Source organism: Actinacidiphila sp. bgisy167 (assembly GCF_965342175.1).
Classification (GTDB): domain Bacteria; phylum Actinomycetota; class Actinomycetes; order Streptomycetales; family Streptomycetaceae; genus Actinacidiphila.
Genome location: NZ_CBDRBL010000004.1, coordinates 1 through 54,885 on the forward strand (window position 1 = coordinate 1; position 54,885 = coordinate 54,885).

At 72.2% G+C, this 54,885-nt stretch carries 54 protein-coding genes and 2 pseudogenes (1 of these 56 only partly in view); 27 read left to right on the top strand and 29 right to left on the bottom strand.

Annotation, left to right across the window (positions count from 1 at the left end):
- Positions 1-125 precede the first annotated feature (125 nt).
- The 4 genes from cobM to ACRWND_RS02260 form a co-directional block, all read right to left on the bottom strand.
- Complete coding sequence (gene cobM, locus ACRWND_RS02245; RefSeq protein WP_431945259.1) at positions 126-881, bottom strand: precorrin-4 C(11)-methyltransferase; 756 nt, start codon at positions 879-881, stop codon at positions 126-128.
- Complete coding sequence (gene cbiE, locus ACRWND_RS02250) at positions 878-2,116, bottom strand: precorrin-6y C5,15-methyltransferase (decarboxylating) subunit CbiE (protein ID WP_431945261.1); 1,239 nt, start codon at positions 2,114-2,116, stop codon at positions 878-880. The genes cobM and cbiE overlap by 4 nt, the downstream gene beginning before the upstream one ends.
- A gap of 183 nt (positions 2,117-2,299) precedes the next feature.
- On the bottom strand, positions 2,300-4,114 hold the full coding sequence (locus ACRWND_RS02255; RefSeq protein ID WP_431945263.1) for an APC family permease: 1,815 nt from the start codon (positions 4,112-4,114) through the stop codon (positions 2,300-2,302).
- 126 nt (positions 4,115-4,240) lie between these two features.
- Positions 4,241-5,536, bottom strand: coding sequence for a hypothetical protein (locus ACRWND_RS02260; protein ID WP_431945265.1), 1,296 nt, complete (start codon positions 5,534-5,536; stop codon positions 4,241-4,243).
- A gap of 94 nt (positions 5,537-5,630) precedes the next feature.
- On the opposite strand from ACRWND_RS02260, the gene ACRWND_RS02265 reads away from it, so the two are divergent.
- Both ACRWND_RS02265 and ACRWND_RS02270 read left to right on the top strand, forming a co-directional pair.
- Positions 5,631-6,116 carry a hypothetical protein gene (locus ACRWND_RS02265; RefSeq protein ID WP_431945267.1) on the top strand — a complete coding sequence of 162 codons (486 nt, stop codon included), beginning with the start codon at positions 5,631-5,633 and terminating at the stop codon, positions 6,114-6,116.
- A 25-nt stretch (positions 6,117-6,141) separates the two neighbouring features.
- Positions 6,142-6,564, top strand: a complete 423-nt coding sequence (locus ACRWND_RS02270; protein WP_431945268.1) for a DUF7144 family membrane protein — start codon at positions 6,142-6,144, stop codon at positions 6,562-6,564.
- On the opposite strand, the gene ACRWND_RS02275 is transcribed toward ACRWND_RS02270, so the two are convergent.
- The 3 genes from ACRWND_RS02275 to ACRWND_RS02285 all read right to left on the bottom strand — a co-directional run bounded on the left by ACRWND_RS02275 (position 6,537) and on the right by ACRWND_RS02285 (position 8,488).
- Positions 6,537-7,484 (bottom strand): YhjD/YihY/BrkB family envelope integrity protein, encoded by a 948-nt coding sequence (locus tag ACRWND_RS02275; protein ID WP_431945270.1) that lies wholly within the window; start codon positions 7,482-7,484, stop codon positions 6,537-6,539. The genes ACRWND_RS02270 and ACRWND_RS02275 overlap by 28 nt on opposite strands.
- Positions 7,485-7,590: 106 nt before the next feature.
- On the bottom strand, positions 7,591-7,989 hold the full coding sequence (locus tag ACRWND_RS02280; protein WP_431945272.1) for a DUF1992 domain-containing protein: 399 nt from the start codon (positions 7,987-7,989) through the stop codon (positions 7,591-7,593).
- An 85-nt stretch (positions 7,990-8,074) separates the two neighbouring features.
- Positions 8,075-8,488 (bottom strand): MazG nucleotide pyrophosphohydrolase domain-containing protein, encoded by a 414-nt coding sequence (locus ACRWND_RS02285; protein ID WP_431945274.1) that lies wholly within the window; start codon positions 8,486-8,488, stop codon positions 8,075-8,077.
- 452 nt (positions 8,489-8,940) lie between these two features.
- Between ACRWND_RS02285 and ACRWND_RS02290 the strand changes: the two genes are divergently transcribed.
- From ACRWND_RS02290 to ACRWND_RS02310, 5 genes are all read left to right on the top strand, one after another.
- On the top strand, positions 8,941-9,330 hold the full coding sequence (locus tag ACRWND_RS02290) for a TOBE domain-containing protein (RefSeq protein WP_431945276.1): 390 nt from the start codon (positions 8,941-8,943) through the stop codon (positions 9,328-9,330).
- An 11-nt stretch (positions 9,331-9,341) separates the two neighbouring features.
- The gene (modA, locus tag ACRWND_RS02295; RefSeq protein ID WP_431945278.1) at positions 9,342-10,157 is read left to right on the top strand and encodes a molybdate ABC transporter substrate-binding protein; all 816 of its coding nucleotides are present in this window, start codon (positions 9,342-9,344) and stop codon (positions 10,155-10,157) included.
- A complete protein-coding gene (gene modB, locus ACRWND_RS02300; protein ID WP_431945280.1) occupies positions 10,154-11,008 on the top strand; it encodes a molybdate ABC transporter permease subunit in 855 nt (284 codons plus the stop codon). Before modA ends, modB begins: the two co-directional genes overlap by 4 nt.
- On the top strand, positions 11,005-12,090 hold the full coding sequence (locus tag ACRWND_RS02305; RefSeq protein WP_431945282.1) for an ABC transporter ATP-binding protein: 1,086 nt from the start codon (positions 11,005-11,007) through the stop codon (positions 12,088-12,090). The genes modB and ACRWND_RS02305 overlap by 4 nt, the downstream gene beginning before the upstream one ends.
- A 130-nt stretch (positions 12,091-12,220) precedes the next feature.
- Complete coding sequence (locus ACRWND_RS02310) at positions 12,221-12,757, top strand: universal stress protein (RefSeq protein ID WP_431945284.1); 537 nt, start codon at positions 12,221-12,223, stop codon at positions 12,755-12,757.
- A gap of 424 nt (positions 12,758-13,181) precedes the next feature.
- Here ACRWND_RS02310 and ACRWND_RS02315 read toward each other — a convergent pair whose 3' ends face one another.
- Entirely contained in the window at positions 13,182-13,997 is an 816-nt protein-coding gene (locus ACRWND_RS02315) for a CbtA family protein (RefSeq protein WP_431945286.1), read from the bottom strand.
- 16 nt (positions 13,998-14,013) lie between these two features.
- Complete coding sequence (locus tag ACRWND_RS02320; protein ID WP_431945288.1) at positions 14,014-14,235, bottom strand: CbtB domain-containing protein; 222 nt, start codon at positions 14,233-14,235, stop codon at positions 14,014-14,016.
- Positions 14,236-14,533: 298 nt separating this feature from the next.
- On the opposite strand from ACRWND_RS02320, the gene ACRWND_RS02325 reads away from it, so the two are divergent.
- The 4 genes and pseudogenes from ACRWND_RS02325 (at position 14,534) to ACRWND_RS02340 (ending at position 17,762) form a co-directional block, all read left to right on the top strand.
- Positions 14,534-15,097: a histidine phosphatase family protein gene (locus ACRWND_RS02325; protein WP_431945290.1), complete on the top strand. Its 564-nt coding sequence runs from the start codon at positions 14,534-14,536 to the stop codon at positions 15,095-15,097.
- A 136-nt stretch (positions 15,098-15,233) separates the two neighbouring features.
- Positions 15,234-16,249 (top strand): annotated as a pseudogene (locus ACRWND_RS02330) (energy-coupling factor ABC transporter permease).
- A 2-nt stretch (positions 16,250-16,251) separates the two neighbouring features.
- Entirely contained in the window at positions 16,252-17,013 is a 762-nt protein-coding gene (cbiQ, locus tag ACRWND_RS02335) for a cobalt ECF transporter T component CbiQ (RefSeq protein WP_431945292.1), read from the top strand.
- On the top strand, positions 17,001-17,762 hold the full coding sequence (locus ACRWND_RS02340) for an energy-coupling factor ABC transporter ATP-binding protein (RefSeq protein ID WP_431945294.1): 762 nt from the start codon (positions 17,001-17,003) through the stop codon (positions 17,760-17,762). The genes cbiQ and ACRWND_RS02340 overlap by 13 nt, the downstream gene beginning before the upstream one ends.
- A 594-nt stretch (positions 17,763-18,356) precedes the next feature.
- Here ACRWND_RS02340 and ACRWND_RS02345 read toward each other — a convergent pair.
- Positions 18,357-19,312: pseudogene (locus tag ACRWND_RS02345) on the bottom strand (alpha/beta hydrolase).
- Here ACRWND_RS02345 and ACRWND_RS02350 point away from each other — a divergent pair.
- On the top strand, positions 19,311-19,787 hold the full coding sequence (locus ACRWND_RS02350; protein WP_431945296.1) for a MarR family winged helix-turn-helix transcriptional regulator: 477 nt from the start codon (positions 19,311-19,313) through the stop codon (positions 19,785-19,787). The pseudogene ACRWND_RS02345 and the gene ACRWND_RS02350 sit on opposite strands and share 2 nt — an antisense overlap.
- Before the next feature lie 501 nt (positions 19,788-20,288).
- Here the strand turns inward: ACRWND_RS02350 and ACRWND_RS02355 are convergent.
- Complete coding sequence (locus ACRWND_RS02355; RefSeq protein ID WP_431945298.1) at positions 20,289-21,932, bottom strand: glycosyl hydrolase family 18 protein; 1,644 nt, start codon at positions 21,930-21,932, stop codon at positions 20,289-20,291.
- A 220-nt stretch (positions 21,933-22,152) separates the two neighbouring features.
- Complete coding sequence (locus ACRWND_RS02360) at positions 22,153-24,693, bottom strand: SpoIIE family protein phosphatase (RefSeq protein ID WP_431945300.1); 2,541 nt, start codon at positions 24,691-24,693, stop codon at positions 22,153-22,155.
- A gap of 46 nt (positions 24,694-24,739) precedes the next feature.
- Between ACRWND_RS02360 and ACRWND_RS02365 the strand changes: the two genes are divergently transcribed.
- On the top strand, positions 24,740-25,570 hold the full coding sequence (locus tag ACRWND_RS02365) for a zinc ribbon domain-containing protein (RefSeq protein WP_431945499.1): 831 nt from the start codon (positions 24,740-24,742) through the stop codon (positions 25,568-25,570).
- A complete protein-coding gene (locus tag ACRWND_RS02370; protein WP_431945302.1) occupies positions 25,552-26,736 on the top strand; it encodes a magnesium and cobalt transport protein CorA in 1,185 nt (394 codons plus the stop codon). The genes ACRWND_RS02365 and ACRWND_RS02370 overlap by 19 nt, the downstream gene beginning before the upstream one ends.
- Positions 26,737-26,766: 30 nt before the next feature.
- Here the strand turns inward: ACRWND_RS02370 and ACRWND_RS02375 are convergent, their stop codons facing one another.
- A complete protein-coding gene (locus ACRWND_RS02375; protein WP_431945304.1) occupies positions 26,767-27,036 on the bottom strand; it encodes a DUF1876 domain-containing protein in 270 nt (89 codons plus the stop codon).
- Positions 27,037-27,155: 119 nt separating this feature from the next.
- Here ACRWND_RS02375 and ACRWND_RS02380 point away from each other — a divergent pair, with 119 nt between their 5' ends.
- Positions 27,156-27,578, top strand: coding sequence for a CBS domain-containing protein (locus ACRWND_RS02380; RefSeq protein ID WP_431945306.1), 423 nt, complete (start codon positions 27,156-27,158; stop codon positions 27,576-27,578).
- Between the two features lie 24 nt (positions 27,579-27,602).
- Here the strand turns inward: ACRWND_RS02380 and ACRWND_RS02385 are convergent, their stop codons facing one another.
- Together ACRWND_RS02385 and ACRWND_RS02390 are read right to left on the bottom strand one after the other, a co-directional pair.
- Positions 27,603-27,950: an STAS domain-containing protein gene (locus ACRWND_RS02385; RefSeq protein ID WP_431945308.1), complete on the bottom strand. Its 348-nt coding sequence runs from the start codon at positions 27,948-27,950 to the stop codon at positions 27,603-27,605.
- A gap of 284 nt (positions 27,951-28,234) precedes the next feature.
- A complete protein-coding gene (locus ACRWND_RS02390; RefSeq protein WP_431945310.1) occupies positions 28,235-29,104 on the bottom strand; it encodes a helix-turn-helix domain-containing protein in 870 nt (289 codons plus the stop codon).
- 191 nt (positions 29,105-29,295) lie between these two features.
- On the opposite strand from ACRWND_RS02390, the gene ACRWND_RS02395 reads away from it, so the two are divergent.
- Positions 29,296-29,781: an ATP-binding protein gene (locus ACRWND_RS02395; RefSeq protein WP_431945312.1), complete on the top strand. Its 486-nt coding sequence runs from the start codon at positions 29,296-29,298 to the stop codon at positions 29,779-29,781.
- A gap of 21 nt (positions 29,782-29,802) precedes the next feature.
- Here the strand turns inward: ACRWND_RS02395 and ACRWND_RS02400 are convergent, their stop codons facing one another.
- The 3 genes from ACRWND_RS02400 to ACRWND_RS02410 all read right to left on the bottom strand — a co-directional run bounded on the left by ACRWND_RS02400 (position 29,803) and on the right by ACRWND_RS02410 (position 31,845).
- The gene (locus ACRWND_RS02400) at positions 29,803-30,042 is read right to left on the bottom strand and encodes a DUF397 domain-containing protein (protein WP_431945314.1); all 240 of its coding nucleotides are present in this window, start codon (positions 30,040-30,042) and stop codon (positions 29,803-29,805) included.
- Positions 30,043-30,315: 273 nt separating this feature from the next.
- Positions 30,316-31,269 (bottom strand): pirin family protein, encoded by a 954-nt coding sequence (locus tag ACRWND_RS02405; protein WP_431945316.1) that lies wholly within the window; start codon positions 31,267-31,269, stop codon positions 30,316-30,318.
- A 102-nt stretch (positions 31,270-31,371) separates the two neighbouring features.
- Positions 31,372-31,845: an SseB family protein gene (locus ACRWND_RS02410; protein WP_431945318.1), complete on the bottom strand. Its 474-nt coding sequence runs from the start codon at positions 31,843-31,845 to the stop codon at positions 31,372-31,374.
- 226 nt (positions 31,846-32,071) lie between these two features.
- Between ACRWND_RS02410 and aspS the strand changes: the two genes are divergently transcribed.
- Positions 32,072-33,841, top strand: a complete 1,770-nt coding sequence (aspS, locus tag ACRWND_RS02415) for an aspartate--tRNA ligase (protein WP_431945320.1) — start codon at positions 32,072-32,074, stop codon at positions 33,839-33,841.
- A gap of 93 nt (positions 33,842-33,934) precedes the next feature.
- On the opposite strand, the gene ACRWND_RS02420 is transcribed toward aspS, so the two are convergent.
- The 4 genes from ACRWND_RS02420 to metG form a co-directional block, all read right to left on the bottom strand.
- Positions 33,935-34,330: a type II toxin-antitoxin system VapC family toxin gene (locus tag ACRWND_RS02420; protein ID WP_431945322.1), complete on the bottom strand. Its 396-nt coding sequence runs from the start codon at positions 34,328-34,330 to the stop codon at positions 33,935-33,937.
- Positions 34,327-34,593, bottom strand: coding sequence for a hypothetical protein (locus ACRWND_RS02425; protein WP_431945324.1), 267 nt, complete (start codon positions 34,591-34,593; stop codon positions 34,327-34,329). The genes ACRWND_RS02420 and ACRWND_RS02425 overlap by 4 nt, the downstream gene beginning before the upstream one ends.
- Before the next feature lie 69 nt (positions 34,594-34,662).
- Positions 34,663-35,214: a hypothetical protein gene (locus ACRWND_RS02430; RefSeq protein ID WP_431945326.1), complete on the bottom strand. Its 552-nt coding sequence runs from the start codon at positions 35,212-35,214 to the stop codon at positions 34,663-34,665.
- Positions 35,214-36,941, bottom strand: coding sequence for a methionine--tRNA ligase (gene metG, locus ACRWND_RS02435; protein ID WP_431945327.1), 1,728 nt, complete (start codon positions 36,939-36,941; stop codon positions 35,214-35,216). Before metG ends, ACRWND_RS02430 begins: the two co-directional genes overlap by 1 nt.
- Positions 36,942-37,041: 100 nt before the next feature.
- Between metG and ACRWND_RS02440 the strand changes: the two genes are divergently transcribed.
- The 4 genes from ACRWND_RS02440 (at position 37,042) to ACRWND_RS02455 (ending at position 41,857) form a co-directional block, all read left to right on the top strand.
- Positions 37,042-38,154, top strand: a complete 1,113-nt coding sequence (locus ACRWND_RS02440) for an AI-2E family transporter (RefSeq protein ID WP_431945329.1) — start codon at positions 37,042-37,044, stop codon at positions 38,152-38,154.
- A gap of 109 nt (positions 38,155-38,263) precedes the next feature.
- A complete protein-coding gene (locus tag ACRWND_RS02445; protein ID WP_431945331.1) occupies positions 38,264-40,093 on the top strand; it encodes an acyl-CoA dehydrogenase in 1,830 nt (609 codons plus the stop codon).
- Positions 40,094-40,211: 118 nt separating this feature from the next.
- Positions 40,212-41,501 carry a M18 family aminopeptidase gene (locus ACRWND_RS02450; RefSeq protein WP_431945333.1) on the top strand — a complete coding sequence of 430 codons (1,290 nt, stop codon included), beginning with the start codon at positions 40,212-40,214 and terminating at the stop codon, positions 41,499-41,501.
- Between the two features lie 134 nt (positions 41,502-41,635).
- Positions 41,636-41,857, top strand: a complete 222-nt coding sequence (locus ACRWND_RS02455) for a hypothetical protein (RefSeq protein ID WP_127354204.1) — start codon at positions 41,636-41,638, stop codon at positions 41,855-41,857.
- Between the two features lie 37 nt (positions 41,858-41,894).
- On the opposite strand, the gene ACRWND_RS02460 is transcribed toward ACRWND_RS02455, so the two are convergent.
- Positions 41,895-43,721 carry an NHL domain-containing thioredoxin family protein gene (locus tag ACRWND_RS02460; protein ID WP_431945335.1) on the bottom strand — a complete coding sequence of 609 codons (1,827 nt, stop codon included), beginning with the start codon at positions 43,719-43,721 and terminating at the stop codon, positions 41,895-41,897.
- 63 nt (positions 43,722-43,784) lie between these two features.
- Between ACRWND_RS02460 and ACRWND_RS02465 the strand changes: the two genes are divergently transcribed.
- Positions 43,785-44,474, top strand: a complete 690-nt coding sequence (locus ACRWND_RS02465; RefSeq protein ID WP_431945337.1) for a hypothetical protein — start codon at positions 43,785-43,787, stop codon at positions 44,472-44,474.
- A 176-nt stretch (positions 44,475-44,650) separates the two neighbouring features.
- Here ACRWND_RS02465 and ACRWND_RS02470 read toward each other — a convergent pair whose 3' ends face one another.
- Together ACRWND_RS02470 and ACRWND_RS02475 are read right to left on the bottom strand one after the other, a co-directional pair.
- A complete protein-coding gene (locus ACRWND_RS02470; RefSeq protein WP_431945339.1) occupies positions 44,651-45,544 on the bottom strand; it encodes an amidohydrolase family protein in 894 nt (297 codons plus the stop codon).
- A 94-nt stretch (positions 45,545-45,638) separates the two neighbouring features.
- Entirely contained in the window at positions 45,639-46,427 is a 789-nt protein-coding gene (locus ACRWND_RS02475; RefSeq protein ID WP_431945341.1) for an SDR family NAD(P)-dependent oxidoreductase, read from the bottom strand.
- Positions 46,428-46,642: 215 nt separating this feature from the next.
- Between ACRWND_RS02475 and ACRWND_RS02480 the strand changes: the two genes are divergently transcribed.
- Positions 46,643-47,194: a TetR/AcrR family transcriptional regulator gene (locus ACRWND_RS02480; RefSeq protein WP_431945343.1), complete on the top strand. Its 552-nt coding sequence runs from the start codon at positions 46,643-46,645 to the stop codon at positions 47,192-47,194.
- Between the two features lie 374 nt (positions 47,195-47,568).
- The gene (locus ACRWND_RS02485; protein ID WP_431945345.1) at positions 47,569-48,177 is read left to right on the top strand and encodes a YdeI/OmpD-associated family protein; all 609 of its coding nucleotides are present in this window, start codon (positions 47,569-47,571) and stop codon (positions 48,175-48,177) included.
- Positions 48,178-48,334: 157 nt separating this feature from the next.
- Here ACRWND_RS02485 and ACRWND_RS02490 read toward each other — a convergent pair whose 3' ends face one another.
- The 4 genes from ACRWND_RS02490 to pdhA all read right to left on the bottom strand — a co-directional run bounded on the left by ACRWND_RS02490 (position 48,335) and on the right by pdhA (position 52,216).
- Positions 48,335-48,529 (bottom strand): hypothetical protein, encoded by a 195-nt coding sequence (locus ACRWND_RS02490; protein WP_431945347.1) that lies wholly within the window; start codon positions 48,527-48,529, stop codon positions 48,335-48,337.
- A gap of 102 nt (positions 48,530-48,631) precedes the next feature.
- Positions 48,632-50,035 carry a dihydrolipoamide acetyltransferase family protein gene (locus ACRWND_RS02495; RefSeq protein WP_431945501.1) on the bottom strand — a complete coding sequence of 468 codons (1,404 nt, stop codon included), beginning with the start codon at positions 50,033-50,035 and terminating at the stop codon, positions 48,632-48,634.
- Between the two features lie 52 nt (positions 50,036-50,087).
- On the bottom strand, positions 50,088-51,062 hold the full coding sequence (locus ACRWND_RS02500; protein ID WP_431945349.1) for an alpha-ketoacid dehydrogenase subunit beta: 975 nt from the start codon (positions 51,060-51,062) through the stop codon (positions 50,088-50,090).
- A 2-nt stretch (positions 51,063-51,064) separates the two neighbouring features.
- On the bottom strand, positions 51,065-52,216 hold the full coding sequence (gene pdhA, locus ACRWND_RS02505) for a pyruvate dehydrogenase (acetyl-transferring) E1 component subunit alpha (RefSeq protein WP_431945351.1): 1,152 nt from the start codon (positions 52,214-52,216) through the stop codon (positions 51,065-51,067).
- A 310-nt stretch (positions 52,217-52,526) separates the two neighbouring features.
- Here pdhA and ACRWND_RS02510 point away from each other — a divergent pair, with 310 nt between their 5' ends.
- The 3 genes from ACRWND_RS02510 to ACRWND_RS02520 form a co-directional block, all read left to right on the top strand.
- The gene (locus ACRWND_RS02510; protein ID WP_431945353.1) at positions 52,527-53,216 is read left to right on the top strand and encodes a response regulator; all 690 of its coding nucleotides are present in this window, start codon (positions 52,527-52,529) and stop codon (positions 53,214-53,216) included.
- Positions 53,217-53,450: 234 nt separating this feature from the next.
- Positions 53,451-54,134, top strand: coding sequence for a GntR family transcriptional regulator (locus ACRWND_RS02515; RefSeq protein WP_431945355.1), 684 nt, complete (start codon positions 53,451-53,453; stop codon positions 54,132-54,134).
- Positions 54,134-54,885, top strand: partial view of an MFS transporter gene (locus ACRWND_RS02520; protein WP_431945357.1) — the 5' portion only. It continues 553 nt past the right edge of the window; 752 of the gene's 1,305 nt are visible here — the first part of the coding sequence; the start codon lies at positions 54,134-54,136; the stop codon falls past the right edge of the window. Before ACRWND_RS02515 ends, ACRWND_RS02520 begins: the two co-directional genes overlap by 1 nt.

Consider the following 54,885-nt stretch of genomic DNA (forward strand, 5'->3'; position numbering starts at 1 on the left):
CTCGAAGAGGGGATATCCGACACGGCCCGGGGAAGTCCGGGAACGTTGTGCTCGAAGCAAGGGATGTCTGCAGCGGTGACGAATGATGGAGCACGACACCCGCGCGGACGACTCGCGATGCGGCGTCAATGCGCCGCGTGCCGGTGGACGCGCTCCGCCGAGTACAGGTGGCTGTCGCGGAACTGCTCCGCCCCCAGCGTGCGACCGACGATGATGACCGCCGTCCGCACCACCCCGGCCGCCTTCACCTGCTCCGCGATGTCCGCGAGCGTGCCGCGCAGCACCAGTTCGTCCGGGCGCGAGGCCATCGCGACCACGGCCGCCGGGCAGTCGGCCCCGTAGTGCGGTGTGAGTTCGGCCACCACGCGGTCGACGTAACGGGCCGCCAGGTGCAGCACCATCAGCGCGCCGCTGCGGCCGAGCGTCGCCAGGTCCTCGCCCTCCGGCATGGGCGTGGCCTGCTGCGCGATCCGGGTCAGGATGACGGTCTGGCCGACGGTCGGCACCGTCAGCTCGCGCTTGAGGGCCGCGGCGGCCGCAGCGAACGCGGGGACGCCGGGGACGACCTCGTACGGGACGCCGGCCGCGTCGAGGCGGCGCATCTGCTCGGCGACGGCGCTGAACACGGACGGGTCGCCCGAGTGCAGCCGGGCCACGTCGTGGCCCTGCTCGTGGGCGCGGACCAGTTCCCCGGTGATCTCGTCGAGCGTCATCTGCGCCGTGTCCACCAGCCGGGCGTCCGGCGGGCACTCGGCGAGCAGTTCGCGGGGCACGAGACTCCCCGCGTAGAGGCAGACCTTGCTGCGGGCCAGAACCCGCTGCCCGCGCAGGGTGATCAGGTCGGCGGCGCCGGGGCCGGCCCCGATGAAGTGGACGGTCATGGCTGTGCTCCCGCGGGTTTGACGGCGGACCACTGGGTGACGGGCATGGCCTGGCGCCAGCCCGTGAAGCCGCCGACCGGGGCGGCGTGCGCGACGGCGAGCCGGACGAGTTCGCCCCCGTGCCGGGCGTACCACTGCGCGAGCAGCGCCTCGGACTCCAGGGTGACGGTGTTGGCGACCATCCGCCCGCCCGGCCGCAGGGCCGCCCAGCATGCCTCCAGCAGGCCGGACGCGGTGAGCCCGCCGCCGACGAAGACGGCGTCGGGGGCGGGCAGCCCGGCCAGCGCCGCCGGGGCGGCGCCGGTCACCACCCGCAGCGCCGGGACGCCGAGCGCGGCCGCGTTGCGGGTGATGCGCTCCGCGCGGACGGGGTCGCGCTCCACGGTGACCGCGCGGCAGGTGCGGTGCGCCCGCATCCACTCCACGGCGATCGAGCCGGAGCCGCCGCCCACGTCCCACAGCAGCTCGCCGGGCGCGGGCGCGAGCGCGGCAAGGGTCGCCGCCCGTACGTGGCGCTTGGTGAGCTGCCCGTCGTGCTCGTACGCGGCGTCCGGCAGCCCGGGCACCAGCCCCAGCCGGGGCGCGCCGGGATCGGCGGCGCACTCGACCGCGACGACGTTCAGGGGATCGCCGGGCGGGTGCGGCCAGTCGCCGGCCGTGCCGTCCAGGATCCGTTCGCGGGGCGAGCCCAACTGCTCCAGCACCCGCAACCGGCTGGCGCCGTAGCCCCGTTCGCGCAGCAGCCCGGCCACGGCGGCCGGGGTGTGCGCGTCCCGGCTCAGCACCAGCACCCGGCGCCCGTCGTGCAGCGCCCCCGCCAGCGCGGGCAGCGGCCGCCCCACCAAGCTCACCACGTCGGTGTCCTCGACCGCCCAGCCCAGCCGCGCGCAGGCGTACGACACCGACGAGGGGTGCGGGAGCACCCGCAGACGTTCCACGCCCAGCACCTCGCCGAGGGTCCGCCCGATGCCGTGGAACATGGGGTCACCGCTGGCCAGCACGGCGATCCGGCGTCCCGCGTGCGCGGCGATCAGCCGCGGCACGGCCGGCCGCAGCGGCGAGGGCCAGGCCACGCGCTCGGCAGCCACCTCACCGGGCAGCAGGTCGAGTTGACGCGGGCCGCCGATGACGACGGCGGCCTCCATCAGGGCCTCCCGGGACGCGGCGGGCAACCCTGCCCAGCCGTCGGCGCCGATCCCGACGACGGCCACGGGGGCGGACGCGTCGTCGTCCATCACGGTCACCTCGGCAGTCGGCGGGAACGGTCGGGCACAGCACCCGAACTCTACGTGGAGTGCCGGGTGAGCCCCGGGCCCGGGGCCCCTGCGCCCGAACCCTTGGCAACGGACTCCCTCGCCACCACCCGGCGTTCGCTCGGCGACCCCGCGATCGCCTGTCCCCTTGGCGCCCCGTACCCGTCAGATGTCCAGCCGGTACGGCAGCAGGCAGACGACGGCGTCCGTGCGCGAGCGCAGGACCGTGGCGAGGAGGATGCCGCGCTGGTTCTGCAGGATGCGGTAACGGGCGTGCCGCGGCTGGACCTCGGGGATGAGGACGGCGATCTGGCGGCCGTCCTGCGACATGCGGCGGACGTAGGAGAGGATCGGCAGCACCAGGGAGCGGTGCGGGCTCTCGATCACGTCGAGGCGGACGCCGGGCTGCCAGCGGTTCCATGTGTCGAGCAGCTCGCGCGCCTTGGCCCGGTCCGGCTCGACGGTGACCGCGACGACCTCGCCGCCGAGGGCCATGGCCGCGGTCAGCGCGCGCCCGGCGAGCCGGCTGACCCCGCCGAGGGGGACGATGACCAGGCTGTCGACGCGCCGCGGCCGCTCGGGGACGGCGCCGAGGGCGAGTTCCCGGCCGACCTCCGTGTAGTAGTGCTCGATGCGGGCGAAGAGCAGCATCAGCAGCGGCACCACGACGACGACCACCCAGGCGCCCTCGGTGAACTTGGTGGTCACCAAAATCACCCCGGCCAGCGCGGTCAGCAGCGCGCCCAGGCCGTTGAGCGCCGCGCGCGGCGCCCAGCGGCGCGGCCGGGCCCCCGCCCAGTGGCGGACGAGCCCGGTCTGGCTGATGGTGAAGCCGGTGAACACTCCGATGGCGTAGAGCGGGATGAGCCGCTGGGTCTCCGCGTCGACGGCGATGAGCAGAAGTGCCGCGAGCGCGGCGAGGGCGACGACGCCGTAGCGGTAGACGGGCCGCTCGGCGCGGAGCGCGAACACGTGGGGCAGCCGGTTGTCGCGGGCGAGCAGGCTCAACAGGACGGGCAGGCCGCCGAAGCTGGTGTTGGCCGCCAGGCCGAGGACGAGGGTGACCACCAGGTTGGTGACGTAGTACGGCCACCCCGTGCCGAAGGAGCCCGCGGTCAGCTGGGCCAGCACGGTCACGCCCTCGCGCGGGGCGACCTCGTCCCGGCGGATGAGGAAGGCGAGCCCGATGAGCATCAGTCCGAGCAGCGCGCCGAGCATCAGCTCGGTGCGCTGGGCGCGCCGCACCTTGGGCGGCCGGAAGGAGGGGACGGCGTTGGCGATGGCCTCCACCCCGGTCAGCGCGGAGCAGCCGGCGGAGAAGGCCTTGAGGACGAGCAGCACGCTCAGCGCCTCCGTCACGTGGACCGGCCGCGGGGCGCCGACGACCGCCGCGGGGTGGGCGAGCAGCAGGCCGGCGACGACGATCCCGCCCACGCACAGCACGAACAGTGCCGCCGGCAGCATCAGCACCCGCGCGCTCTCGGCGACGCCGCGCAGGTTCACCACGGTGAGCAGGGCCAGTCCGCCGAGGCAGATCTCCAGCAGGTAGGGGGTGAGCGCGGGGAACGCCGAGGCGAGGCTGGCGGCGCCGGCGGCCAGGCTGACGGCGACGGTGAGCACGTAGTCGACGACGAGGCTGGCCGCCGCCAGCAGGCTCACCCGCGTACCGAGGTCCTGCTTGGCCACGGCGTAGGAGCCGCCGCCGTCCGGGTGCACCGCGATGACCTGCCCGTAGGAGATGACGAGGACGACCAGCAGCCCCGCGATGACCAGCATGACGGGCAGCGTCACGGTCAGCGCCGCGGTCCCGGCGGCGATCAGCACCAGGACGATGGCCTCGGGCCCGTACGCCACCGAGCTGAGGGCGTCCAGCGACAGCGCGGCGAGCCCCTGCAGGCTGGTGAGCAGGGAGCGGTCCCCCTCGCCGTGCCGCAGCGGTACCCGGGGCCGCTCCTCACGGTGTGCCAGCCCGAAGGTCATCGCCCGACCGCCGTCTGCGTCTGCCTCATGGCTGGTCTCCTCCGCCCGCACGGACCGGCGGGCCTGCCGTCAGCCTCCGGCGGCGGCCTGCCCGGCGCAGCGCGGAGCGGCCGATCGGGTGAGCGGTCAGTCGGGCCGGGCCAGGAACTCCACGACGGCCAGGACGAGGAGGACGGCGAGGGCGAGCCCCAGGACGACCCAGCCGGTCGGGTACGACCAGAAGGCGAGCGCCAGGGCCGCGGCCGCCACCACGATCCAGCCGACCAGCAGTTTGTGCCGGACGAGCCACGGCCCGACGGGACCGGTCCGCATCCCCACCCGGTGCGCCGCGTCGCCCGCGCCGCCCAGCACGGACTCCCACACCCCGCGGGTGCGGCGGGCGTACTGCCCGGGCCCGCTCAGCCAGGCGCCCAGCGCCACGACGACGCCCAGCACGAACACCGCGCGGACGGTCTGGCGCAGGAAGCGGACGAGGGTGTCGTAGACGGTCCCGGCGGCCTGCTGGTCGACGCTCGCGGGCAGCGCGTCGAGGTAGACCACCCGGAAGACCGTCAGCGCCGCGCCGAGCACGAGGGCGGCGGCGGCGAAACCCAGCGCGGCGGCGACCAGGGCGCGCCGCCGGCGGACGGCGAGCAGCACGCCGGCCGCCGCGAGGACGATGGTGAGGATCGGCAGCCAGAAGCCGGCGAGCTGCAGGAGCCGGAAGGCGGTCCTGATCTTGCCCACCTTCTCGGAGCGGACGACGGTGAAGTCGGTGTGGACCTCGGGGATCTTCGCGGCGATGGTCAGGCCCGCGTCGACCAGCCGCTGTTTGACCCGGTCGACGAGGGGGGCGAGGTCGACGGCCACGGTGTCGTTCGTGAGCTTCACCGCGCCGCCTCCCTGGCCGGTCAGCGCCTTGTCCAGCGAGTCGTGGATCCGGCGGTTGGCGTCGGTCCACACCTCCTCGAAGGCGTCGCTGCGCACCACCTTCTCCGCCGCCCCGCGCACGAGGCCCTCGATGCCGCTGGTCAGCGGGGCGGAGAGGCGGCCCAGCAGGTCGTCCAGGAGGGGGCGGTCCTGCGGTGCGACCTCGTCGAGCAGGCTTTTGAGATCGATGCGCTGCATCAGCACGGACGTGATCCGGTCGGCCGCGGCGTCCTGGACGGCGGGGTCGCTCGCCAGGGGCGCGACGGTGGCGACGTAGCGGTCGGTGTCGCCGACCTCGGAGTCCACCCAGACGGCCAGCGCGCTCAGCGGTACGAGGACGCAGGCCACGACGATGAACAGGGCGGAGAAGAAGGCCCGCGCGGGGCGCCGCCGTTGGGGCGTCGGGGCCTGCGGTCCGGCGCCCGAGGCGGCGGTCTCCCGCGCCTCCAGAGCCGACAGCCGGGCACGCAGGTCGGCGAGCTCGTCCCGCCCCGCGGGCGTCGGGTCCGCCATGCCACAGCCGCCTCTCTTCACCACGCGACACGGACATTCAACACGTATGGTGAAAGATGTGCCATTTGGGGCGCATGAGTCAGTGGAGGTAGGAATGACGAGGCCGCACCGGGTCCGCGCGGGGTGCGCGGCGGTCGTACTGTCCGCCACCGCGCTCGCCGCGAGCGCCTGCTCGGACGGCGACACCACCCCCGCCGAGAAGGCGTCGAAGGCCGCGTCCGCCGCGTCCTCGCTGGTGTCCGAGGGCGCCGAGGCCGTCGCCTCGGCGACCGCCGCCGCCCAGTCCCAGCTGGCGAAGATCAAGAACGGCGTCAACGCCAAGGGCGACGTCGCACTCGGCCCCGTGACCAAGGACGGCGGCAAGGCCGCCACCAAGGTCACGGCCACCAACAGCAGCGACAAGCAGGCCACGTACACGGTCGAGGTGACCTTCCGGGACGGGAGCGGCAACCTCCTCGACGCCGTCGTCGTCAACGTCGCGGACGTGGCCCCGCAGAAGTCCGGCGAGGTCACCGCCCGCAGCCACCGCGACCTGACGGGCACGGTCAAGGCCCAGGTCGACGCGGCGCTGCGGCACTGAAGCACCGTCACACGAGGAGGCAGCCATGGCAGCCACCAGCACCACACCCCGGACCGGGAAGCGCGACGCGTGGGCGTACGGCGGGGTCACCTTCGCCGGCGTCCTGCTGCTCGTCGACGGCGTCCTGGCCGTCTTCCAGGGCATCTCGGGAATCGCCACGGACGACGTGTACGCGCGCATCGGCGACTACGTCTTCAAGTTCAGCCTGACCGCGTGGGGATGGATCCACCTCGTCCTCGGCGTGCTCCTGATCATCACGGGCATCGGGCTCCTCGGCGGCGCCGCGCTCTGGTCCCGCATCGCGGGTGTCGTCCTCGCGGGCCTGGGCATCATCGTGAACTTCCTCTACCTGCCCTACCTGCCCTTCTGGTCGCTCGTCCTCATCGCGCTCGACCTGTTCATCATCTGGGCGCTCGCGCACTACAGGCCGGAGCGCTCGGCCGTCTGACCACCGCCCGCCCGGTCCTCCCCCGGCGTGCTGGGGGGAGGGCCGGGGGCGGCGGGCCCGGCGCACGCCCCCGGCCGGCCGCCGTGGAGCACCGCGCCGACGGTCAGGCACACCGTGGCCACGACGCACAGCGCGATCAGCCCGGACAGCAGGGTGAACACCGAGCCCAATGAGCCGTACACCTCCAGGCTGCGGTTCAGCGCCCTCGGCAGATACAGCGGCGCGGAGAAGACGGCCGCCTCCATCAGCAGCGCCGTGAGCAGCGCCCCCGGCAGCAGCGGCCGCCACCCGATCCGGCCGCCCAGCAGCAGGTGCTGCGTCCACCACCAGACGCCCACCGCGCTCACCACGGACAGCGGGACGCCGAGCCAGCGGCCCACGCCGAAGCCCAGGCGCAGCGGCCCCTGGACCGCCAGGTAGACGAGTGCCGCGCACACCCAGGCGACCCAGCGCCAGGCCGCGATCCGCGCCGCCGACTTGGGCAGGCCCCAGGCGCGTTCGCAGACCCGCTGCATCGCCCGGCTGCAGGCCGTGGCCGACAGCAGGGCCATCAGGATGCCCACCGCGCCCACCGTCTGCCGCAGGTCCCCCGGGTGGGACTCGTAGACCGAGCGCAGCTGTTCACCGGAGGGGCCGGAGAGCCCCAGCACCCGCACCAGCGAGTCCAGCAGCTCCCTGCGCACGCCCTCCGGCGCGAGAGAGGCGATGACGAAGAGCAGGGGCACGGCGGTCAGGAAGGCCTGGGCGGCCAACCGGGTGGCCGCGTCCAGGACGTTGACGCTCAGCAGTCGGGCGGCGAGCCGGGTGATGACGGGGAAGCGCCGCTCGGCGTCGCTCCGCAGGGCGCGCGCCCGCCCCGGCAGGTCCGCGAACCGCGCACGGACCCCCTCCGGTACGCCGACCCGTGGCCGCCTTCTCACAGTGCGACTATTTTTCAGCCCGCCCGGCCCCGCAACCGGGGATCTGCCGCGGGGCCCTCGGCGCGGTGCGCGAGCGAGTGCGCGAGGGGGAATGAGCGAGGGACGCTCAGCCCCGTTCCGCGCGCCACCGCGCGACGACGTCCTCCACGTCGTACGGGACGAGACCCAGCGGCGGGCCGTCCATCGGGGTGCGCAGGCCCGCGCGGATCCTGTCGTTGACCTCCTCGACGATGCGGCGCACCTCGCGTTCGGAGGGGGCGCGGGAGGCGGCGTGCATCGCGTCCTCCACCTCCTTGCGCAGCCTCAGGCTCGTCGGCAGCTGGGACAGCCCCTCGCGGGCCATCTTCTCCCTGATCCACCACAGCTCGTCGTAGGGCCGGTCCAAGGCGGCCAGCGGCTTCCCGGCCCCGGGCAGGTCGTCGAAGGCGCCGCGCTCCGCCGCTTCCCGGATCTGCTTGTCGACCCAGGACTCGAAGGGGACGCCCGGTGGCTTACGCTCCGTCATACCGTCGATTCTCCCGCCCGCCGCGCCGACGCGGGAGGGCGCGCTCGAGGAGAACGCGACGGCGCGGTGCCGGCGGGGCGGGGCGTCATTCCCCGGCCGGCGTCCAGCCCTGGGCCCGCAGCACCGCCGCGACGTCCGGGGCGCGGTAGTGCTCCCCCTTGAGGACCTTGCCGTCGGCCCGCAGGGCCGGCCGGCCGTCCGGGCCGAGTTTGCTCATGTTGGCGCGGTGGATCTCCGCGATGACCTCGTCCAGGTCGATGCCGTGCACCAGCGCGGTGCCGTACGCGACATAGACCACGTCGGCCAGCTCGTGCGCGAGGTGGTCGAGCGGCCCCTTCTCGGAGGCCTCGGCGACCTCGGCCACCTCCTCGGCGAGCAGGTCCTGGCGGTGCGCCGCCAGAACGGGCGGGATCTCGGTCGGGCGGGGGCGGACGTCGAGACCGAAGGCGGTGTGGAACTCGCGGACCAGGCCGGCGGGGGAGGGTGAGGAAGGTCGCATTCCGCCGATCGTAGTAGCCGCTCAGCGGCCCCCGGTCGCGCGGACGGCGGAAGGCCGTGACGCCGGGCCCCCGCCGTCGCCGTTCCCGCCGCGGCGGCGTCGGCCGCCCCGCGCGCGGACCCGGACGCCGCCGTCCTCGACGGCCGCCGGCAGGGCGGAACGCGGCACCGCGCCCGCGGCCGTGGTGCGGCTGCGGCCGTGCCGGCTGCCCTGCCTGCGCTGTACCGCCGTGGGGCGGTCGCCACCGGCACGTCCCCGGACCGGCCCATCCTGTGCCGTTGCCGTCCCCACCCGGGTCCGGCGGCAGCCCTGGTGACGAGGAGCCCGCGTGCGCCCGCGCCCTCGCAGCGGAACCCTCATAGCGCGTATGCAAGCGTTCACACCGCCAAAATCATGCTGCCGCAATAGGGAAAGGGGCTTCCCCCTCGCATATGCGTCACTATGATCGGGTCATGCACACCTACCGGATCGGTGAGGCGGCCGCCTTGATGGGCGTGAGCGCCGACACCCTCAGGCGCTGGGTCGACGGCGGGCGGCTGCGGGCGGAACGCGACGGGCAGGGCCGGCGCGTCATCGAGGGCCCCGCACTGGCCGCTTTCGTCCGGGAGTTCAACCGTGCGGAACGCCAGCGCACGGGCTCCTCGGCCCGCAACCGCTTCTCCGGCATCGTCACCGAGGTGATCCTCGGCGACGTCTCCGCACAGGTGGAGATCCAGGCCGGCCCGTTCCGCGTGGTGTCCATGATCAGCCGGGAGTCCGCCGAGGAACTGAAGCTCGAGCCCGGCGTGCCGGCGGTCGCCGTCATCAAGTCGACCAACGTCGTCGTCGAGACGCCTCATTGACCCGGAGGGTCATGCCTGTGACGAACCGTCCCACGCACCGCCGGACCCTTCAGTCGGCCGTCGGAGGCGCCGCGGTGCTGCTGGCCCTGAGCGCGTGCTCGTCCTCGGACGGCTCCGCCCGCGCCTCCTCGCCCTCCTCGCCCGGCGGCGTGGAGGGCACGGTCACCGTCTTCGCCGCCGCCTCCCTCAAGGAGAGCTTCACCGAACTGGGCGAGCAGTTCGAGGCGGCCCACCCCGGCACCGAGGTCACCTTCAACTTCGGCGGCAGCGACGCCCTCGCCGCCAGCATCACCTCCGGAGCCCCCGCCGACGTCTTCGCCGCCGCCTCCCCCACGACCATGCGGATCGTCACCGACGCCGAGGACGCGGCCGGCGAGCCCGCGACCTTCGTGCGCAACCGGCTGGAGATCGCCGTCGTCCCGGGCAACCCCAGGGACGTCGACACGCTCAAGGACCTCACCAAGGCCGGGACGAAGGTCGCCCTGTGCGCCAAGGAGGTGCCCTGCGGCGCCGCCGCGCAGAAGGCGCTGGACGCCGCCGGCCTGAAGCTCACCCCGGTCTCCTACGAGCAGGACGTCAAGAGCGCGCTGACGAAGGTGGAACTGAAGGAGGTCGACGCCGCCCTGGTCTACAGGACCGACGTCAAGGCCGCAGCAGGCAAGGTGGAGGGCGTGGAGTTCCCCGAGTCCGCCGGCGCCGTCAACGACTACCCCGTCGTCCTGCTCAAGGACGCGCCCAACACCGTGGCCGCCAGGGCCTTCATCGCCCTCGTCCGGTCCGAGGAGGGCCGGCGGGTGCTGAGCGGGGCGGGCTTCCTCACGCCATGACCGACCACAAGGGCGGCGCGCCCGAAATCCCGGAGGCCGGGCCGCGCCGCGCGGGCCGCCGGCGGGGGCGCCGTTCCCCGGTGCCCCTGCCACTGCTGCTGCCCGGCCTGCTCGGCCTCGTCTTCCTCGTGCTGCCGCTCGCCGGGCTGCTGGTGCGGGCGCCGTGGAGCGACCTGCCCGCGCAGCTCACCAGCCCCGCGGTGTGGCAGGCGCTGCGCCTCTCCCTGGTCTGCGCCACCCTCGCCACCGCGGTGACCCTCGTGCTGGGGGTGCCGCTGGCCTGGCTGCTGGCCCGCACCGAGTTCCCCGGCCGCCGGCTGGTGCGCGCCCTGGTGACGCTGCCCCTGGTGCTGCCGCCCGTCGTCGGCGGCGTCGCCCTGCTGCTGGCGCTGGGCCGCAACGGGGTGGCCGGGCGGTGGCTGGACCAGTGGTTCGGGGTGACGCTGCCCTTCACGACCGCGGGCGTCGTCGTCGCGGAGGCCTTCGTCGCGATGCCGTTCCTGGTCATCAGCGTCGAGGGCACCCTGCGGGCCGCCGACCCGCGCTACGAGGAGGCCGCCGCCACCCTCGGCGCCTCCCGCTTCACGGCCTTCCGCCGGGTGACGCTGCCGCTGATCGCCCCCGGCATCGCCGCCGGAGCCGTCCTGGCCTGGGCACGGGCGCTCGGCGAGTTCGGCGCCACCATCACCTTCGCGGGCAACTTCCCCGGCCGCACACAGACGATGCCGCTCGCCGTCTACCTGGCCCTGCAGAGCGACCCGGCCGCCGCCATCGCGCTGAGTCTGGTCCTGCTCGCCGTGTCGATCGCCGTCCTGGCCGGGCTGCGCGACCGCTGGACGGCCACCTCATGACCTCCACGGACACCGCCCTCGCGCCCCCCGGCGGCCCGGCGCCGCAAGGCCTGGACGCCCGGCTGGTCGTCGACCGCGGCGCCTTCCGCCTCGACGTGGCCCTCACCGCAGCCCCCGGGGAGGTGCTCGCCGTGCTCGGGCCCAACGGCGCCGGCAAGACCACCGCACTGCGGGCCCTGGCCGGGCTGACCCCGCTCAGCGGCGGCCACCTGCGGCTGGACGGCGCCGATCTGGCGGGCGCGCCCCCCGAGACCCGCCCGGTCGGCGTGGTCTTCCAGGACCACCTGCTGTTCCCGCACCTGTCCGCCCTGGACAACGTCGCCTTCGGCCCGCGCTGCCACGGCGTGCCCAAGGCACGGGCCCGCGCCGAGGCCGCCGCCTGGCTGGAGCGCATGGGGCTGGCCGAGTACGCCGCCACCCGGCCCCGCCGGCTCTCCGGCGGCCAGGCGCAGCGCGTCGCCCTCGCCCGAGCGCTGGCCACCCGGCCTCGGCTGCTGCTGCTGGACGAACCGCTGGCCGCGCTCGACGCCCGCACCCGCCTGGAGGTCCGCGCGCAGCTGCGCCACCACCTGGCCGACTTCGAGGCGGTGGCCCTCCTGGTCACGCACGACCCCCTGGACGCCATGGTGCTGGCCGACCGGCTGGTGGTCGTCGAGCACGGCCGCCTGGTGCAGGAGGGCACGCCCGGCGAGATCGCCCGCCGCCCGCGCACCGACTACGTGGCCCACCTCGTCGGCCTCAACCTCTACCGGGGCCGGGCGGAGGGCCACACCGTACGGGTCGACGGGGGCCCGGCCGTCACCACCACCGAGGAGCTGTCCGGCCCGGCCTTCGTCGCCTTCCCGCCCGGGGCCGTCACCCTGCACCGGGAGCGCCCGGCCGGCTCCAGCGCCCGGAACGTGTGGCAGGGCAGGGTCGCGGGACTGGAGTCGCACGGCGACCAGATCCGCGTGGACGTCCAGGGCGAGCTCCCGCTCGCCGCCGACCTCACCACGGTGGCCACCGCCGATCTCGGGCTGCGGCCCGGCGCCGAGGTGTGGGCCACCGTCAAGGCGGCCCAGACGCACGCCTACCCGGCCTGAACCGGGGGCCAGGGGCAGGGTCAGGCCGGGTCAGCGAGGCCGGGGCGGGATCAGGCCGGCGTCAGGAGTGGGCCGCCCGGCGACAAGAGGACGATAACGGCCGCCCTGGGGCGCACCGCCCGGGTCTTCCATGGAGGGCATGGACGAGGCCGGAAACCACCGGGTGGTCGTCGGGGTGAGCGGCTCCCTCGGCAGCATCACGGCGCTGCACCGCGCCGCCGCCGAGGCGCGCCGCACGGACGCGGTGCTGCTCGCCGTGCTCGCGTGGCAGCCGCCGGGCGGGGAGTTCGCGTACCGGCGCTCTCCCCGCCCCCCGTTGCCGGACGTCTGGCAGGACCGGGCCGGGCAGCGGCTCCTCGACGCCCTCGACGCCGCTTTCGGCGGCCTGCCGGAGGGCCTGCGCCTGCGCGCGATGACCGTCCGCGGTCCGGCGGGACGGGCTCTGACCCTCGTCGCGGACCGCCCGGACGACGTGCTGGTGGTCGGCGCCGGACGACGCGGCCGGCTGCGGCGGCTGCTGCACCCCTCGGTGGCCCGGCACTGCCTGCACCACGCGGTGTGCCCGGTCCTCGCCGTGCCCCGCTCCCCGCTCCATGACGTCCTCGAGGGCGTGCGGCGCCGCAACACCTGGCGGCTGCCCCTGCACGCCGCGACATCCCAGCGGTGAACCGGGACCGCCCGGCGGTCGCGGTGGGCGGTGGGCCGTTGCCCGCCCCTCCCGACCCGGGGCCCGAACCCCGCGCCCCGTGCCGCTGGGGGAGGAGGGCCGAAGAAGGGCGCGTCGTCCCTTGGACGGTGTCGGCCCGATGGTGGAGCCGCGCATGGTGGTGACTGCGCCCGCACGGGAGCGGCTGGACCAGGTGCCGCGGTTCCCACGGGGCCCGCTGATCGCCCTTGACATCCCTCCGGGCCATCAGCCGTGATCATTCACCATTCGAGATCCACTTTCGGTACACGGCCTGGCGAGAGCGGCTGCCACGCATCGCTGCAGTGAGAGCCCTCTGCCGTTCCTTCCCTGACGGAACGCCAGAAGACCCTCGGCCCGGCTCCGGCGAGAAGCCGCCGCCTGCGGCCTCTCGCCGGACCGTGTCCTACGCCGAGGCCGCCGTCCCCGCGCCGACGGAGCCGGGCCCCGTGGAGGCGCCGGGCGGGACCGGCTCCAGCAGGCGCCCGGCCAGGTGGCCGAAGAGCAGGCCGAAAGAGGTCCACAGCGTCAGCTGGATCGCCAGCGCCGCCAGCCGGAACTGCCAGAGCAGCGCTGCCGGGAAGTGCTCCGGCACCTCGTCGACCGCGGGCAGGAACGCGTACGCGAGCCCCACGGCTGTCACGAAGAAGCCGCCGGCGGCCACGGTCGCGTACCAGGCGCCCAGCCTGGGCACGAGGCGCCTGCCGAGGATCGCGGCAGCGACCGCGAGCAGCACGCCGAGCAGCATCATCAGGAAGTACAGCGCGGTGCGCTTGCCGATGGTGTCGGGGTCGCCGACGGCCGGCGGGTTGGCCGGGTACTTCAGGAAGGGCACGACGTAGACCGCGACCAGCGCCGCGGCCGACAGCAGCACGGCCGTGGGCCGGGCGCCGATGCGGCCGATCCGGCCGAGGGCGAAGCAGTAGGCGAGGGCGGCGATGCCGCCCAGCGCCACGCCGTAGACGAGGAGGCCGGTGGCCAGTCCGGCGGTGGACTGCACGGCACGGCTGACCGGTTCGGCGCCGCCGTGCTCGTGCGCGTGCGACTCCTCGAACGCGATGGCGGCGTCGACCTTGGACTCGCCCAGCAGGTAGGCGACGACCAGCGCGAACGCGCCGGCCGCGAGCCCGGCCAGCATGCCCCGCACCAGCAGTCGTCTGACGGTGAGGGAGGTGACCGGGCTGACGGGGTGGGCGGCGCCCACCGGGTCGGTGGGGCTCATGGTCGTGGCGCCCCTGTCAGTGGCAGGGGAAGCCGAGCAGGTGGCGCCCGTCGTGCAGCCACTCGTGGACGTTCTCGCCGGACAGGAGGGACGTGGCCCCCTGCTCGGCGCCCACGAAGTAGAGCAGGACCAGCATCAGGACGCCGAAGAAGACCGCCCAGGGCAGGATCGCCCTGATCGGCAGCGTCACGGGGGCGGTGGAAGGGGCTGCGGCCGGTGAGAGGGCGGACTGCGCCATGGCATGACCTCCTGGTGGGAACTCGCGTCCCGGTCGGTGGAGCTCTGTCGGACGACTGCGGGTCTGACTCGCCTGGCGCGGGGCTGGGCTTACAGTGGCGCGACCGTGCCGGATTTGCACCGGACTTCCGCTGTGTCGTCGTGAATGTCGTCGTGACGGTACCGCGATCCGGTGGTCCGGCCAAGGGCGCGTGGGCACGCCCCGCGGTGCGCGGGAGCACTTCCCCGCGAGCGACGGGCCGCGTACGGCAAGGGCAGTCGGCCATCACGCGACATCGCGGCAGGGACGAGGAGGATGCATGACGACCCGGGTGATGTTGGTCTCACCGGTGGCCAACGCCGCGCTGCGCGAGGCGCGTTTCGACGACGACGTGCCGCCGGACGAGCGGGCCCTGGACGCCGCCCGCGCGCTGGCCGGTGCGCTGCGCTCCGCCGGGCCGGTGCCCGTCTCGCCCACCGCGCGCTGCCGCGCCACCGCCGAGGCGCTCGGCCTCACGGCCGAGGAGACGGCTCCGGCGGGGTGGGCGCTGGGCCGCTGGCGGGGACGCACCTTGGCCGAAGTGAGCGCCGAGGAACCGGAGGCGGTGGCCGCATGGCTCTCCGACCCGGACGCCGCGCCGCACGACGCCGAGTCGCTGCGCGACCTGTGCGCGCGGGCCGGGGCATGGCTGGACGGGCTCGCCGCGGCGCCGGGCCGGGTGCTCGCCGTCGTCGAACCGGAGATCGTCCGGGCGTGCGCGGTCCGGGCCTTGGGCGCACCCGAGTCGTCCTTCTGGCGGATCGACGTGCCGCCGCTGACGGCGACGGAATTCAGCGGGCGGTCCGGACGCTGGAACCTGCGGGCGGGCCGCCCTCCGGCCTGATCGTGGTGCGCTCCAGCGGGGACAAGCCTCTTGCAAATGAGTCGCAATAAGGTTCTATGATGGGGCGTCGTCCTCGCCGACCCCGGCGTCCTCGCCGCCCGCCCGGCCCGCCGCGGGCCCGACCTGGAGCTCGCCCATGCATGTACCCGACGGATTCATCGACGCCCCGGTGTCGGTGGCGACCGGTGCCGTCGCGGCCGCAGCCGTGGCAGTGAGCCTGCGCGGCGCGCGACGCGAACTCGACGAGCGCACCGCGCCGTTGGCCGGACTCGTCTCGGCGTTCATCTTCGCCGTCCAGATGCTCAACTTCCCGGTGGCCGCGGGCACCAGCGGCCACCTCCTCGGCGGCGCGCTCGCGGCGATACTCGTCGGCCCCTTCACAGGGGTGCTGTGCGTGTCCGTCGTCCTGCTCATCCAGGGCGTGCTCTTCGCCGACGGCGGCCTCACGGCCCTCGGTGTGAACATCACCGACATGGCGGTCGTGACCGTCGTCGTGGCCTACGCCCTCTTCCGGGGGCTGGTCAAGGTGCTGCCCGACGGGCGCGGCGGGGTGACGGGCGCGGCCTTCGTCGCGGCCCTGGTCTCCGTCCCGGCCGCGGCGGTGGCCTTCACCGGGATCTACGCGCTGGGCGGGACGACCGACGTCGCGCTCGGCAAGGTCTTCACCGCCATGGTCGGCGTGCACGTCCTGATCGGCATCGGTGAGGCGGTGATCACCGCGGCGACGGTGGGCGCGGTCGTCGCCGTCCGCCCCGACCTCGTCCACGGCGCCCGCGGCCTGCGCCGCCCGCTGGAACTCAAGGAGGCGACCGTCTGATGGCGGCCGTGACCGACACCCGCAAGCGCGGCGGCATACGGCCGCTGTGGATCGCCGGGCTGATCGCCGCCCTGGTGCTCGCCGGATTCGTCAGCTACTACGCCTCGGCCAGCCCGGACGGCCTGGAGAAGGTCGCCGCCGACCACGGCATCGACCGCAAGACCAGGGACCACACGGCCAAGGACTCCCCCCTGGCGGACTACCAGACCAAGGACGTCGGCGACGCCCGGCTCTCCGGAGGCCTCGCCGGCGTGATCGGCGTCGGCGCCACCCTCGCGCTGGGCAGCGGCGTCTTCTGGATCGTCCGCCGCCGGCCCGGCACGGCCGCGAGCTAGTCGTGGGCGCGGGGCACGCACACCGGCTCTACCGGCCCGGACGCTCGCCGGTGCACGCGCTGCCCGCACAGTGCAAGCTCGCCGCCGTCTTCTGCTTCGTCCTGGTCGTCGTCTCCACCCCGCGCACCGCGATGTGGGCCTTCGGCCTCTACGCGGTGCTGCTGGCGGCGGTCGCCGCCGTGGCCCGCGTCCCGGCCGGGTTCCTGCTGCGGCGGCTGCTGATCGAGGTGCCCTTCGTGGCCTTCGCCGTCCTCATGCCGTTCGTCGCCGAGGGCCCGCGCACCGAGGTGCTGGGCCTGTCCCTCAGCGTGAGCGGCCTGTGGGGGGCCTGGAACATCCTCGTCAAGGGCACCCTCGGCGTCGCCGCCTCCGTCCTGCTGGCCTCCACCACGGAGCTGCGCGAACTCCTCCTCGGCCTGCAGCGGTTGCGGCTGCCGGCGCTGCTGGTGCAGATCGCCTCGTTCATGATCCGGTACGGGGACGTCATCACCGACGAGATGCGCCGCATGCGCGTCGCCCGCGCCTCGCGCGGCTTCGAGGCCCGCGGCCCGCGCCACTGGGGCGTGCTCGCCAAGTCCGCGGGCGCCCTGTTCATCCGCTCCTACGAGCGCGGCGAGCGCGTCCACCTGGCGATGGTCAGCCGCGGATACGCCGGCAGCATGCCGGTGATCGACGAGGTGACGGCCTCGCGCGCCCAGTGGTCCTACGCCGCCGTGCTCCCGGCCGCCGCCCTGCTGATCTGCCTGACGGGATGGTTCCTGTGACACCTTCGCTCGAGGTCAAGGGCCTCGCCTACGCCTACCCCGACGGCCATCAGGCCCTGTTCGGCGTCGACCTGACCATCGCCCGCGGCGAGCGGGTCGCCCTCCTAGGCCCCAACGGGGCCGGCAAGACCACCCTCGTGCTGCACCTCAACGGCATCCTGGAGGCCGGCGCGGGGTCGGTGACCGTGGCCGGGCTCCCGGTGGGCGACCGGCGGCACGTGGCGGAGGTCAGGCGCCGGGTCGGCATCGTCTTCCAGGACCCGGACGACCAGCTCTTCATGCCCACCGTCCGCGAGGACGTCGCCTTCGGCCCGGCCGCGGCCGGCCTGCGCGGCGCCGAGCTGGAGGCCTGCGTCCGCACGGCACTGGAGCGGGTCGGCATGGCCGAGTTCGCCGACCGGCCTCCGCACCACCTGTCGTTCGGCCAGCGGCGCCGCGTGGCGGTGGCGACCGTCCTCGCCATGGAGCCGGAGATCCTCGTCCTGGACGAGCCCTCCTCCAACCTGGACCCCGCCTCCCGCCGCGAACTGGCCGACATCCTGCGCTCCCTGGACGTGACGGTCCTGATGGTCACCCACGACCTGCCGTACGCCCTGGAGCTGTGCCCGCGCTCGGTCGTCCTGAGCGGCGGCACGGTCGTCGCCGACGGCCGCACCCAGGAACTCCTCTCCGACGACGCCCTGATGCGCGCCCACCGCCTTGAGTTGCCCTTCGGCTTCGACCCCCGCTCGGTCAGCGTCCGGGCCTGAGCCACGCCGGCGCCCCGGCCGGGGGCCGCAGTCGGGTCGTCTGCGAGGGACCCGCCCTGCGGGCGTCAGGGCGGGTCCGGACCGGACACCGTGGCGAGCACGGCCGCGGAGCCCGTGCGCACCGGGGCCCCGGGCGTGAGCGGTCGAGGTGCAGAAGGTGCCGCTGGGCTCGGTCGTGCCGGAGTCGGCCTGCACCGCCGGTGCTTCGACTTGACGGAGCACGGCGCCCGAGCGCGGCTCACCCGGTCCGGGATGTGCATGTCGCGGGTGCCCGGCGAGACGCCCGGCTGCTCGGCGATCGAGGTGATCGAGCGGCCGGGGTCGGACGGGGACGGCGGCGGCACGGATGACTTCGCCTGCGGCGACGCTCGGCGCCGACCCCGGCACGCTCGCAGGCCGCGACCAGGCCCTCGTTGGTACCGATGACGATGACTTCACGGACGCGGAGCGAACGGTTCCCAGGAGGTGCGGCTCGTTTCTCGGGCAAGAGGCCCTCGGCGAGAGGCGAGAGAGGCGCCCCGGGCCGACGGTCTGGAAGGCGACGGCGAGCAGGGCCCTGGGCGAAGGCCCCGGAAGGGGTGGGAACAGGGGACCCTACTGCGCCGGCGTGTGCGGCGTGCCCGCGGCGCGAATGCGCTGGGTGAGGAAGAGAGCCGCACGGTCCAGTGCCTCGTCCGCCTCGTCCAGGACGCCGGCGAACGCCTGGAACACGTGCGGCACGTCGGCGGTGATGTCCAGGATGACGTTTACTCCGACCGACCTCGCACGCTCGGCAAGCCGCGTGGAGTCGTCCAGCAGGATCTCGTTGGTGCCCACCTGGACCAGCATGGGGGGAAGCCGGTCAGGTCGGCGAGGACGGCCGGGCTGAGCAGGGGCTGGTGCGGGTCGGCTCCGGCGAGGTACATGGCCCCGGTGTGTTCAACGGCCCTGCGGGTGAAGACCGGGTCGACGCCTTCCTTGGTGTCCATGCTCCGGCCCGTGCGAGTGGCGTCGAGGCCCGGGGAGAACGCCACGATGGCGGCGGGCAGCGGGAGTCCCGCGTCACGGGCGGCCAGGCAGGTGGTGACGGTCAGGCCACCGCCGGCGGAGTCGCCTGCGAACGCGATGGTCGAGGGGTCCTCACCGCTGTCGAGGAGGGCGCGGTAGGCGCTGAGCGTGTCTTCGATCGCGGCCGGGAACGGGTGCTCGGGGGCGAGCCGGTAGGCCGGCGAGTACGCCCCGAAGCCGGTCTTGGCCACGAGATGTCCCGTCAGCGACAGGGCGGTCTCGGGGGAGCCGAACACGAAGCCGCCGCCGTGGAAGTACAGGATCGTCCCGGCGCGGGTCCCGTTGTCCGGCTCGACACGCAGGGCGGGTCGGTTGCCGAGCGTCGTCCGTGCGGTGCGGATGGTGCCGGGCACGATCATCCGGGCCATCAGCGCCCTGAAGCCTGCTCGTATCTCCTCGACCGACCGTGGGGGCTGCCGCAGCATCACGTCGACCTCGGCGCGCTGTGCCTTGCTCATGGCTGTGCTCCCGTCGGAGGTAGCTTCCAGTACACTATATGCCATGGCATACACATCGGGTGGTGACGCGGTCGATCTACCGGCCTTCTTCGCCGACCTCGTACGGTGCGAGACGCGCCTCTACAACGCGCTGAACGATCGCCTCCGCGCGCGGCACGGGATCGTCACCTCGCAGTTCGAGTTCCTGCGCTTCCTGCGCGACCACCCCGGGGCCCGCGTGGCGGACCTGGCGACCGAGTTCGCCATCGGCATCGGAGCAACCAGCAAGGGCGTCGACCGCCTGGAGAAGCAGGGCTGGGCCGTCCGGCAGCCGAACCCGGCCGACCGCCGGTCCTCACTGCTGGAACTGAGCGACGACGGCACGCGGCTCGTCGACGCGGCCGAGGAGACATTCGCCGAGCGACTGGCCGAACTGATCGGCGGCACGCTCGACGATGCCTCGGCGTCGGCCGCCGCCCATGCGTTGGGGGAGCTGCGCTCGGCGCTCGAACGCAACCAGATCGGGACGCCCGCAGGCTGACGGACCCGCCTCAGACGCCGGTGCGCGGCCCAAGGGGTCGCGGGCCGGGGGCCAATCGTCGCCCTCGACGGCGCCCGGGTCGCGGGAAGGGCTCAGGCCCCGGCCCCGCCGGTGGCCTCGATATCGCCCGGGAGCGGCCCGGGAAGCCGACGCACCGGTCCTTGAGCCAGGAAGCGGGCGATGTCCTCGTCCTTTGCGACGGCGGCGGCGGCGGCGCGGTACCGGGTGTTCTACAGGACCACGGGCCGTGGCCACGGGCCCCAGACCCCGGCCGATCCTCCTTCGCGGCACGCCTGCCGGATCGGACCCCGGCCGCCGTGGCAGCTCGCGCGGGCGGAACGGTGGCGGGACTCCTGGACGGTGAACGACCGGTTCACCAGTCGGCGACAGGTGTCGACGAACGGGTCGACCAGGGCGGGCGGGTGCGTCGCCCCGCGGCCGTACCGGACCGGAGGAGCGGTGACGACCCCGCGCCCCTCCGGCCCGTACGGCCGGCGTTCGCTAGCTCAGACCGTTGTTGATCGCGGTGACCAGCTCACCGTTGCTGGTGTCGCCGCTGAACTCCCAGAAGAACGCGCCGCCGAGGCCCTGGCTCTTCACATAGGCCATCTTGCCGGCGATGGTCGACGGGGTGTCGTAGCTCCACCAGTTGTTGCCGCAGTGCGCGTACGCGGTGCCCGCGACGGTGCCGGTGGCCGGGCAGGTGTTCTTCAGGACCTTGTAGTCCTCGTTGCCCGCCTCGTAGGTGCCCGGGGCGGCGCCGGTCGCCGAGCCTCCCGGGGCGGACTGGGTGACGCCGGTCCAACCGCGGCCGTAGAAACCGATGCCCAGGTTGAGCTTGGCGGACGGGATGCCCTTGCCCTTCAGCTTCTGGATCGCCGCGTCGGAGTAGAAGCCGGCGACCGGGATGCCGCTGTAGGAGGTGAGCGGGGAGTGCGGGGCGGTCGGGCCGTCCGCGTCGAAGGCGCCGAAGTAGTCGTACGTCATCACGTTGTAGTAGTTGACGTACTGGGCGGCGCCCGCGTAGTCGGCGGCGTCGATCTTTCCGCCGTTGGTGCCGTCGGCGGTGATCGCCGCGGTGACCAGGTTATTGGCGCCGAACTTGGCCCGCAGCGCGCCCATCAGGTTCTTGAAGGCGGCGGCGCCGCTGGTGTCGCAGGACAGACCGCAGGCGTTCGGGTACTCCCAGTCGATGTCGATGCCGTCGAAGACGTCGGCCCAGCGCGGGTCCTCGACGAGGTTGTAGCAGGAGTTGGCGAAGGCCGTCGGGTTGGCGGCCGCCTGGGTGAATCCGCCGGACCAGGTCCAGCCGCCGAAGGACCAGAGGATCTTGATGTTCGGGTACATCTTCTTCAGCTTGCGCAGCTGGTTGAAGTTGCCGCGCAGGGCCCCGGTGTCCCAGGTGTCCGCGACGCCGTCGACGCTCTGGTCGGCGGTGTAGGCCTTGTCGTAGTCGGCGTAGGCGTCGCCGATCGCGCACTGGCCGTTGGCGACGTTGCCGAAGGCGTAGTTGATGTGGGTCAGCTTGCTCGCCGAACCGGAGGTCACCAGGTTCTTGACGTGGTAGTTGCGGCCGTAGACGCCCCACTCGGTGAAGTAGCCGAGGCGGATCTTGTTCCCCGGGGGGCCGGTGGGGGTCGGCGGAGTCGGGGTGGGGGTGGGGGTGGGCGTGGGCGTCGGGTCCCCGCTGCCGCCGCCGGTGCAGGGGCCGCCGTTCAGCTTGCAGCCGCTCGGGCTGCCGCCGCCGGCGCCGTTGAAGCCGAAGCTGATGCTGGCGCCCGGGGCCAGGGTGCCGTTCCAGCTCTTGTTCCTGGCGGTCCAGTGCGTGCCGGAGCCGGTCACGTCGGCGTCCCACGCCGTGGTCACCGACGTGCCCGCGGGGAAGTCCCACTCGACGGTCCAGCTGCTGACGGGGGACGAACCGCCGTTGGTGATCGTCCACTTGCCCTCGAACCCCGTGCCCCAGTCCTGGGTCTTGGTGTACGTGGCGGTGGTGCCCGCCGCCTGCGCCGGCGTGGCGAGGCCGACGAGCGCGGCGAGCGGGAGCAGCAGCGCGGCGAGTCCCGCGGCGGCTGTGGTCCTGATGCGTCTGGTACGCGACGTTCCTGGGGTGTCCGGGGTGCGGAAGGTGTCTCCAGTGCTCAAGGGATGCTCCTCGAGTGGGGGCTGACGGGGAAACCGATGCCGCCTGGCGGGTCTTGACGCGATGTCATGCCCACCACAGTCCTTTGGCAGGGTAGAAAGGTCTGGACCATAGGGTCAAGAGGTCTGGACCAGATTGACCCCTCGACCGCGACCGCACGCCCCGGCGAGGGCGCCAGGGCGCACAAGTGAGCGAAGAGGACGAGCGGAGCGGATCGCGGCGTCAGCCCGGTTCGGCCAGGGTGATCGCGTCGAAGCCGACACCCGCCCCGCCCCCCTCGGGGCCCTGGCCGTCGAGGAACTGCTCGGCCCAGATGATCTTCCCGTCGTCGGTGTAGCGGGTGCCCCACCGCTGGGCGAACTGCGAGATCAGGAAGAGCCCGCGCCCGCCCTCGTCGGTGGTGCGGGGGTGCCTCAGATGCGGTGAGGTGCTGCTGGCGTCGGAGACCTCGCAGATCAGCGCCCGTTCCAGGATCAGCCGGAGTCGGATCGGACCGGAGCCGTGCCGGATCGCGTTGGTCACCAGTTCGCTGACGACGAGTTCGGTGGTGAACGCCAGTTCGCCCAGGCCCCAGTCCGCCAGCTGCCGGCTGGACAGCTCGCGGGCCCGGCCCACGACCGCGGGATCGGTGGGCAAATCCCAGGAGACGACCCGGCCGGTGCCCAGGCCGCGGGTCCTGGCCAGCAGCAACGCCACGTCGTCGTGCGGGCGGGCGGGGGCCAGTTCACGGACGACCCTGCCGCACAACGCGTCCAGCGGCGCGTCCCCGGCCTCCAGAGCGGCCCGCAACCGGCTGCGTCCGTCGTGTACGTCGTCCGCGCCCTCCGCCGGGGCGACCAGGCCGTCCGTGTACAGCGCGAGGACGCTGCCCTCCTCCAACCGCAACTCGGTCGCCTCGAAGGGCAGCCCGCCCAGGCCCAGCGCGGGACCGACGGACAGCTCGGGGAAGCGGACGGCCGCCCCGTCCTCCGCCCCGCCCCGCGAGCTCGGAGGCCGGAGCACGGCGGGCGGCGGGTGCCCGGCGCTGGCCATGACGCAGTGCCTGCTGACCGGGTCGTACGTCACATACAGGCAGGTCGACCCGAGCGAGCTGCCACCGACCCCCGTCGCCGCGGACTCCCCTGCCTCCCGGGAGACCTGGACGACCAGATCGTCCAGGTGCGCCAGCAACTCCTCCGGCGGCAGGTCGAGGTCGGCCAGGGTGCGCACCGCCGTCCGCAGCCGGCCCATCGCCGCGGCCGCCTCGATGCCGTGGCCCACGACCTCTCCCACCACCAGCGCCACCCGCGCGCCCGAGAGCGGGATGACGTCGAACCAGTCGCCGCCAACGCTCGACAACTCGTCCGCCGGCCCGTAGTAGGTGGCCACCTCCACCGCGTCCTGCGGCGGGAAGGCGTGCGGGAGCAGGCTGCGCTGCAGCACGAGGGCGGCGTCCCGCTCGCGGGTGTAGCGGCGCGCGTTGTCCAGGCAGACCGCGGCCCTGCCGACGACCTCCTCCGCCAGGCGCAGGTCCTCCTCGTCGAAGGGCTCCGCCCGGCGCACCCGGAAGAAGAGGGTGACGCCGAGAGTCACCCCCCGGGCACGGATCGGCACCACCATCGCCGTGTGCATGCCGAGTTCGCCGAAGTGGAGGGCGCGGCCGCCGGAGGTGCCCGCGGCCCACTCCAGCCCCAGCGGGTCCAGCCGGGCGCCGAGCCAGGACGTGCCGTCGGTCAGGCACCGGATCGGCGGGGTGTCCTCCTGGTACGCGGAGACCGCTCCGAGGCCGAACGCCGGTGGCGGCTCACCCTGCCGCGCCGAGCGCATCCCGGCGCGGCGCAGCGGCACGGTGACCGCCTCCCCCAGCCGCCCGGCCTGCGGCTCCGCGCCCTTGATGACCGACTCCAGCAGCTCGACGGCCACATAGTCGGCGAGGTCGGGCACCACCACGTCCGCCAGGTCCTGCGCGGTGTGCATCACGTCCAGGGTGCGGCCGAGGTGCTCGCTGGCCCGGTCCAGCAGCGACAGCCGCTTCCTGGCCCGCCAGCGGTCGCTGATGTCGATGACGGAGTAGCAGACGCCCACCGGGACGCCGCGCGCGTCCTCCAGCCGGACGAAGGACATCGAGTGCGCCTGCTCGCGGCGAGGGCCGGTGCGGAACCGCCCGACGTGCTCGTAGTCGATCACCGGCACGCCCGTCTCCAGGACCTGGCGCATCTGCGCCTCCAGGACCAGGGCGTTCAGACCTGGCTGGATCTCCGCGAGCCGGCGCCCCCTTCGTGCTTGCGAGGGGCCGCCGCCGAAGCGTTCCAAGGCCGCGTTCGACCACACGCAGCGCAGTTCGGTGTCGACCACGGCCAGCCCGATCGGCGTCTGGCCCACGATCCGCTCCAGCATCGTGAACGTCATCCCCGAGGCCATGGAGCGGGCGGTGCTGCCGGACTCCGCCGCCAGGACCATCCAGCGGACCGGCGAACCTCCGATCCCCTCCGGCAGCCCGGCCACCCGGACGCCCAGCGTGACCTTCCTGCCGTCGTCGCGGCGGAGCCGCAGCACACCCGTCCAGCCGCCCTCGGCACAGCAGCGCTCGGCGATCTCCCGCGTACACGCCGCGTCCTCCGGGACGAGCAGATCCACCGCGGGTGTTCCGAGGACGTCCGCCGCCCGCCGACCGAGCAGCCGCTCCGCCGCGGCCGGCCAGCTCAGGAGCCGCCCGCGGGCGTCGAGAAGCAACGTGACGGCGTCCGCCACGCCGGCGTCCACGCGCTCCTCGGGAGTCCCCATGGCCAGCTACTCCGTATCCGCCCGCAAGGTTACGCTCCGCTCACCGATGTTGTTCTTCCCGCTCGGCGATCGCCCTCACCGCGTCGCAGGAAGGGAAGGGGAAGGGGAGGGAAGGCAGGAGACGGGTCGGAGAGCCGACCGGCGGGCCGCCCTGCGTCATGCCCCGGGGGGAAGTCGGGGGCAGTTCCTCGCGATCCTGGCGAACAAGGCTGAGAGTGCCGGTCGCCTTACGATCCCGGTGGACCCCCGCGACACCTCCCGCACGTGCCCGCCCAGCCTCGGCGGCTGCGGACACGTGGACGGCAGGAGCCGCGTCTCCCAAGCGAAGTTGCAGTGCACGGCGTCCGGGTTCACCGCGAACGCGGACCACGTCGGCGCGACGAACATCTCCGACAGGGCCGGGCTGGCCCTCTGCGCGGCGGCCTCGCCACCGACACAGGAAGCCCGCGCGTTCACGCGTGGGTGGAGTCACCAGGCCCTCCGAGTACGGCCGGCCCCCCGGGGCCCCCCGCGCATCAGGTTACTCGTCGGCCCCGGCCGGCGCCCCCACGCGCGTGCCGCCGTACCGCCGGCGGGACGAGGACCTCGAGCAGCGCCGGCGACCAGCCCACCGAGGCCGCGACCGGATGGACCAGGGACCACGCGGCGCCCGGGGCGTCGGCGAGCCGGACGGCCGGTCGCCGAAGAGCGCGCGGCAGGCGGCGGCCACCGCGCTGAGCGGATTCCACTCGGCGACGGCGCGCAGCCATCCCCGGTCCGGGGCCGCGCCCTGCGGCCCGGTGCGGCGCATCGCGTCCCCTCCCCGTGCAGGCTCGCGGGCTACCCTGCACGCAAGGCCCTACGGAAGAGGTGCTGCCGGTGTCCGGGCGTCGACTGAGAGCCCTGCGCGCGCTGAGGAACACGACGAGGGAGAAGGCCAGGGCGGCGAGGACGACCCGCCCGGCCCGGTCCGCCGCGCCGCCGCCCGGGACGACCGGCACCGCTTCCGCGCCGCCGGTCGCGGAGCCCGCGGCCGTCGCCGTGAGCAGTGTGATGGACGCCGCCCTCTACCGTGACGGCCGGCGTGTCGCCACCCCCTCCTCGCTCGCCGAGGCGTACGCGCAGCTGCGCGCGGAGCCGGGCGCGATGGCGTGGATCGGGCTCTACCGGCCCAGCGAGGCCGAGCTGGTCTCGCTGGCGAGGGAATTCGACCTGCACCCGCTGGCCCTGGAGGACGCGATCCAGGCCCACCAGCGCCCCAAGCTGGAGCGCTACGGCGACACCCTCTTCGTCGTCCTCCGCGCCGCCCGCTATCTGGACGCCCCGGAGGAGGTCGACTTCGCCGAGCTGCACATCTTCGTCGGCCCCGGCTTCGTCCTGACCGTCCGCCACGGCGCGGCCCCGGACCTGTCCACCGTCCGCCACCGCATGGAGAGCAACCCCGAGCTGCTGACGCTGGGGCCCGAGGCGGTGCTCTACGCGGTGCTCGACACGGTCGTCGACGGCTACGCGCCGGTCGTCGCGGGGGTCGAGAAGGACATGGAGGAGAGCGAGATCCAGGTCTTCGGCGGCGACCCCCAGGTCTCCCGCCGGATCTACGAGCTCTCCCAGGAGGTGCTGGAGTTCCAGCGCGCCACCCGCCCGCTCGTCCCGATGCTGGACGGCCTGCAGGCGGGCTTCGCCAAGTACGGCACGGACGAGGAGCTCCAGCGCTACCTGCGCGACGTGGCCGACCACGTCACCCACACCATCGAGCGGGTGGACGGCTTCCGGCAGGCGCTCGGCGACCTGCTCACCCTCAACGCGACCCTCGTCGCGCAGCAGCAGAACGCCGAGATGCGGGCGCTCGCGGAGGCCGGCTTCGAGCAGAACGAGGAGATCAAGAAGATCTCCGCCTGGGCCGCCATCCTCTTCGCGCCCACACTCGTCGGCACGATCTACGGCATGAACTTCGACCACATGCCCGAACTGCACTGGCTGCTCGGCTACCCCTTCGCGGTCGTGCTGATGGGCGTGGTCTGCGTCAGCCTCTACCTGGTCTTCAAACGGCGCGGCTGGCTGTGAGGGCGCCGGGCCGGGGTCGGCCCCGCCCGCTCAGATCCGGGGATGCGCGGGCACGTGCGTGACCTCCTCGATCTCCTTCGCCGCCTTGCCGAGGAGCTGACGGGCGAGGTCGTTGAGCGCCCTGGCGGCCGCGAGTTCCTCGCCGACCCGGTCCTGCTCCGGATCGGAGGGGTGCCGGTTGGCGTGGCCGTGCGACCTGACCTCCGTGCCGTCCGGCAGGCGGAGCAGCGCGGCGGCCTTCGTCCTCGCACCGTCCTCCCGGAAGTCCATCTCTATGTGCCATCCGACGAGGGTCTGCATGACGGAACACCTCCAGCGGTCCCGGTGTCTCCTTCCAGGGTGCGCCCTCTCGCGGAACTGCTCCACCAGGGTGACGATGGAGCCGGAGGGCATCGGTCACGCCACGAGGAGGCGCCGTCATGACCACCGCACTGGACATCATGCACCCCGGCGCCATGTGCGTGGGGGAGCGGGAGAGCCTCACCGACGCGGCCCGGATCATGCTCGAGCAGGACATCGGCGCACTGCCGATCTGCGGCGACGACGACGTGCTGGTGGGCATCGTCACCGACCGCGACATCGTCCTGAAGTGCGTCGCCGAGGGGCGCGACCCGTCCGAGGTCTCCTGCGGCGAGCTCGCCGCGGGCCGCCCGCAGATCATCGAGGGGGACGAGCAGATCGACCGGGTGCTGGAGCTGATGGAGGAGTACCAGGTGCGCCGGCTGCCGGTGATCGACCATCCCGCGCACCGCCTGATCGGCATGATCAGCGAGGCCGACGTGGCCCGCCATCTGCCGAGGGAACGCATCGCGGAATTCGTGTCGGCCGTCTGCTCGGACTGACCCGCGGCCGCGTGGGCGGGGCGGTCACGGCCGCCCGAACCGGGCGAGCGCCTCGTCCACGCTCGGCACCGGCCGCAGGGCGTTCATCAGCCCGGCGGCGCGCAGGACCCTGAGGGCCGGGGGCCGGGAGCAGACGAACTGCACCAGGCCCCCGCACGCGTGCACCCGGCTGCGGATCCGGCACAGCACGGCGAGTCCCGAGCAGTCGATGAAGTCGACAGGGTCCAGGTCGACGACGAGGTCGGGGCCGGGGGCACGGGTCAGCGCGTCGAGCAGCGGTGTGATCTCCACGGCCGCCACGATGTCGATCTCCCCGCTGAGTTCGACCACGACGCACCCGTCGATCGTGCGGGTACGCAGGTACGGGCTCACCGCAGCATGAGATCACCAGGCCGATCAGCCGACCAATGCGTCAAGGTCCACTTCACTCGATCGAGTGTGACGAACGGGAAGCCGCGCAACAGCCGGGTCCGGGTGCACGGCCGTCCGCTGACGCGGCACCCGCACGGCCCGCGCCCGGGCGAAACGGAGGCCCGGCGGGAAGATCCGCCGCGAAGGCCCCGCCCGAAGGTCGGCGCGACGGCCGCGTGCCCCGCCCGACCGGCTCTTCCGTGCCGCGCGGGGCCGCCCCGGCCTCCGCCGGCCGCGTGGTGTGCTCAGAGCTCGCGGAGGACGGCCGACAGGCGGTCCCGCGTCGCCTCCGGGGAGAGGGAGTCCGCGCGGAGCTTGGCCATGACGGCCCGGTACTGGTCGACCTCCTCGCGCTTGTCGATGTACATCGCGCCGGTGAGCTGCTCGACGTACACCACGTCCGGGACGTCGGGCTCGGGGAAGGTCAGCTGGGTGAAGGTCCCGCTGGCGCCCGCGGAGTACCCGGTGAACTCCAGCGGCAGCAGCTGCACCGTCACGTTCGGCTGCTCCGACACCTCGATCAGGTGCGCGAGCTGGGCCCGCATCACCTGGCGCCCGCCGAATCTGCGGAGCACGACGGACTCGTCCATCACGGCCACGATCTGCGGCGCGCTCTCCGAAGTGAGCAGCTTCTGCCGCGTGTGCCGCAGGTCCAGCCGGCGCTCCACCTCCTCGGCGCGCGCGCCGGGGTGGCCCAGTCCGATGACGGCCCGGCTGTAGTCGTCGGCCTGCAGCAGGCCGTGCACGAACTGCGTCTCGAAGGAGCCGATGACCGACGCGGCCTCCTCCAGACCGACATACGTCTGGAACCACGCCGGCAGGACGTCGCCGAAGCCGTGCCACCAGCCGGCCACGTTCGCCTCGCGCACCAGCCCGAGGAGCGCCGTGCGCTCAGCGTCGTCCGTGATGCCGTAGAGGGTGAGCAGATCAGCCACGTCGCGCTCCTTGAAACTCACACGGCCGAGCTCCATGCGGCTGATCTTCGACTCCGACGCGCGGATCGAGTAGCCGGCGGCCTCACGGGTGATGCCGTGCGCCTCGCGCAGCCTGCGCAGCTGCGAGCCCAGGAGGATGCGGCGCACCATGGATCCGCTTCCCGACTGCACTGTGGTCATTTGCGCCTACCTTCTCCCCGTGGCATCCAGCAGTGTGCCATTCCCGCGCTGCGTTCAGTGCTCGATCCGTCACTCTCGATGGTCACTTCGCCACCACCGTACGCGCCATGCAAATGCACGTGCATCCGCCCCTTGCACCGGCTGGTGACCGTACGGGACGATGACGTCCGTGCCGATACCGGGTGGTGCGCATGTGGACTGAGAGCTCGGCCGGGGTGCAGCCCTTATGGGACGGGCTGACCCGGGAGCGCCTTTCGCCGTCGAGCGCGACCTCCTGCCCGCTGCCGCCGCGCTTCGAAGCGGTCGGCGACGCGCGAAGATTCACGCGGACCACCCTGCGCGCCTGGGCCCTCGAGGAACTCCGGGACGCCGTCGAGTTGGTCGCCTCGGAGCTGGTGACCAACGCCCTGCGCTACGCACTCCCCGAGGACGCCGCCCACGGCTGCGTCAAGCTGAGCCTTGTCCGGTGGTCAACGCGCGTAGTCTGCGCGGTGCGCGACCCCAGCGAGCACGGGCCCGTCACCAGGGCGCCCGATTTCGTGGCCGAGTCCGGGCGCGGGCTGCATCTGGTGGAGTCCTTCAGCGAGACCTGGGGATGGCACCCGCTGAACGGCATGGGGAAGGTCGTCTGGGCCCTCTTCCGCGTGCCGGGGCAGCACGACCGCCCGTCACACTGAGCATGTCGGGCACCACCACGGTCAGTTCGCCACGAAGTGGTCGAACTCCCCGTTCTTGACCCCCGCGATGAGGGACTCGATCTCTTCCTTCGTGTAGATCAGCGCCGGCCCGTCCGGGAAACGGGAGTTGCGCACCGCCACATCCCCGTCCGGAAGCGCGGCCATCTCCACGCACTGACCGTTCGCGTTGCTGTGCCGGCTCTTCTGCCACATCACTCCGCGGAGATCGGACGCGGCCATGCCGTTGTACGTGTGGCGCATGCTGCTCTCCAGTCAAGTTCCGTGCAGGACAGGGGAGATGATAGCCAGAGACAAAGTCCCGTGCATCTGCACGTGCAAGTGCACGTGCAGTCACCTTGGGTGAACGAGGCGGTGAGCCGTCAACGAACCGCCCGACAAAATCGCTCCCGCCGCATGCGACGGCCCCGCCGGGAATCGGGTTCCCGGGCGGGGCCGTTTGATGCAGTGGCGGGCCTGATCCGCCTCCGTCACTCCTGACGGGCGGGCCTCGTCACTCCTGACCTGCGCGCGCCGTCACTCCTGACCGGCGGGCACGGTGCCCAGCCGACCGGCCTTGAAGTCCTCGAAGGCCTGGGCGAGTTCGGCGTGGGTGTTCATCACGAAGGGGCCGTACTGCATCATCGGCTCACGGATCGGCAGCCCGCCCAGGAGGACGACCTCGAAGTTGGGGCTGCGCGTGTCCTGCGACTCGTCGGCACGGATGGTGAGGGAGTCGCCGCGCCCGAAGACGACGGCCTGCCCCATGCGGAAGGGCCGGCCCTCCGGTCCCGCGCTGCCGCGGCCGGACAGGCCGTACGCCAGGGCGTTGAAGTCCGCACGCCAGGGCAGGGTGAGCTGGGCTCCCGGGTTCACCGAGACGTGCAGCATGGTGATCGGGGTGTGCGTGGCGCCCGGTCCCTGGTGGCCGCCGACGTCGCCGGCGATGATCCGGATGAGCGCGCCGCCGTCCTCGGACGCGAGGAGCTTGACGTTGCCGCCCCGGATGTCCTGGTACTTCGGGGTGATCATCTTGTCCTTGGCGGGCAGGTTCACCCACAGCTGCAGACCGTGGAAGAGACCGCCGCTCATCACCAGCGCCTCGGGCGGGGTCTCTATGTGGAGCAGGCCGCTGCCGGCCGTCATCCACTGGGTGTCGCCGTCGGTGATGGTGCCGCCGCCACCATGGGAGTCCTGGTGGATGAACGCGCCGTCCATGATGTACGTGACGGTCTCGAAGCCGCGGTGCGGGTGCCAGGGAGTGCCCTTGGGCTCGCCGGGCGCGTACTCCACCTCGCCCATCTGGTCCATCATGATGAACGGGTCGAGGTTCTTGTAGTCGATGCCCGCGAAGGCCCGGCGGACGGGGAAGCCCTCCCCCTCGAAGCCGCTGGGGGCGGTGGTCACCTGCAGCGCACGCCGCTGAACCGCGTCGGCGGGGGCGTGGACGCGCGGCAGGGTCAACGGGTTCTCGACGGTCACTGCGGGCATGGCCAGATCCTCCTCGTAATGTTCAACATTCAACATAGTTGAACGCGCAACCATTGGCAAGGATTCCCGGGGCTTGCTCCGGTGCCGTGGTGCGGGGGCGGATCAGCCGTACATCCGCCGCATGGTGAACTCCACCATCTGCTCGACCGCCTTCGCGTCGAACACCATGCGGTGCTCGCCCTCCATGTCCAGCACGAAGCCGTAGCCGGTCGGCAGCAGGTCCAGCACCTCGGCACCCGTGATCACGAAGTACTTGGACTCCTTGCCGGCATAGCGGCGCAGCTGCTTCAGCGAGGAGAACATGGGGATCACCGGCTGCTGCGTCTCGTGCAGCGCCAGGAAGCCGGGGTTGTCACCGCGCGGGCAGTAGACCTTGGAAGTGGCGAAGACCGCCTGGAAGTCCTCGGCCGACATCGAGCCCGTCGTGAAGGCGCGGACCGCGTCCGCCAGCGAGGGCGGTGACGGCTCGGGGTAGCTCGCGCCCATCGGCGCCCCGCCCATGGCTGCCCCGCCCATCGGCGCCCCGCCCATGGGCGGCGCGGCCCCTGCCATCCCGTTCTGGTCGTAGCCGTACACGGCACACAGCGTATCGGGCCGCCGCCCCGCCGAGGGAGCCTCGCGCACGTCCTCCACGGCGACGGCCCAACCACGCCCGCGCCTCCCCGCCGTACGGTCGGCACCGCGCCCGCCGACCCGCCCTCGTTCGCCACCGTTCGCGGCTTTGATCCGAATGGGGTCGGACGGGTGCGCCCCCGTAGACTGGGGGAGCCTCATCCCCGAAATCAGACGACTTGGATGAACGATGCATCGGTACCGGTCCCACACCTGCGGTGAGCTGCGCGCCACCGACGTAGACGCGGAAGTGCGCCTGAGTGGTTGGCTGCACAATCGCCGGGATCTGGGCGGCATCCTGTTCGTCGATCTCCGGGACCACTACGGGGTGGTCCAGCTCGTCGCCCGCCCCGGCTCGCCCGCGTACGAGGCCCTGAGCCACCAGTCCAAGGAGTCGGTGCTCCGCGTCGACGGGCGAGTGGTCGCCCGTTCGGAGGAGAACGTCAACCCCGACCTGCCCACCGGCGCGATCGAGGTCGAGGTCACCGAGCTGGAGGTGCTCGGCGCCGCCGACCCGCTGCCGTTCCCGGTCTTCCCGGAGGACAACGCGAACGAGGAGATGCGGCTCACCAACCGCTTCCTCGACCTGCGCCGTGCCCGCATGCACCGCAACATCATGCTGCGCACCCAGGTCATCAGCTTCCTGCGCCGCGAGATGACGGCGCTCGGCTTCAACGAGCTCGCCACCCCGATCCTGTCCGCGACCTCGCCCGAGGGCGCGCGCGACTTCCTGGTGCCCTCCCGCGTGCACCCCGGCCAGTTCTACGCGCTCCCGCAGGCCCCGCAGCAGTTCAAGCAGCTGCTGATGATCGCGGGCTTCGACCGCTACTTCCAGATCGCGCCCTGCTTCCGCGACGAGGACAGCCGCGCCGACCGCTCGCCCGGCGAGTTCTACCAGCTCGACGTCGAGATGAGCTTCGTCGAGCAGGAGGACGTCTTCGGCGTCATCGAGAAGGTCATGACCGACCTCTTCGAGGAGTTCGGCGGCGGCCGCCACGTGACCTCTCCGTTCCCGCGGATCCCGTTCCGCGAGTCGATGGTCAAGTACGGCAACGACAAGCCCGACCTGCGCGCCCGACTGGAGCTGGTGGACGTCTCGTCGATCTTCGCCGACTCCGGCTTCAAGGCCTTCGCCGGCAAGCACGTCCGCGCCCTGCCGGTGCCGGACACCGCCGCGCAGCCGCGCAAGTTCTTCGACAACCTGGGCGACTACGCCGTCGAGCAGGGCGCCAAGGGCCTGGCCTGGGTCCGGGTCGGCGACGACCTCACCCTCAGCGGCCCGATCGCCAAGTTCCTCACCGAGGACGACGTCAAGGCGCTGCTCGCCGCCGTCGACGCCAAGCCGGGCCACGCGATCTTCTTCGGCGCGGGTGAGTTCGACGAGGTCTCCAAGATCATGGGCGCCGTCCGGGTCGAGGCCGCGAAGCGGGCCGGCCACTTCGACGAGGACGTCTTCCGCTTCTGCTGGATCGTCGACTTCCCGATGTTCGAGAAGAACGAGGACACCGGGCAGATCGAGTTCTCCCACAACCCCTTCTCCATGCCGCAGGGCGGCCTGGAGGCGCTGGAGACCAAGGACCCGCTGGACATCCTGGCCTGGCAGTACGACATCGTCTGCAACGGTGTGGAGCTCTCCTCCGGCGCCATCCGGAACCACGAGCCCGCGATCATGTACAAGGCCTTCGAGATCGCCGGCTACGACCGCGACACCGTCGAGCAGGAGTTCGGCGGCATGCTCCGCGCCTTCCACTTCGGCGCCCCGCCGCACGGTGGCATCGCCCCGGGTGTCGACCGCATGGTGATGCTGCTGGCGGACGAGCCCAACATCCGCGAGACGATCGCCTTCCCGCTCAACCAGAACGCCCAGGACCTGCTCATGGGCGCCCCGAGCACGGTCGACGAGGCCCGTCTGAAGGAGCTGCACCTCGCGCTGCGGCTGCCTCCGGAGAAGAAGGCCTGACCCCAGGGGACGAGCACGCCGATGGCCCGGAACCGTACGGCTCCGGGCCATCGGCGTCTACCCGAGGCGTGTGCGCGCGCCGTCCGGTCCCCGTCAGCCGACGACCTCGACCGCGCAGCGAATGCCGGAGGCGCGGGCGATGCGTCCGTCGGTCGTGAGGAGCGGACAGCCGTACGCCTCCGCGGCAGCCACGTACGCCGCGTCGTAAACGGTGAGATTGCCTCGTAGTTCCCAGATACGGGGCAGCAGGACGCGGGTCATCGGGACGACGGGGTCGAGCTCGCGGAGCGCCTCCACCGCGTCCGCTGCATGAGCTGCCGTGATCTTTCCCCCGAGTGCATTGCCCCGGATCACGGACATCACTTCGATCGTCCAGTGCTGTGGCGCGATCCACCGGTCGTCCTCAGCCAGGGCGCTTCGGCAACGCTCACCGGTCGTTCCCTCGTCCAGGAGCGAAAAGGCGAAGACCGAGGCATCGACGACGATCACTCTTCGTCTCCCGGCACGCCGAGTTGCGCGTCCCGCTCGGCCCTCGCCGTACGCAACACGTCCATGACGTCGCCTGCGGCGAGCCGGGAGCCGTACGCGGACCGCGAGAACCGCTCGAGGACGGCCAGATTGTCCCTGCGCCGCACCTCGTCGCGCACGAGGTCGAGCAGGTATGCCTGAAGCGACTGGCCGCGTTCCTCGGCTATGGCCGCAAGGCGGTCGCGAAGTTCCTCGGGCACGTCACGGATCTGGAGAGCAACCATACGGACAGTGTCGCACGCCTGCATGCACATGTGCATGCAGGCGGCGGCGGGACGACGGGTCCGCCCGGCTCAGCCGTCCAGGGCGACGACGGCGACCACCGGGCGGGCCGGGTCGCTGTCGTCCACGGCGACCCCGCGGCTGTAGGCGCCGTGGCCCGCGGCAGCGGGCACGTGGTCGCCGGCGTAACGGGCATGCGCCAGGCCTCCGGCGGCACGGCGGCAGGGGTCGGCCGGTGGCTCGCCCACCCTGAGGGCCCGGACGTCCGAGCCCAGCGCGCCGAAGCCCGAGGCGGCCAGGAAGCGCTTCAGGCCGTCGGCCGAGGTGCGGAAGCGCAGTTCGAGGTCGTGCTCACCGGAGAGGCCACCGCCCTGCGCGAGGTAGTGGACGTCCTGCGGGTCGACGGGCAGCCGCAGCCCGAAGCGCGCGGCGGCCCTCTCCAGCGTGACGTTGCTGCCGCGGCACGCGCCGTCCGGTCCCGGGGCGGCGCCGGAGCGGCGGTCGCCCGAGCCGGTCAGCGAGACCGCGAGGATCACCCCGGCCACCACCAGCACCAGGGTCAGGCCCACCGCGAGGATCAGCAGCAGCGGGGACCTTTCCCTGGCCGTGGCCGGGCCCGGCATCAGGCGGCCTCCGGCTCTCCGCCGAAACGCTCCCGGTAGGAGTCCAGGTCCTCCTCGGTGATCTTCGCGAAGAGCACCGGCGGCACGGTGAACGCGGTCCCGGCCGGGACGGCGGCCAGGGCGCGGGCCTCCTCAGGGCCGACCCAGCGCGCCGTGTCGTCCGCCAGGGCGAAGGCACCGCGCATCGCGGCGGCCGTGGCCGGGATGAAGGGCTCGGAGATCACCGCGTAGAGGTGGATCAGGTTCATGGCGGTGCGCAGGGTCAGGGCGGCGCCGTCGGCGTCCGTCTTGATCTCCAGCCAGGGCGCCTTCTCCTCCAGATAGGAGTTGCCGGCGCTCCACAGGGCGCGCAGCGCCTGCGCGGCCTTGCGGAACTGCAGGTCCTCCATGTGGCGCTCGTACTCGGCGAGGAGCTCGGCCATCTGCTCGCCGAGGCGCCGCTCGGCCTCCCCGGCCTCCCTGCCCGCCGGCACCTCGTCGCCGAAGCGCTTGCGGGAGAAGGACAGCACGCGGTTGACGAAGTTGCCGAGGGTGTCGGCGAGGTCCTTGTTGACGGAGGCCGCGAAGTGCTCCCACGTGAAGGAGGTGTCGTCGGACTCGGGCGCGTTCGCGATCAGGAAGTAGCGCCAGTAGTCGGCGGGCAGGATCTCGAGGGCGGCGTCGGTGAAGATGCCGCGGCGCTGCGAGGTGGAGAACTTCCCGCCGTAGTAGGTCAGCCAGTTGAAGGCCTTGACGTAGTCGACCTTCTTCCACTTGTCGCGGGTGCCCAGCAGGGTGGCCGGGAACATCACGGTGTGGAAGGGGACGTTGTCCTTGGCCATGAACTCGGTGTAGCGGACGTCGGTGTCCACGTCGTACCACCAGGAGCGCCAGTCGCGGCTCTCGCCCTCGGGCGCGGCGTCCGACCACTCCTTGGTGGCGCCGATGTACTCGATCGGCGCGTCGAACCAGACGTAGAAGACCTTGCCCTCGGCCGCCAGGTCCGGCCAGGTGTCGGCCGGCACCGGCACGCCCCAGTCCAGGTCGCGGGTGATGGCGCGGTCCTGCAGGCCCTCGGTCAGCCACTTGCGGGCGATGGAGGAGGCGAGCGTCGGCCAGTCCTTGCCGTGCTCGTCGACCCAGGCCTCGACCTCGTGGGAGAGCTTGGACTGGAGCAGGAAGAGGTGCTTGGTCTCACGGACCTCGAGCCGGCTGCTGCCGCTGATCGCGGAGCGGGCGTCGATGAGGTCGGTCGGGTCCAGGACGCGGGTGCAGTTCTCGCACTGGTCGCCGCGGGCCTTGTCGTAGCCGCAGTGCGGGCAGGTTCCCACGATGTAGCGGTCGGGCAGGAAGCGCTCGTCGTCCAGGGAGTAGACCTGGCGGATGGCGCGCTCCTCGATGAAGCCGTTCTGCTTCAGCTCGCGCGCGATGGCCTGGGTGATCTCCACGTTCTGCGGCGAGGAGCTGCGGCCGAAGTAGTCGAACGAGAGCGCGAAGCCGTCGTAGACCGCCTTCTGGGCGTCGTGCTGCTGGGCGCAGAACTCGTCGACCGGCAGCCCGGCCTCCTGCGCGGCGAGCTCGGCCGGTGTGCCGTGCTCGTCGGTGGCGCAGATGTAGAGGACCTCGTGGCCGCGCTGGCGCAGATAACGGGAGTAGACGTCGGCCGGGAGCATGGACCCCACCATGTTGCCCAGGTGCTTGATCCCGTTGATGTACGGAAGGGCGCTGGTGATGAGGTGTCGAGCCATTGCCGGCTGCTCCCAGGTCGCTACTGTGGGTGAGGGTGGCCTGTACGGACCGTCAATATCGTATCCGACCGCGCGGGGCCACCCGTTCGCCTTTTCCGGCATGCGGACAGCGGAGCCGGCGTGGTCCTCTGGGCAGGTGGACGCGCCCCTCCTGCCGGCTTCCGCGCGGCGCACGGCCGCGTGGTGCGCCGTCGTGCTGCTGGTGGCCGCGGTGGGCGCTCTCGCGCTGTGGCTGCTCGTCACCTTCGCGGCGGTGGTCACGCCCGTCCTGCTGGCCCTGCTGGGCAGCGCCCTGCTCGGCCCGCTCCACCGGCGGCTGCGGGCCGTGCGGGTGCAGCGGTCGCTGGCCGCGGCGCTGACCTGCGCGGCGCTGCTCGTCTTCGTGGCGGGCGCGGGCTTCATCCTCGTGCAGAGCCTGCTGCAGACCGGCGACCAGATCGTGGCGTCGCTCAAGGAGGCGGCCCAGAAGGTGCTGCCCCGCCTGGGCGCGCCCGGGACCTCGCTGAACGAGACCATCGACAGCCTCAAGTCCTTCGCCACCAAGTACGGCGCCCGCGCGGCCTCCGGGGTGTGGTCAGGACTGAGCATCGTCGGCCAGGCCATCGCCACCGCGGTGCTGGCACTCCTGCTCACCTTCTTCTTCCTGCGCGACGGCGCCCGCTTCCCCGCCCTTCTGCGCGACGCGGCGCCGAACGGCAGCGGACCCCTGCTGGAGCGGATCGCGCACCGCGCCTTCGCCGCCGTGCAGGGCTTCATGCGGGGCACGACCGTGATCGCGCTGATCGACGCCACCCTGATCGGCATCGGCCTGCTGATCCTGCGGGTGCCGGGCGCCGTGGGGCTGGCCGCCCTGGTGTTCATCGGCGCCTACATCCCGTACCTGGGTGCGTTCATCTCCGGCGCGGTGTCGGTGCTCGTCGCGCTCGCCGACCGGGGATGGGTGATCGGCCTGTGGGCCCTGGGCGTGGTGCTGGCCGTCCAGGTGGTGGAGGGGCACATCCTGCAGCCCATGGTGCAGAGCCGCACCGTGCACATGCACCCGGCCGTCGTGCTGCTGGCGATCACGGCGGGGGCCAGCCTGGCCGGCATCCTCGGGATGCTGCTGGCGGTCCCGATCACGGCCGCCGCCCTCGGGGCCCTGGACGAACTGCGCCACAAGGAACCGAATTCTCCTCCGAAAAGCGGCGGTTCCCGGCCGGATCCGGCCCTATAGGGGTTGTTTTTATTACCCGTGGGTAGCATCATTACCGACTGGTAAGTGATAAAGCTGCGAGGACCGCGCACCCTCCCGCCGTCCGACCGATCCCGACGGAGCCGTCGCCATGGGCCACTACAAGTCAAACCTTCGCGACATCGAGTTCAACCTCTTCGAGGTCCTCGGACGCGACAAGCTGTACGGGACCGGCCCGTTCGCCGAGATGGACGCCGAGACCGCCAAGGCCATCCTGGGCGAGATCGCGCGCCTGGCGGAGAACGAGCTCGCCGCCTCCTTCGCCGACGCCGACCGCAACCCGCCGGTCTTCGACCCGGTGACCGGCACCGCCCCGGTGCCCGACTCCTTCAAGGAGAGCTACAAGGCCTACATGGCCTCCGAGTACTGGCGCCTCGGCCTGCCCGAGGGCATCGGCGGCACCACCGCCCCGCCGTCCCTGATCTGGTCGTACGCGGAGCTGGTCCTCGGCGCCAACCCCGCCCTGTGGATGTACTCCTCCGGCCCGGCCTTCGCCCGCATCCTCTTCGAGGAGGGCAACGAGGTCCAGAAGAAGATCGCCGAGATCGCGGTCGAGAAGACCTGGGGCTCCACCATGGTCCTCACCGAGCCGGACGCCGGCTCGGACGTGGGCGCCGGCCGCACCAGGGCCGTCGAGCAGGAGGACGGCTCATGGCACATCGAGGGCGTGAAGCGCTTCATCACCTCCGGCGAGCACGACCTGGAGGAGAACATCCTCCACTACGTCCTCGCCCGCCCCGAGGGCGCCGGCCCCGGCACCAAGGGCCTGTCGCTCTTCCTCGTCCCCAAGTACCTCTTCGACTTCGAGACCGGCGAGCTGGGCGAGCGCAACGGCGTCTACGCCACCAACGTCGAGCACAAGATGGGCCTGAAGGCCTCCAACACCTGCGAGATGACCTTCGGCGACCGGCACCCCGCCAAGGGCTGGCTCGTCGGCGACAAGCACGACGGCATCCGCCAGATGTTCCGGATCATCGAGTTCGCCCGCATGATGGTCGGCACGAAGGCGATCTCCACCCTCTCCACCGGCTACCTCAACGCGCTGGAGTACGCCAAGGAGCGCGTGCAGGGGCCGGACCTCGCGCAGTTCACGGACAAGTCGGCGCCCAAGGTCACCATCACCCACCACCCCGACGTGCGCCGCTCCCTGCTGACGCAGAAGGCCTACGCCGAGGGCATGCGCGCCCTGGTCCTCTACACCGCCTCCGTCCAGGACGCGATCGCCGCCGCCGAGGCGGCCGGCGAGGACACCGCGCGCCTGCAGGCGCTCAACGACCTGCTTCTGCCGATCGTCAAGGGCTACGGCTCCGAGAAGGGCTACGAGCAGCTCGCCCAGTCCCTGCAGATCCTCGGCGGCTCCGGCTTCCTGCAGGAGTACCCCATCGAGCAGTACATCCGCGACGCCAAGATCGACACCCTCTACGAGGGCACCACCGCGATCCAGGGCCAGGACTACTTCTTCCGGAAGATCGTCCGCAACCAGGGCGCCGCGCTCACCGCCCTCTCCGAGGAGATCAGGGCCTTCCTCGCCGAGGCCACCGGCGGCGAGGAGCTCTCCGGGGCGCGCGAGCAGCTCGCCAAGGCCGCCGTGGACCTCGAGGCCATCGTCGGCAGGATGCTGACCGACCTGGCCGCCACCGAGCAGGACGTCAGGAACATCTACAAGGTGGGCCTGAACACCACGCGGCTGCTGCTCGCCTCCGGTGACGTCGTCGTCGGCTACCTGCTGCTCAAGGGCGCCGCCGTCGCCGCCGCGAAGCTGGCCGCCGGCGCCGGCGCCAAGGACACCGCCTTCTACACCGGCAAGATCGCCGCCGCGAAGCACTTCGCCGCCGAGATACTGCCCCAGGTCTCCGTCGCGCGCTCCATCGCCGACGGCGTCGCCCTCGACATCATGGACCTTCCCGAAGAGGCGTTCTGACCGCACCCTGACCAGGTCGCAACCTGGCCTTGACCGGTCCTGACCAGGTCCGCCCGAGGCGACGACGGCCCGCTCCTCCCGCGAGGAGCGGGCCGTCGCGCGTCCCTATGCTTGAAGCATGAACCCTCAGCCCCACTTCGACCGCGGCCACACCGACGACCTCGCAGCCTTCCTCGCCTCCAGCCCGTCGCAGTACCACGCGGTGGCGAGCGCCGCCGAGCGCCTGGAGAAGGCCGGATTCCGGCAGGTCGCCGAGACCGACGAGTGGGGCGCCGAGGCGGGCGGCAGGTACGTGCTGCGGGGTGGCGCGATCATCGCCTGGTACGTGCCCGAGGGAGCCGGACCCGCCACCCCGTTCCGGGTCGTCGGCGCGCACACCGACTCCACCAACCTGCGCGTCAAGCCGCGTCCCGACTCCGGCGCCTTCGGGTGGCGCCAGATCGCCGTGGAGATCTACGGCGGCGCCCTCCTCAACACCTGGCTCGACCGCGACCTGGGACTCTCCGGCCGGCTGGTGCTGCGCGACGGCAGCACGACGCTGGTCCACGTCGACCGGCCGCTGCTGCGGGTGCCGCAGCTCGCCGTCCACCTCGACCGCGGCGTCAACGAAAACGGCCTCAAGCTCGACAAGCAGCGCCACATGCAGCCCGTCTGGGGCCTCGGCGAGGTCGAGGAGGGCGCCCTGATCGCGTTCCTCGCGCAGGAGAGCGGCGTGGCCGCCGCCGACGTCGTCGGCTGGGACCTGATGACGCACGACGTCCAGCTGCCCGCCTACCTCGGCCGCGACCAAGAGTTCCTGGCCGCCGGCCGGCTCGACAACCTGCTCTCCGTGCACGCCGGCACCGCCGCCCTGGCCGCCGTCGCCGGCGCCGACCTGCCCTGCATCCCCGTCCTGGCCGCCTTCGACCACGAGGAGACCGGAAGCGAGTCCGACACCGGCGCCGCCGGACCGCTGCTCGGCAACGTCCTGGAGCGCTCCGTCTTCGCGCGCGGCGGCGGCTACGAGGACCGCGCCCGCGCCTTCGCCGGCACCGTCTGCGTCTCCGCCGACACCGGACACGCCGTCCACCCCAACTTCGCGGAGAAGCACGACCCGACGCACCGCCCGGTGCCCAACGGCGGCCCGATCCTCAAGGTCAACGTCAGCCAGCGCTACTCCACCGACGGCGCCGGCCGCGGCGTCTTCGCCGCCGCCTGCGAACGGGCCGGCGTGCCCTGGCAGTCCTTCGTCTCCAACAACGCCATGCCCTGCGGCACCACCATCGGCCCCATCACCGCCGCCCGGCACGGCATCACGACCGTGGACATCGGCGTGCCGATCCTCTCGATGCACTCCGCGCGCGAACTGTGCGGCGCCGACGACCCGTTCCTGCTGGCCAGCGCCCTGAAGGCGTTCCTGGAGGGCTGACCTTCGCGCCCCCACCGGTGAAGTCCGCCGCCAAGCAGCGGACTTCACCGGCATCCGACGGCCATGAGACGCCCGCCCCCGGGTACACGGGTCCTACGAGTCCGTGGAGACAACCACGTTCGGAGGCGGACATCATGGGAATCGGCGGTTGCATCGGCCTGATCGCGGTGGGGGCCATCCTCACCTTCGCGACCGACTGGCACATGGCCGGGGTCAATCTGGACCTGGTCGGCCTGATCATGATGGCGGTCGGCGCCATCGGCCTGGCCGCGTACATCAGCATCTTCAAGAAGCGCCGGGTCGTGGAGCCGATGCCGGTGATGGACGAACGCGCCCGCAACTACCCGCACGTGTGACGCACGTGCGGGGGCGTCAGACGTCCATCCCGGCGGGTCAGCCGTCCATCCCGGCGAGCACCAGGGCGAGGCGGGTGTCCCCGTCGGCCGTCAGGCGGACGGGGACACCCCAGTCCTGCTGGTGCACATGGCAGGCGGGGAACTCGTTGCCCGGGTCGTCGTCGCACGACGCGGCCATCGCCGACACGTGCAGCACCCCCTCGCCGACGTCGCCGTTCAGGACGACGTCACGGAAGAGGTCCGTACCCTTGCCGGCCCCTTCGCTCAGCAGCTCCGGCGGCGTCGCGCTGACCAGCAGCCGCGTCGAGGGCCCGTAGCGCTCGTCGAGCTTCTGGCCGACCGGGGCGGAGAACACCACATCGAGCCGGAACGGCCCGGGCGCCACATCCGTCGTGGGCCGCCGTGTACGGTGCGCGGCGCCCTCGACCCGCACGGCCTCCTCCGGCAGGCGCAGTCGCGTCAGCCGGTGGCGGGCGGACTCCACCACCACGATCTCCGCGCCGTCCAGCACCGCGCCCGACGGCTCCCGCAGGTCCGTGGCGAGCGTGCTGACCTCAGCGGTCGCCGGGTCGAAGCGGCGCAGCGCGTGGTTGTAGGTGTCGCTGACCGCGACCGACCCGTCCGGCAGGGCGGTCACCCCCAGCGGATGCTGCAGCAGCGCCTGCTCCGCGGCACCGTCACGGTGACCGAAGTCGAACAGCCCCGTGCCGACGGCCGTGCGCACCACGTACCCCGCGCCGTCCGCGGCCCGCTCCACCCAGCGCAGCGCGCTGGTCTCGGAGTCCGCGACCCACAGCCGCTCACCGGCCGCCGCGAGCCCCGACGGCTGCGCGAACCACGCCTGCTCCGCCGGGCCGTCGACCAGCCCCTCGTTGGTCGTCCCGGCGGCCACGGCGACCGATCCGTCCGACGGGTCGTACGTCCACAGCTGGTGGACGCCCGCCATGGCGATCCACACCCTGCCGTCCCACCACGCCACGTCCCAGGGCGAGGACAGGTCGGTGCCCAGCGCCGGGCCCGAGGTCGCCGAGCCCTGCCACCACTGCTTCCCGGTGCCGGCCACCGTCTCCAAAGCCCCGCTCACCGGATCGAACACCCGCAGGCGGTGGTTCACGGTGTCGGCGACGACCACCGTGCCGTCCGGCAGGAGCGCCAGCCCCTGCGGCTCGTTGAAGTCCTCCGGGCCGCCGATCCGCCGCACGACGCTCTCGCCGTCCGGCGCCATCTCCACCAGCTGGTGCCGGGTCGAGTCCGACACCAGCAGGTTCCCCGAGGGGAGCAGCAGGGGCTTGCCCGGGAACCGCAGGTCGGTGGCGACCGGCTCCGGCGGCACATACGGCCCGTCCCCGCGGCGCAGCGTCCCCTTGGCCTCGTGCTCCGCCTCCAGCTCGGTGACCAGCGCCTCCAGCGCGTGTGCGTGCCCCTCGCCGGAGTGCTGGGCGACGACGTACCCCTCCGGGTCGATCACGGTCAGCGTGGGCCACGCCCGCACGGCGTACTGCTTCCAGGTCGTGAGCTCGGGGTCGTCGAGCACCGGGTGGTGCACCCCGTACCGCTCCACGGCGTCCACGACCGACCGGTGCTCCGCCTCGTGCACGAACTTCGGCGAGTGCACCCCGACGATCACCACGGTGTCGCGGTGCTTCTCCTCCAGCTCGCGCAGCTCGTCGAGGACGTGCAGGCAGTTGACGCAGCAGAAAGTCCAAAAATCAACAATTGTGACTTTCCCTCGCAGGTCGGCCAGGGTGAGGGCCTTGCCTCCGGTGTTGATCCATCCGCCCCTGCCGACCAGCTCGGGGGCGCGGACACGGACACGCTTGCGGGGTGCGGGCGCGGGGGTGGGCGCCGGGGCGGCATCGTTCATCCCTCAAGCTTGCCATCCTGGTATGAACGTCGGATCGCACGTGTACGGCGGGGGGAGCGACGAATGGCTGCGGACGGGAACGAGACGACTGCCGGTGAGACGGAGCGGACGGAACAGAGCTTCATGGCGCTGCCGGACGCCACCGAGGACACGTGGGAGCCATTCGCCACGCGTCTTGTGGAGGTCGTCCGGATCCTCGGGCTCGACGTCGTTCCAGAGCCTCAGCCGGGTGGACCCCTGACCTGGGAGCACCGCGCTCGGGCGGCGCTGCGTGAGGCGTGCCGCCAAGGCATGGGCCTGTCCGAGGCAGCGTTCGACGCACTCGTCAAGGCAGCGGTCCACGATCCCAACCCGAGTCTCAACCGTGGTTTCATCGAGCCGGCTCTGAACGCGTTCGGACGCGGCCGCGTCCGATCCGCGCTGCTCGGGTACCTGCGGACCGGCTCGGACCTTGAGCGAGCGGGCGCTGCGCGGGCCTGGTACTGGTCAGCCCTACCCCTACGGATGACCCTCGTACGGGCCAAGAGCCCCGGATTCACCGGTCAGGCTGAGCCCGATGACGGCTCGGCCGGCGCCGGGCCCTCCGCCGCCGGGGCGCCGGTCGCCCAGACGATCCGGCAGCGCTCGTCACCGTTGAACCTCACGCCCACCCTGCCTCGCCGGACTTCCATTCGATCGATCGCGAGGCCAAGACGTTCACGTCTTCCGGTCGCCGACACCGGCCGCGTCGTCGGTTACCCGAGTCTCACGTAGCAGGCCGGCGTCCAGGAGCGGAGGGATGTCCACAGGACGGGTCGGCATCCGCAGTCGGTCCGCACGCAGCCCCTCCATCCGCGTACGAGGTCGCCCGGCGAGCCGTTTGTAGCGGTCGATCGCGTCTGCGCCGGTCGAGCGATCACCAACCAGGGCAGATCGAACTCAACGACCTCTCAGGACTTCCAGTCCAGGACGCTGCGGATGGTGCGGCCGAGCATCCATTCCTTCTCGGCGGCGGAGAACTCGTTCGAGTCCAGCAGGTAGTGCAGGCTGTGTGAATAGGGTGCCGGATGCGGGGACAGCCCGGGCTTGACGGCCTGAGTGTGGTCGCTGGCCCACAAGATCCGCTCGGCACCGTAGGCGTCGACGACCTTGCGGAAGTGTGGAATGAGGTCGGGGTAGGGGTAGGGCTCTCCCGCGAGGCGCTCGATGTGCGCCCACTTCACGTGGAGGTTGCCGTACTCGGCCAGAGACCGGATCTTGTCCAGTCGGCTGTAACGCTCGGTCGGCGCCGTCTCGGCCGTCGGCCAAGCGATGCCTATGTGATCGATGACAAACTTCAACCCCGGGAATCGCTGCAGGTACGGCTCAAGGGTCTCCGCCCGAGGGGTGACCATGATGAACACCGGCACTTGCTCGGCCTCACATGCTGCGAACAGCCTGCTGTAGCCGCCCTGCTCGAACTCCGGGTCGCGCCAGGTGTTGCCGTCGAATCCCGCATGGACCCGGATGCCGACGCACCCCGGCTTCTGGCGCAGACCGGCAACCACGTCCTCGAGTTCGGGGTCCTTGTAGTCCACCCGGCTCAGCCACACGAACCGATCCGGATACCTGGCGGCCGCCAGTTCCGAGAAGGGGCGCTCGGGACGCCACGCCCCGTTGGCATGGTAGCCGCCGGGAAGCATGTGGAACTGGTCGTCGAGGCCGGTGAACTCGTCGATCACGGCGCCGTGCACGCCCACAGCGTCCATGGCCACAATCGTCGCGTTGAGTGTGGTTTCGAGGTCGACCTCCTGCCAGTGGGGGCCTATCTGGTTGGCGTGGAGCTGACCGTCGATGATTTCCATGCTGGGTTCCTTCGTATGGATTCGTTGGATGACCGGGGTAGGCGTCTGCGGCCCCGGCATGCTGACGTCGGCTGCGCGGTGTCCGGCGCGTCGGTCAGGAATCCTGACTGCGGGAAAGGCCGGGCATGTGGGCGGTGATGCCGCCGTCGACCACCAGGACCTGGCCGTTGATGTAGGAGCCGGCGTCACTGGAGAGGAACGCGACAGTTTCCGCGATGTCCGCCGGCACTCCGGTGCGCTCGACCAGCCCGCCGGTTGCCCTCTGGAAAGCCTCCTGGCTCGCAGAGTCGTCGCCGACCATGATGACTCCCGGAGCGACCGCGTTGCAGCGCACTCCCCGCACGCCGTAGGTCGCCGCGATGGTGCGGGTGAGGCCGATCATGCCCGCTTTCGCCGAGGAGTAGGCGGTCGCGAAGTCGCTGATGCCGTACAGCGCCGCCGTCGAGGTCATCATGGTGATCGAACCGGTTCCCGCGGCCAGCATGTCCGGAAGTACGCGCCGCGCCCCAAGCATGGGGCCGCGGAGATTGGTGGCGAGCACCCGGTCCCACACCTCGAGGGAGCTGTCGAGCAGGCCGCGGTCGCCGGCTACCGACGCTTTGAGAGCCGCGTTGTTGACCAGCACGGTGACGGCACCGTGACGCTCCCGTACGGTCGCCAGAACCGACTCCCACGCGGAGTCCTCGGCTACGTCCAGCGGAAGTGCGTCCGAGACTCCCCCCGCCGCGCGGATCTGCTCGCACGTCTCCTCCGCAGTGGCGAGATCGATGTCGGTCGCGATCACCGTCGCGCCCTTGGCCGCGAGAGCCAGGGCGCATCCACGGCCGATGCCGGAGCCCGCGCCGGTCACCAGCGCCTGGCGGCCGTGAAGCGAGGTGTCCATGGTCTTCTCCTGAGGTTGCTCGCGTACTGGGACACGCGCCAGGCGGTTGGCGCTCCGGAGCGCTAACCATAGGGCCCCTCCGGAAGGGTAGCGTAGGACCCCTACGCTACCAAGAGCCGTAGGGGCCCTACATTTAAGGGGCAGCCATGTCGATTCCACAGGGAGCCGGGTCCATGCCCCAGGTCACACATCCGGCCGCTCCGCGCGTGCGACGCATGCGTGCCGATGCGCAGCGCAACTACGACAGGCTCCTCGAGGCCGCCGCGCTGGTCTTCGAGGAGCGCGGGGCAGCCGCGGCGCTGGAAGACATCGCCCGGCGGGCGGAGGTCAGTATCGCCACCCTGTACCGCCACTTCCCCACCAGGCAGGACCTACTGGAAGCCGTCTTCCTCCGCATTGCCGACACCCTTCGCGATCAAGCGTTGGAGTTGCTGGACAGCCCTGACCCGTTCCAGGGGTTCGTCCAGTGGCTGCGCCTGCACCTGGAGAGCGGGGCCACGGGCCGCGGCCTGGCCGCGAGCGTCATGACCGCCAAACTGCAGGACGGGACAGCGGTCAACACGAGCTGCAACGAGATGAAGGCGGCCGGTGAACAACTCCTGGCTCGGGCCCAAGCCACCGCGAGCGCACGGAACGGCGTCGACCTCGGGGATTTGCTCCTCGTCGTCCACGGGATCGTGCTCATCAACGAGCAACTCCCGACATCCCCGGACCGGCCGGAACGGATGCTCAACGTGATCGTCGACGGGCTGCGTGCTACACCCTGACCACCGACGAGTCGTGGAAACATGCCGGCGAGCTTCGCCACGGCGTGTACCGTCACCCGACCCGGCCTCATGGTGCGTCAAGCGGTACGAGTGAGACGGGAACGGGCTCTGCGCTCGTCGGCGATCATGACGCGCCGCACCTGCACTGCCGGCTGGTTGACCGTGCGGACCCGCCTGGCCAGGTTCACGCGCCGCTCGCACGGGAGAGCCGGCGCAGTGCTTTCTCGGGCTCGACGTCGATGAACGTGTGGTCGACCACCGGCTCGGCGGCAGCGATAGTGCGCGCCCTCAGCGGAGGCCGGTGAGCGAAGCCGCGCACGGAGCGGGCCGACGGTCCACGGGCATCCCGCATGCGGGCCTCGCCCGAACACCTCATGGCTGTCGGTCCGGTGTGGTTCGCTGACGGGGTGACCGACCATGAGGAGACCATCGCGTTCGCATCCGCCGAGGCGTTCCGGGCATGGCTCGACGTGAACCACGCCCTCTCGTCCGGGATCTGGCTCAAGCTGCGCAAGAAGGGCCCCGGAGTCGTCGCGCTGGACTACGCCCAGGCGCTCGACGAGGCGCTCTGCTACGGCTGGATCGACGGCCGGAAGGCCGCGTTCGACGACCAGTGGTGGCTTCAGCGCTTCACTCCACGCAGGCCCCGCAGCAAGTGGTCCAAAATCAACCGCGACAAGGCGGCCGCCCTGATCGAGCAGGGCCGGATGCATCCGGCGGGGCAGGCCGAGATCGACCGCGCGAAGGCGGACGGCCGCTGGGAGGCGGCCTACGACGGCGCGAGGACCGCCACAGTGCCGGACGACCTCACGGCGGCCCTGACCGCCGACCCGGCCGCGGCGGCGTTCTTCGAGACACTGGACGGGCAGAACCGCTACGCGATCCTTTACCGGATCCAGGACGCCAAGAAGGCCGAGACCCGGGCGCGCCGGATCGAGAAGTACGTGGCGATGCTGGCGCGGGGCGAGAAACCGCACCCGTGACCGAGGGGCGCCCCCCGGATCTCGCGTAGCTGCCGTGCCCGGCTGCGCCGCGCCGGGCGCCACAGGGGCACAAAACGACGACCCGGCGAACGGCCGTGAGGCGAACGTTGCCGTGAGGCGCTGGGCCGCGCCACCGCACACCAGCGGAACGCGGCGCTCAGGGGCTCAACTCGCTCACCGCGTCCGTGGTGGCGACCAGGCCGGAGTGGATCGTGGGGGCCAGGCTGGAGCTGGCGAGGCAGAAGCCGAGGAGGACGCACAGGATCGCGTGGGAGGGCTTCAGCGACTTCGCCCGGAGCAGGATGAGCGTGATCACGATCAGGAGCAGGACCACGGAAACGGATACCGCCATGGCGGTATGACGTCACATATCGCCGCCGGGGTGGGGGCGACACGCGCGGGAAGGGCCCGGACGTACACATGTCCGGGCCCTGCGCGTCGTCTGTCCGGGGGATCAGGCCCAGGTGATCAGACGCTTGGGGTACTCCAGGACCGCCGCGACGTCGGCGAGGAACTTGGAGCCGAGCTCGCCGTCGACCAGGCGGTGGTCGAAGGAGAGCGCGAGCGTGGTGACCTGGCGGGGCTTGACCTTGCCCTTGTGGACCCAGGGCAGTTCCTTGACCGCGCCGAAGGCGAGGATCGCGGACTCCCCGGGGTTGAGGATGGGCGTGCCGGTGTCGACGCCGAAGACGCCGACGTTGGTGATGGTGATCGTGCCGCCCTGCATGTCGGCCGGCGAGGTCTTGCCCTCACGGGCCGTCGCGACCAGCTGACCGAGCGCGGCGGCCAGTTCGGGCAGGGTCTTGGCCTGGGCGTCCTTGATGTTGGGAACGATCAGGCCGCGCGGGGTGGCGGCCGCGATGCCCAGGTTGACGTAGCCCTTGTGGACGATCTCCTGGTTGGCCTCGTCCCAGGCGGCGTTGATCTCCGGATTGCGGCGGATCGCGACCAGCAGGGCCTTGGCGACCAGCAGCAGCGGGCTGACCTTGAGCCCGGCGAAGGCCGGATCGGTCTTCAGCTCCTGGACGAGCCGCATGGTCCGGGTGATGTCGAAGGTGACGAACTCGGTCACGTGCGGCGCGGTGAAGGCGCTGGCGACCATGGCCGCGGCCGTGGCCTTGCGGACGCCCTTGATCGGGACGCGGGTCTCCAGCCCGCCCGCGGCGGGGGCCTGGGCGGCGGGCGCCGCTGCCGTCCCGGCGGCGGTGGACTGCGCGGGGGCGGCCGGCGCGGCGGCGGGGGCCGCCGCCCTCTGGACGTCCTCGCGGGTGATCGTGCCCTGCGGCCCGGTCGGGGTGACCGTGGCCAGGTCCACTCCCAGGTCCTTGGCGAGCTTGCGCACCGGCGGCTTGGCCAGCGGGCGCACCTCGGCGGGCGCGAACGCGGCGGACGCGGCCGGGGCGGGCGCGGCCGGGGGCTGGGCGACCGGGGCCGCCGGTGCCGGGGCCTGCCCGCTCAGCTCGTTCTGGATCGCCTGGAGATGGCCGGTCTGGGCCGGCACGGCGGGCTGCTTGCGGGGCCGGCGCTTGGTCGAGGAGGCGGCGACGCCGTAGCCGACCAGCACGGGTTGCCGCTTCTGCTCCGGCTCCGCGGCGGCCGGCTGCGGGGCGGCCTCGGCCGCCGCTCCGGCGCCGCCCTCACCGGTGTCGACGGTGATGATCACCGTGCCGACGTCGACCGTCTCGCCCTCGGGGAAGCGCAGTTCGTGCACCACCCCGTCGAAGGGGATCGGAAGCTCGACCGCGGCCTTGGCGGTTTCCACCTCGCAGACCACCTGGCCGTCGGCGACGGTGTCGCCGGGCTTGACGAACCACTTGAGGATCTCGGCCTCGGTGAGTCCCTCGCCGACGTCCGGCATCTTGAACTCACGGAAGCGCTGCGGTGCTGCCACTGTCGTCACAACCCTCTCCTCAGAACGCCAGCGAGCGGTCGACGGCGTCCAGCACCCGGTCCAGGCCGGGCAGGTACTCCTCCTCCACCCGCGCCGGCGGGTAGGGGGCGTGGAAGCCGCCGACCCGCAGCACGGGGGCCTCGAGGTGGTAGAAGCACCGCTCGGTGATGCGGGCCGCGATCTCCGACCCCATGCCGAGCTGCACCGGCGCCTCGTGCACGACGACCAGGCGGCGGGTCTTCTCCACCGACGCCTGGACGGCGTCGAAGTCCAGCGGGGACAGCGACCGCAGGTCCACGACCTCCAGGCTGCGGCCCTCCTCGGCGGCCGCGGCGGCCGCCTCCAGGCAGACCTTCACCATCGGGCCGTAGGCGGCCAGGGTGAGGTCGGTGCCCTCCAGGACCGTGCGGGCCTTGTGCAGCGGGGCGGGGATGCCGTCGGTGTCGACCTCGCCCTTGTCCCAGTAGCGGCGCTTGGGCTCGAAGAAGATCACCGGGTCGTCGGAGTCGATGGCCTGCTGCAGCATCCAGTAGGCGTCCTGCGGGGTCGACGGGGAGACGACCTTGAGTCCGGCGGTGTGCGCGAAGTACGCCTCGGGCGACTCGCTGTGGTGCTCGACGGCGCCGATGCCGCCGCCGTAGGGGATGCGGATGACGACCGGCAGCTTGATCTTGCCCAGGGCGCGCGCGTGCATCTTCGCGAGCTGGGTGACGATCTGGTCGTACGCGGGGAAGACGAAGCCGTCGAACTGGATCTCCACGACGGGGCGGTAGCCGCGCAGGGCCAGGCCGATCGCGGTGCCGACGATGCCGGACTCCGCGAGCGGGGTGTCGATCACCCGCTGCTCGCCGAAGTCCTTGTGCAGGCCGTCGGTGATCCGGAAGACACCGCCGAGCTTGCCGATGTCCTCACCCATGAGGACGACCTTGGGGTCGGTCTCGAGGGACTTGCGCAGCGCCTCGTTGAGGGCCTTGGCGATGGTCATCGTTGCCATGGTCAGTGACCCTCCGTGCTGTCCGCGAACGAGGCCTGGTACGCGGCGAACTGGGCGCGCTCCTCGTCGACGAGGGAGTGCCCGTCGGCGTAGATGTTCTCGAAGATCGACATGGGGTCGGGGTCGGGCATGGCGCGCACGGCCTCGCGGACGCGCTTGCCGAGCGCCTCGCTCTCCGCCTCGACGCCGGCGAAGAAGGCCTCGTCGGCGATGCCGTCCTTCTCCAGGTAGGTGCGCAGCCGCAGGATCGGGTCCTTGTGCTCCCACTGCTCGCGCTCCTCGTCGAGGCGGTAGCGGGTGGGGTCGTCGGACGTGGTGTGGGCGCCCATGCGGTACGTGAAGGCCTCGACGAGCATCGGGCCCTGGCCGGAGCGGGCGTGGTCCATGGCGGCGCGGGTGACCGCGAGGACCGCGAGGACGTCGTTGCCGTCCACCCGCACGCCGGGGAAGCCGAAGCCGGCGGCGCGCTGGTAGATCGGGACGCGGCTCTGCTTCTCGGTGGGCTCGGAGATCGCCCACTGGTTGTTCTGGCAGAAGAAGACGACGGGGGCGTTGTAGACGGCGGCGAAGGTGAAGGCCTCCGCGACGTCGCCCTGGCTGGAGGCGCCGTCGCCGAAGTAGGCGATGACGGCGGAGTCCGCGCCGTCCTTGGCGACGCCCATGGCGTAGCCGGTCGCGTGCAGCGTCTGGGAGCCGATCACGATCGTGTACAGGTGGAAGTTGTTCTCGTTGGGGTCCCAGCCTCCGTGGTTCACCCCGCGGAACATCCCGAGCAGGTTGACCGGGTCCACTCCGCGGCACCAGGCGACGCCGTGCTCGCGGTAGGTGGGGAAGACGTAGTCGTCCGGCCTGGTCGCCCGGCCCGAGCCGATCTGTGCGGCCTCCTGGCCCAGCAGCGACGCCCACAGACCCAGCTCGCCCTGCCGCTGCAAGGACGTGGCCTCCGCGTCGAACCGGCGGGTCAGCACCATGTCCCGGTACAGACCGCGCAGCTCGTCGGGGCTCAGGTCGATGGAGTACTCACTGTGTTGGACGCGCTCGCCCTCGGGGGTGAGGAGCTGTACCAGCTCCGGCTCTCCCTCACGGCGCTTCGCTCCACCGCGCGTGCCCGTACGGGGCGTACGGGGCTTCGCGGCAGTGCTTTTCACGCTCACGCTTGCTCCTCCGTCTGTCCGGCCCCCGGGATCCGCCGGCGGCCAGTGCGGCTCCTGCCCGACTCGTCGCGGCGCACGGGGTGTGTGCGGCACGGCCGAGCCGGGAGTGTTGGTCGACCCGGCGGGAGGCCCTGCGAAGTGAACGTTACCCACACCTTCCACTTTCGCGCGAAGGGTGTCCTACCTGCGGTTTTGTTTGGATTTCCTAGTAAATGGACGTTCTCGCAGGCCACCGGGACAACGGCACGGTATCCCGAGGATCGATTCTTCGTAAGAGGTCGGCGCGGGTCGCGTGTGCAACGCTGAACTTGTGACCGAAAAGTCGGGTATCAGGGTTTTCCTCCTGGACGACCACGAAGTCGTCCGGCGCGGGGTGCACGAACTCCTCGCCGCCGAGGACGGGATCGAGGTCGTCGGCGAGGCCGGCACGGCCGCCGAGGCACTGACGCGGATCCCGGCGGTGCGCCCCGACGTGGCGGTGCTGGACGTACGGCTGCCGGACGGCAGCGGGGTCGAGGTGTGCCGGGAGATCCGCTCCTCCCAGCCCGGGATCGCATGCCTGATGCTCACCTCCTACGCCGACGACGAGGCCCTCTTCGACGCGATCATGGCGGGCGCGTCGGGCTATGTGCTCAAGGACATCCGGGCCAGCGACCTGGTGGGTGCCGTGCGGGACGTCGCCGAAGGGCGGTCGCTGCTGGACCCGGTCGCCACCGCGCGCGTGCTGGAGCGGCTGCGCGGCGGCGCGGGACGCCAGGAGGACCGCCTCGCGGACCTGACCGACCAGGAGAAGCGGATCCTCGACCTCATCGGCGAGGGCCTCACCAACCGGCAGATCGGCGACCGGCTGCACCTGGCGGAGAAGACGGTCAAGAACTACGTCTCCTCCCTGCTCGCCAAGCTCGGAATGCAGCGGCGCACCCAGGCCGCCGCCTACGTCGCACGGCTGCGCGGCGGCGGCTCCGCGGGCACGGATCCGCAAGCGGGCCCGGGGCGGTGAGAGGCTCGAGGCAGTGAGGGACCCGGGGCGCTGAGGGACCCGAGGGCGGAGGCGGTGAGCGGCGCGCCGGGCGCCGAGGTCGCCACCCCGGCCACCCCGGCCACCCCGGCCACCCCGGCCACCCCGGCCACCAAGGGCCGAGCGCCGACACGTACCAGTCCGTATGCCCTGTACCAGTCCGTATGCCGGACTGATCCCCTGGCGCATACGTCTTGTATCTATGATGTGCGCATCATGACTCGAAGCCCCGCGGCCGCCGCCTCCGTCGCCAGCCCCGAGCCGGCCTCCAAGCAGCCGCCCGCCGCCGAGCGGGTCTATGCGCACGTCAAGCAGGCAGTGCTCGACCGCCGCTACGAGGGCGGCACCCTCCTGAGCGAGGGCGAGCTGGCCGAGGCCGTGGGCGTCTCGCGCACCCCCGTCCGCGAGGCCCTGCTCCGCCTGGAGGCCGAGGGCCTGCTGAAGCTCTACCCGAAGAAGGGCGCCCTGGTGCTGCCGGTCTCCGCGCAGGAGATCGCGGACGTCGTGGAGACCCGGCTGCTCGTGGAGCGCCACGCGGTGACGAGGGCGGTGCCCGCCCCGGAGCGGCTGCTGACCCGCCTGGAGGAGCTGCTGGACGAGCAGCGCGGCCACGCCGCGACCGGCGACCTCGCCGCCTTCGCGGCGGCCGACCGCAGCTTCCACGCCGAGATCGTCCGCGCCGCGGGCAACCGCATCCTGTCCCACCTGTACGACCAGTTGAGGGACCGTCAACTTCGCATGGGCGTGGCGACGATGAACGCCGATCCGGGGCGCATCGCCAAGAACGTCGCCGAACACACCGAGATCCTCGCGGCGTTGTGTGCGGGAGACTCCACCACCGCGGCCGCCCTGGTCGAGCGGCACGTCAGCTGGGTGAGCCACCTGGCCCGAGGGAAGTGATGACCACGAGCGGCACCAGTACCGGGGAACCGCCCGGCGGCGCCAGAGCCGTCGCCGTGTGGAGCATCGGCACCCTCGTCTACACCGTCGCGGTCGTGCACCGCACCAGCCTCGGCGTCGCCGGCATCGACGCCGCGGAGCGCTTCCACATCGGCGCCTCGGCGCTGTCCACCTTCTCGATCCTGCAGGTGCTGGTCTACGCGGGCATGCAGATACCCGTGGGCCTGCTGGTCGACCGCCTCGGCACCAAGAAGGTGCTGACCATCGGCATCGTACTGTTCACCGCGGGCCAGCTCGGCTTCGCCCTCTCCCACGCGTACGGACCGGCCCTCGCCGCCCGCGCGGTGCTGGGCTGCGGCGACGCCATGACCTTTGTGAGCGTGCTGCGCCTGGGCTCGCGCTGGTTCCCGGCCCGCCGCGGTCCGGTGGTCGCGCAGGGCGCCGCGCTCTTCGGCGTGGCGGGCAACCTGCTGAGCACCGTGCTGCTGGCGCGGCTGCTGCACTCCGCGGGGTGGACCCCCACCTTCGTCGGCACGGCGCTGGGCGGCGCGCTCGTCCTCGTCCTCGTGCTGGCCTTCATGAAGGACCACCCCGAGGGCTTCGAACCGGCGCCCGCCGAGCGCCCCGGGCGCGGCTACGTCAAGCGGCAGATCGCCGCCGCCTGGCGGGAGCCCGGCACCCGGCTCGGTATGTGGACGCACTTCACCACCCAGTTCTCCGGGATGGTCTTCCTGCTGCTGTGGGGGCTGCC

Coding starts and splice junctions, on each gene's coding strand:
- cobM (WP_431945259.1), bottom strand. CDS start 881: ATGACCGTCCACTTCATCGGGGCCGGCCCCGGCGCCGCCGACCTGATC.
- cbiE (WP_431945261.1), bottom strand. CDS start 2,116: ATGGACGACGACGCGTCCGCCCCCGTGGCCGTCGTCGGGATCGGCGCC.
- ACRWND_RS02255 (WP_431945263.1), bottom strand. CDS start 4,114: ATGACCTTCGGGCTGGCACACCGTGAGGAGCGGCCCCGGGTACCGCTG.
- ACRWND_RS02260 (WP_431945265.1), bottom strand. CDS start 5,536: ATGGCGGACCCGACGCCCGCGGGGCGGGACGAGCTCGCCGACCTGCGT.
- ACRWND_RS02265 (WP_431945267.1), top strand. CDS start 5,631: ATGACGAGGCCGCACCGGGTCCGCGCGGGGTGCGCGGCGGTCGTACTG.
- ACRWND_RS02270 (WP_431945268.1), top strand. CDS start 6,142: ATGGCAGCCACCAGCACCACACCCCGGACCGGGAAGCGCGACGCGTGG.
- ACRWND_RS02280 (WP_431945272.1), bottom strand. CDS start 7,989: ATGACGGAGCGTAAGCCACCGGGCGTCCCCTTCGAGTCCTGGGTCGAC.
- ACRWND_RS02285 (WP_431945274.1), bottom strand. CDS start 8,488: ATGCGACCTTCCTCACCCTCCCCCGCCGGCCTGGTCCGCGAGTTCCAC.
- ACRWND_RS02290 (WP_431945276.1), top strand. CDS start 8,941: ATGCACACCTACCGGATCGGTGAGGCGGCCGCCTTGATGGGCGTGAGC.
- modA (WP_431945278.1), top strand. CDS start 9,342: ATGCCTGTGACGAACCGTCCCACGCACCGCCGGACCCTTCAGTCGGCC.
- modB (WP_431945280.1), top strand. CDS start 10,154: ATGACCGACCACAAGGGCGGCGCGCCCGAAATCCCGGAGGCCGGGCCG.
- ACRWND_RS02305 (WP_431945282.1), top strand. CDS start 11,005: ATGACCTCCACGGACACCGCCCTCGCGCCCCCCGGCGGCCCGGCGCCG.
- ACRWND_RS02310 (WP_431945284.1), top strand. CDS start 12,221: ATGGAGGGCATGGACGAGGCCGGAAACCACCGGGTGGTCGTCGGGGTG.
- ACRWND_RS02315 (WP_431945286.1), bottom strand. CDS start 13,997: ATGAGCCCCACCGACCCGGTGGGCGCCGCCCACCCCGTCAGCCCGGTC.
- ACRWND_RS02320 (WP_431945288.1), bottom strand. CDS start 14,235: ATGGCGCAGTCCGCCCTCTCACCGGCCGCAGCCCCTTCCACCGCCCCC.
- ACRWND_RS02325 (WP_431945290.1), top strand. CDS start 14,534: ATGACGACCCGGGTGATGTTGGTCTCACCGGTGGCCAACGCCGCGCTG.
- ACRWND_RS02340 (WP_431945294.1), top strand. CDS start 17,001: ATGGTTCCTGTGACACCTTCGCTCGAGGTCAAGGGCCTCGCCTACGCC.
- ACRWND_RS02350 (WP_431945296.1), top strand. CDS start 19,311: ATGGCATACACATCGGGTGGTGACGCGGTCGATCTACCGGCCTTCTTC.
- ACRWND_RS02360 (WP_431945300.1), bottom strand. CDS start 24,693: ATGGGGACTCCCGAGGAGCGCGTGGACGCCGGCGTGGCGGACGCCGTC.
- ACRWND_RS02365 (WP_431945499.1), top strand. CDS start 24,740: ATGTTGTTCTTCCCGCTCGGCGATCGCCCTCACCGCGTCGCAGGAAGG.
- ACRWND_RS02375 (WP_431945304.1), bottom strand. CDS start 27,036: ATGCAGACCCTCGTCGGATGGCACATAGAGATGGACTTCCGGGAGGAC.
- ACRWND_RS02380 (WP_431945306.1), top strand. CDS start 27,156: ATGACCACCGCACTGGACATCATGCACCCCGGCGCCATGTGCGTGGGG.
- ACRWND_RS02390 (WP_431945310.1), bottom strand. CDS start 29,104: ATGACCACAGTGCAGTCGGGAAGCGGATCCATGGTGCGCCGCATCCTC.
- ACRWND_RS02395 (WP_431945312.1), top strand. CDS start 29,296: ATGTGGACTGAGAGCTCGGCCGGGGTGCAGCCCTTATGGGACGGGCTG.
- ACRWND_RS02400 (WP_431945314.1), bottom strand. CDS start 30,042: ATGCGCCACACGTACAACGGCATGGCCGCGTCCGATCTCCGCGGAGTG.
- ACRWND_RS02405 (WP_431945316.1), bottom strand. CDS start 31,269: ATGCCCGCAGTGACCGTCGAGAACCCGTTGACCCTGCCGCGCGTCCAC.
- aspS (WP_431945320.1), top strand. CDS start 32,072: ATGCATCGGTACCGGTCCCACACCTGCGGTGAGCTGCGCGCCACCGAC.
- ACRWND_RS02425 (WP_431945324.1), bottom strand. CDS start 34,593: ATGGTTGCTCTCCAGATCCGTGACGTGCCCGAGGAACTTCGCGACCGC.
- ACRWND_RS02430 (WP_431945326.1), bottom strand. CDS start 35,214: ATGCCGGGCCCGGCCACGGCCAGGGAAAGGTCCCCGCTGCTGCTGATC.
- metG (WP_431945327.1), bottom strand. CDS start 36,941: ATGGCTCGACACCTCATCACCAGCGCCCTTCCGTACATCAACGGGATC.
- ACRWND_RS02440 (WP_431945329.1), top strand. CDS start 37,042: ATGCGGACAGCGGAGCCGGCGTGGTCCTCTGGGCAGGTGGACGCGCCC.
- ACRWND_RS02445 (WP_431945331.1), top strand. CDS start 38,264: ATGGGCCACTACAAGTCAAACCTTCGCGACATCGAGTTCAACCTCTTC.
- ACRWND_RS02450 (WP_431945333.1), top strand. CDS start 40,212: ATGAACCCTCAGCCCCACTTCGACCGCGGCCACACCGACGACCTCGCA.
- ACRWND_RS02455 (WP_127354204.1), top strand. CDS start 41,636: ATGGGAATCGGCGGTTGCATCGGCCTGATCGCGGTGGGGGCCATCCTC.
- ACRWND_RS02460 (WP_431945335.1), bottom strand. CDS start 43,721: ATGAACGATGCCGCCCCGGCGCCCACCCCCGCGCCCGCACCCCGCAAG.
- ACRWND_RS02465 (WP_431945337.1), top strand. CDS start 43,785: ATGGCTGCGGACGGGAACGAGACGACTGCCGGTGAGACGGAGCGGACG.
- ACRWND_RS02470 (WP_431945339.1), bottom strand. CDS start 45,544: ATGGAAATCATCGACGGTCAGCTCCACGCCAACCAGATAGGCCCCCAC.
- ACRWND_RS02475 (WP_431945341.1), bottom strand. CDS start 46,427: ATGGACACCTCGCTTCACGGCCGCCAGGCGCTGGTGACCGGCGCGGGC.
- ACRWND_RS02480 (WP_431945343.1), top strand. CDS start 46,643: ATGCGTGCCGATGCGCAGCGCAACTACGACAGGCTCCTCGAGGCCGCC.
- ACRWND_RS02485 (WP_431945345.1), top strand. CDS start 47,569: ATGGCTGTCGGTCCGGTGTGGTTCGCTGACGGGGTGACCGACCATGAG.
- ACRWND_RS02490 (WP_431945347.1), bottom strand. CDS start 48,529: ATGGCGGTATCCGTTTCCGTGGTCCTGCTCCTGATCGTGATCACGCTC.
- ACRWND_RS02495 (WP_431945501.1), bottom strand. CDS start 50,035: ATGCCGGACGTCGGCGAGGGACTCACCGAGGCCGAGATCCTCAAGTGG.
- ACRWND_RS02500 (WP_431945349.1), bottom strand. CDS start 51,062: ATGGCAACGATGACCATCGCCAAGGCCCTCAACGAGGCGCTGCGCAAG.
- ACRWND_RS02515 (WP_431945355.1), top strand. CDS start 53,451: ATGACTCGAAGCCCCGCGGCCGCCGCCTCCGTCGCCAGCCCCGAGCCG.